57 protein-coding genes and 2 tRNA genes (1 of these 59 running past the window's edge) are annotated in these 54,806 nt (G+C 70.2%); 23 read left to right on the plus strand and 36 right to left on the minus strand.

Annotation, left to right across the window (positions count from 1 at the left end):
- Window positions 1–142: 142 nt before the first annotated feature.
- Window positions 143–355 (minus strand): type II toxin-antitoxin system HicA family toxin, encoded by a 213-nt coding sequence (locus tag EPD65_RS08500; protein WP_131583134.1) that lies wholly within the window; start codon window positions 353–355, stop codon window positions 143–145.
- Between the two features lie 100 nt (window positions 356–455).
- On the opposite strand from EPD65_RS08500, the gene EPD65_RS08505 reads away from it, so the two are divergent.
- On the plus strand, window positions 456–704 hold the full coding sequence (locus EPD65_RS08505; protein WP_131583136.1) for a DUF3263 domain-containing protein: 249 nt from the start codon (window positions 456–458) through the stop codon (window positions 702–704).
- 88 nt (window positions 705–792) lie between these two features.
- Complete coding sequence (locus EPD65_RS08510; RefSeq protein ID WP_131583138.1) at window positions 793–1,206, plus strand: hypothetical protein; 414 nt, start codon at window positions 793–795, stop codon at window positions 1,204–1,206.
- On the opposite strand, the gene EPD65_RS08515 is transcribed toward EPD65_RS08510, so the two are convergent.
- Window positions 1,207–1,280: transfer RNA gene (locus tag EPD65_RS08515), tRNA-Ile, on the minus strand.
- A gap of 459 nt (window positions 1,281–1,739) precedes the next feature.
- Between EPD65_RS08515 and EPD65_RS08520 the strand changes: the two genes are divergently transcribed.
- The gene (locus EPD65_RS08520; RefSeq protein WP_165872944.1) at window positions 1,740–3,554 is read left to right on the plus strand and encodes a hypothetical protein; all 1,815 of its coding nucleotides are present in this window, start codon (window positions 1,740–1,742) and stop codon (window positions 3,552–3,554) included.
- 57 nt (window positions 3,555–3,611) lie between these two features.
- On the opposite strand, the gene EPD65_RS08525 is transcribed toward EPD65_RS08520, so the two are convergent.
- From EPD65_RS08525 to dnaG, 3 genes are all read right to left on the minus strand, one after another.
- Window positions 3,612–4,250, minus strand: coding sequence for a sortase domain-containing protein (locus EPD65_RS08525; RefSeq protein ID WP_131583142.1), 639 nt, complete (start codon window positions 4,248–4,250; stop codon window positions 3,612–3,614).
- Between the two features lie 99 nt (window positions 4,251–4,349).
- Window positions 4,350–4,425 (minus strand) — tRNA-Asn (locus tag EPD65_RS08530).
- A gap of 64 nt (window positions 4,426–4,489) precedes the next feature.
- Window positions 4,490–6,400 carry a DNA primase gene (gene dnaG, locus EPD65_RS08535; protein WP_131583144.1) on the minus strand — a complete coding sequence of 637 codons (1,911 nt, stop codon included), beginning with the start codon at window positions 6,398–6,400 and terminating at the stop codon, window positions 4,490–4,492.
- Between the two features lie 147 nt (window positions 6,401–6,547).
- Here dnaG and EPD65_RS08540 point away from each other — a divergent pair, with 147 nt between their 5' ends.
- Window positions 6,548–7,345 (plus strand): L,D-transpeptidase, encoded by a 798-nt coding sequence (locus EPD65_RS08540; protein ID WP_131583146.1) that lies wholly within the window; start codon window positions 6,548–6,550, stop codon window positions 7,343–7,345.
- A gap of 92 nt (window positions 7,346–7,437) precedes the next feature.
- Complete coding sequence (locus tag EPD65_RS08545) at window positions 7,438–8,334, plus strand: hypothetical protein (RefSeq protein ID WP_131583148.1); 897 nt, start codon at window positions 7,438–7,440, stop codon at window positions 8,332–8,334.
- Between the two features lie 82 nt (window positions 8,335–8,416).
- On the opposite strand, the gene EPD65_RS08550 is transcribed toward EPD65_RS08545, so the two are convergent.
- The 7 genes from EPD65_RS08550 to EPD65_RS08580 form a co-directional block, all read right to left on the minus strand.
- Window positions 8,417–9,652, minus strand: a complete 1,236-nt coding sequence (locus EPD65_RS08550; protein ID WP_131583150.1) for a deoxyguanosinetriphosphate triphosphohydrolase — start codon at window positions 9,650–9,652, stop codon at window positions 8,417–8,419.
- A 24-nt stretch (window positions 9,653–9,676) separates the two neighbouring features.
- A complete protein-coding gene (locus EPD65_RS08555; RefSeq protein ID WP_131583151.1) occupies window positions 9,677–10,459 on the minus strand; it encodes an ABC transporter permease in 783 nt (260 codons plus the stop codon).
- Window positions 10,456–11,376 carry an ABC transporter ATP-binding protein gene (locus EPD65_RS08560; protein ID WP_243640509.1) on the minus strand — a complete coding sequence of 307 codons (921 nt, stop codon included), beginning with the start codon at window positions 11,374–11,376 and terminating at the stop codon, window positions 10,456–10,458. The genes EPD65_RS08555 and EPD65_RS08560 overlap by 4 nt, the downstream gene beginning before the upstream one ends.
- Before the next feature lie 78 nt (window positions 11,377–11,454).
- Window positions 11,455–12,339 (minus strand): VldE C-terminal domain-containing protein, encoded by an 885-nt coding sequence (locus tag EPD65_RS08565; protein WP_131583153.1) that lies wholly within the window; start codon window positions 12,337–12,339, stop codon window positions 11,455–11,457.
- A gap of 132 nt (window positions 12,340–12,471) precedes the next feature.
- Window positions 12,472–13,611: a tRNA dihydrouridine synthase DusB gene (gene dusB / locus EPD65_RS08570; RefSeq protein WP_131583155.1), complete on the minus strand. Its 1,140-nt coding sequence runs from the start codon at window positions 13,609–13,611 to the stop codon at window positions 12,472–12,474.
- A 35-nt stretch (window positions 13,612–13,646) separates the two neighbouring features.
- Window positions 13,647–14,339, minus strand: coding sequence for a hypothetical protein (locus EPD65_RS08575; protein ID WP_131583157.1), 693 nt, complete (start codon window positions 14,337–14,339; stop codon window positions 13,647–13,649).
- Window positions 14,340–14,363: 24 nt separating this feature from the next.
- On the minus strand, window positions 14,364–15,764 hold the full coding sequence (locus EPD65_RS08580) for a glycine--tRNA ligase (RefSeq protein WP_131583159.1): 1,401 nt from the start codon (window positions 15,762–15,764) through the stop codon (window positions 14,364–14,366).
- A gap of 108 nt (window positions 15,765–15,872) precedes the next feature.
- Between EPD65_RS08580 and EPD65_RS08585 the strand changes: the two genes are divergently transcribed.
- The 3 genes from EPD65_RS08585 (at window position 15,873) to EPD65_RS08595 (ending at window position 20,921) form a co-directional block, all read left to right on the plus strand.
- Window positions 15,873–17,834, plus strand: coding sequence for an APC family permease (locus tag EPD65_RS08585; RefSeq protein WP_131583161.1), 1,962 nt, complete (start codon window positions 15,873–15,875; stop codon window positions 17,832–17,834).
- 94 nt (window positions 17,835–17,928) lie between these two features.
- Complete coding sequence (locus EPD65_RS08590) at window positions 17,929–20,373, plus strand: molybdopterin-dependent oxidoreductase (protein ID WP_131583163.1); 2,445 nt, start codon at window positions 17,929–17,931, stop codon at window positions 20,371–20,373.
- Window positions 20,370–20,921 (plus strand): TetR/AcrR family transcriptional regulator, encoded by a 552-nt coding sequence (locus tag EPD65_RS08595; protein ID WP_207891475.1) that lies wholly within the window; start codon window positions 20,370–20,372, stop codon window positions 20,919–20,921. The genes EPD65_RS08590 and EPD65_RS08595 overlap by 4 nt, the downstream gene beginning before the upstream one ends.
- Window positions 20,922–20,940: 19 nt before the next feature.
- Here the strand turns inward: EPD65_RS08595 and EPD65_RS08600 are convergent, their stop codons facing one another.
- Window positions 20,941–22,176, minus strand: coding sequence for a YibE/F family protein (locus tag EPD65_RS08600; protein ID WP_131583165.1), 1,236 nt, complete (start codon window positions 22,174–22,176; stop codon window positions 20,941–20,943).
- An 81-nt stretch (window positions 22,177–22,257) separates the two neighbouring features.
- On the opposite strand from EPD65_RS08600, the gene EPD65_RS08605 reads away from it, so the two are divergent.
- Genes EPD65_RS08605 through EPD65_RS08620 form a run of 4 tightly spaced genes read left to right on the plus strand, consistent with a single transcriptional unit; the run spans window position 22,258 to window position 25,415 of the window.
- The gene (locus EPD65_RS08605) at window positions 22,258–23,187 is read left to right on the plus strand and encodes a metal ABC transporter substrate-binding protein (RefSeq protein WP_131583167.1); all 930 of its coding nucleotides are present in this window, start codon (window positions 22,258–22,260) and stop codon (window positions 23,185–23,187) included.
- Complete coding sequence (locus EPD65_RS08610) at window positions 23,184–23,993, plus strand: metal ABC transporter ATP-binding protein (RefSeq protein WP_243640510.1); 810 nt, start codon at window positions 23,184–23,186, stop codon at window positions 23,991–23,993. Before EPD65_RS08605 ends, EPD65_RS08610 begins: the two co-directional genes overlap by 4 nt.
- Window positions 23,990–24,997 (plus strand): metal ABC transporter permease, encoded by a 1,008-nt coding sequence (locus EPD65_RS08615; RefSeq protein ID WP_131583171.1) that lies wholly within the window; start codon window positions 23,990–23,992, stop codon window positions 24,995–24,997. The genes EPD65_RS08610 and EPD65_RS08615 overlap by 4 nt, the downstream gene beginning before the upstream one ends.
- Window positions 24,984–25,415, plus strand: coding sequence for a Fur family transcriptional regulator (locus EPD65_RS08620; protein WP_131583173.1), 432 nt, complete (start codon window positions 24,984–24,986; stop codon window positions 25,413–25,415). Before EPD65_RS08615 ends, EPD65_RS08620 begins: the two co-directional genes overlap by 14 nt.
- A 3-nt stretch (window positions 25,416–25,418) precedes the next feature.
- Here the strand turns inward: EPD65_RS08620 and EPD65_RS08625 are convergent, their stop codons facing one another.
- Window positions 25,419–26,231, minus strand: a complete 813-nt coding sequence (locus EPD65_RS08625) for an isoprenyl transferase (protein ID WP_243640511.1) — start codon at window positions 26,229–26,231, stop codon at window positions 25,419–25,421.
- Window positions 26,232–26,352: 121 nt separating this feature from the next.
- On the opposite strand from EPD65_RS08625, the gene EPD65_RS08630 reads away from it, so the two are divergent.
- Window positions 26,353–26,865, plus strand: a complete 513-nt coding sequence (locus EPD65_RS08630) for a MarR family winged helix-turn-helix transcriptional regulator (protein WP_131583177.1) — start codon at window positions 26,353–26,355, stop codon at window positions 26,863–26,865.
- 18 nt (window positions 26,866–26,883) lie between these two features.
- On the opposite strand, the gene recO is transcribed toward EPD65_RS08630, so the two are convergent.
- On the minus strand, window positions 26,884–27,627 hold the full coding sequence (gene recO / locus EPD65_RS08635) for a DNA repair protein RecO (protein WP_131583179.1): 744 nt from the start codon (window positions 27,625–27,627) through the stop codon (window positions 26,884–26,886).
- Window positions 27,628–27,645: 18 nt separating this feature from the next.
- Between recO and EPD65_RS08640 the strand changes: the two genes are divergently transcribed.
- Window positions 27,646–28,464: an ion transporter gene (locus tag EPD65_RS08640; RefSeq protein WP_131583181.1), complete on the plus strand. Its 819-nt coding sequence runs from the start codon at window positions 27,646–27,648 to the stop codon at window positions 28,462–28,464.
- A 173-nt stretch (window positions 28,465–28,637) separates the two neighbouring features.
- On the opposite strand, the gene EPD65_RS08645 is transcribed toward EPD65_RS08640, so the two are convergent.
- Entirely contained in the window at window positions 28,638–29,159 is a 522-nt protein-coding gene (locus EPD65_RS08645) for a DUF1990 family protein (protein ID WP_131583183.1), read from the minus strand.
- Window positions 29,160–29,236: 77 nt separating this feature from the next.
- Here EPD65_RS08645 and EPD65_RS08650 point away from each other — a divergent pair, with 77 nt between their 5' ends.
- Window positions 29,237–29,593: a hypothetical protein gene (locus tag EPD65_RS08650; protein WP_131583185.1), complete on the plus strand. Its 357-nt coding sequence runs from the start codon at window positions 29,237–29,239 to the stop codon at window positions 29,591–29,593.
- Window positions 29,594–29,649: 56 nt separating this feature from the next.
- On the opposite strand, the gene leuA is transcribed toward EPD65_RS08650, so the two are convergent.
- Both leuA and EPD65_RS08660 read right to left on the minus strand, forming a co-directional pair.
- A complete protein-coding gene (leuA, locus tag EPD65_RS08655; RefSeq protein WP_131583187.1) occupies window positions 29,650–31,377 on the minus strand; it encodes a 2-isopropylmalate synthase in 1,728 nt (575 codons plus the stop codon).
- A 139-nt stretch (window positions 31,378–31,516) separates the two neighbouring features.
- The gene (locus EPD65_RS08660) at window positions 31,517–31,915 is read right to left on the minus strand and encodes a DUF1003 domain-containing protein (protein WP_131583189.1); all 399 of its coding nucleotides are present in this window, start codon (window positions 31,913–31,915) and stop codon (window positions 31,517–31,519) included.
- A gap of 29 nt (window positions 31,916–31,944) precedes the next feature.
- Between EPD65_RS08660 and EPD65_RS08665 the strand changes: the two genes are divergently transcribed.
- The 3 genes from EPD65_RS08665 to EPD65_RS08675 are packed head-to-tail and all read left to right on the plus strand — an operon-like array spanning window position 31,945 to window position 34,135.
- Entirely contained in the window at window positions 31,945–32,448 is a 504-nt protein-coding gene (locus EPD65_RS08665) for a flavodoxin family protein (RefSeq protein WP_131583191.1), read from the plus strand.
- 23 nt (window positions 32,449–32,471) lie between these two features.
- Entirely contained in the window at window positions 32,472–33,302 is an 831-nt protein-coding gene (locus tag EPD65_RS08670) for a septum formation family protein (protein ID WP_131583193.1), read from the plus strand.
- 8 nt (window positions 33,303–33,310) lie between these two features.
- Window positions 33,311–34,135 carry a septum formation family protein gene (locus EPD65_RS08675; protein WP_131583195.1) on the plus strand — a complete coding sequence of 275 codons (825 nt, stop codon included), beginning with the start codon at window positions 33,311–33,313 and terminating at the stop codon, window positions 34,133–34,135.
- Window positions 34,136–34,189: 54 nt separating this feature from the next.
- On the opposite strand, the gene era is transcribed toward EPD65_RS08675, so the two are convergent.
- The 9 genes from era to EPD65_RS08720 form a co-directional block, all read right to left on the minus strand.
- Window positions 34,190–35,176, minus strand: coding sequence for a GTPase Era (era, locus tag EPD65_RS08680; protein WP_131583196.1), 987 nt, complete (start codon window positions 35,174–35,176; stop codon window positions 34,190–34,192).
- Window positions 35,173–35,961: a siderophore-interacting protein gene (locus EPD65_RS08685; protein WP_131583198.1), complete on the minus strand. Its 789-nt coding sequence runs from the start codon at window positions 35,959–35,961 to the stop codon at window positions 35,173–35,175. The genes era and EPD65_RS08685 overlap by 4 nt, the downstream gene beginning before the upstream one ends.
- A gap of 25 nt (window positions 35,962–35,986) precedes the next feature.
- Entirely contained in the window at window positions 35,987–37,267 is a 1,281-nt protein-coding gene (locus EPD65_RS08690) for an SAM-dependent methyltransferase (protein ID WP_131583200.1), read from the minus strand.
- Window positions 37,268–37,269: 2 nt separating this feature from the next.
- Complete coding sequence (locus EPD65_RS08695; protein WP_131583202.1) at window positions 37,270–38,652, minus strand: FAD-binding oxidoreductase; 1,383 nt, start codon at window positions 38,650–38,652, stop codon at window positions 37,270–37,272.
- Window positions 38,653–38,699: 47 nt separating this feature from the next.
- Entirely contained in the window at window positions 38,700–39,026 is a 327-nt protein-coding gene (locus EPD65_RS08700; RefSeq protein ID WP_131583204.1) for a cytidine/deoxycytidylate deaminase family protein, read from the minus strand.
- A gap of 5 nt (window positions 39,027–39,031) precedes the next feature.
- Window positions 39,032–40,348, minus strand: a complete 1,317-nt coding sequence (locus EPD65_RS08705; protein ID WP_131583206.1) for a hemolysin family protein — start codon at window positions 40,346–40,348, stop codon at window positions 39,032–39,034.
- A gap of 4 nt (window positions 40,349–40,352) precedes the next feature.
- Window positions 40,353–40,820: an rRNA maturation RNase YbeY gene (gene ybeY / locus EPD65_RS08710; protein ID WP_131583208.1), complete on the minus strand. Its 468-nt coding sequence runs from the start codon at window positions 40,818–40,820 to the stop codon at window positions 40,353–40,355.
- Window positions 40,817–41,851 carry a PhoH family protein gene (locus EPD65_RS08715; protein WP_131583281.1) on the minus strand — a complete coding sequence of 345 codons (1,035 nt, stop codon included), beginning with the start codon at window positions 41,849–41,851 and terminating at the stop codon, window positions 40,817–40,819. Before EPD65_RS08715 ends, ybeY begins: the two co-directional genes overlap by 4 nt.
- 95 nt (window positions 41,852–41,946) lie before the next feature.
- Complete coding sequence (locus EPD65_RS08720) at window positions 41,947–42,306, minus strand: histidine triad nucleotide-binding protein (protein ID WP_243640512.1); 360 nt, start codon at window positions 42,304–42,306, stop codon at window positions 41,947–41,949.
- An 87-nt stretch (window positions 42,307–42,393) separates the two neighbouring features.
- Between EPD65_RS08720 and EPD65_RS08725 the strand changes: the two genes are divergently transcribed.
- The 3 genes from EPD65_RS08725 to EPD65_RS08735 all read left to right on the plus strand — a co-directional run bounded on the left by EPD65_RS08725 (window position 42,394) and on the right by EPD65_RS08735 (window position 44,600).
- On the plus strand, window positions 42,394–42,933 hold the full coding sequence (locus tag EPD65_RS08725; protein ID WP_243640513.1) for a SigE family RNA polymerase sigma factor: 540 nt from the start codon (window positions 42,394–42,396) through the stop codon (window positions 42,931–42,933).
- Window positions 42,930–44,006, plus strand: coding sequence for a Gmad2 immunoglobulin-like domain-containing protein (locus EPD65_RS08730; protein WP_131583212.1), 1,077 nt, complete (start codon window positions 42,930–42,932; stop codon window positions 44,004–44,006). The genes EPD65_RS08725 and EPD65_RS08730 overlap by 4 nt, the downstream gene beginning before the upstream one ends.
- Before the next feature lie 72 nt (window positions 44,007–44,078).
- On the plus strand, window positions 44,079–44,600 hold the full coding sequence (locus tag EPD65_RS08735; protein ID WP_165872946.1) for a TlpA family protein disulfide reductase: 522 nt from the start codon (window positions 44,079–44,081) through the stop codon (window positions 44,598–44,600).
- Window positions 44,601–44,632: 32 nt separating this feature from the next.
- Here the strand turns inward: EPD65_RS08735 and EPD65_RS08740 are convergent, their stop codons facing one another.
- Genes EPD65_RS08740 through hrcA form a run of 3 tightly spaced genes read right to left on the minus strand, consistent with a single transcriptional unit; the run spans window position 44,633 to window position 47,602 of the window.
- A complete protein-coding gene (locus EPD65_RS08740) occupies window positions 44,633–45,373 on the minus strand; it encodes a 16S rRNA (uracil(1498)-N(3))-methyltransferase (protein ID WP_131583216.1) in 741 nt (246 codons plus the stop codon).
- Between the two features lie 14 nt (window positions 45,374–45,387).
- Window positions 45,388–46,554, minus strand: coding sequence for a molecular chaperone DnaJ (gene dnaJ, locus EPD65_RS08745; RefSeq protein WP_131583217.1), 1,167 nt, complete (start codon window positions 46,552–46,554; stop codon window positions 45,388–45,390).
- Between the two features lie 25 nt (window positions 46,555–46,579).
- Window positions 46,580–47,602, minus strand: coding sequence for a heat-inducible transcriptional repressor HrcA (gene hrcA, locus EPD65_RS08750; protein ID WP_131583219.1), 1,023 nt, complete (start codon window positions 47,600–47,602; stop codon window positions 46,580–46,582).
- Between the two features lie 155 nt (window positions 47,603–47,757).
- Between hrcA and EPD65_RS08755 the strand changes: the two genes are divergently transcribed.
- Window positions 47,758–48,606 (plus strand): DUF3097 domain-containing protein, encoded by an 849-nt coding sequence (locus EPD65_RS08755; protein WP_131583221.1) that lies wholly within the window; start codon window positions 47,758–47,760, stop codon window positions 48,604–48,606.
- Between the two features lie 13 nt (window positions 48,607–48,619).
- Here EPD65_RS08755 and EPD65_RS08760 read toward each other — a convergent pair whose 3' ends face one another.
- From EPD65_RS08760 to hemW, 4 genes are read right to left on the minus strand one after another with little or no spacing between them, the layout of a single operon-like run.
- Entirely contained in the window at window positions 48,620–49,102 is a 483-nt protein-coding gene (locus EPD65_RS08760) for a TM2 domain-containing protein (protein ID WP_207891477.1), read from the minus strand.
- 46 nt (window positions 49,103–49,148) lie between these two features.
- On the minus strand, window positions 49,149–49,649 hold the full coding sequence (locus EPD65_RS08765; protein WP_131583225.1) for a hypothetical protein: 501 nt from the start codon (window positions 49,647–49,649) through the stop codon (window positions 49,149–49,151).
- On the minus strand, window positions 49,636–50,016 hold the full coding sequence (locus EPD65_RS08770) for a hypothetical protein (protein WP_131583227.1): 381 nt from the start codon (window positions 50,014–50,016) through the stop codon (window positions 49,636–49,638). Before EPD65_RS08770 ends, EPD65_RS08765 begins: the two co-directional genes overlap by 14 nt.
- A gap of 27 nt (window positions 50,017–50,043) precedes the next feature.
- The gene (gene hemW, locus EPD65_RS08775) at window positions 50,044–51,264 is read right to left on the minus strand and encodes a radical SAM family heme chaperone HemW (protein WP_131583229.1); all 1,221 of its coding nucleotides are present in this window, start codon (window positions 51,262–51,264) and stop codon (window positions 50,044–50,046) included.
- Between the two features lie 128 nt (window positions 51,265–51,392).
- Here hemW and EPD65_RS08780 point away from each other — a divergent pair, with 128 nt between their 5' ends.
- Entirely contained in the window at window positions 51,393–52,346 is a 954-nt protein-coding gene (locus EPD65_RS08780) for a hypothetical protein (protein WP_131583231.1), read from the plus strand.
- A 38-nt stretch (window positions 52,347–52,384) separates the two neighbouring features.
- On the opposite strand, the gene EPD65_RS08785 is transcribed toward EPD65_RS08780, so the two are convergent.
- Window positions 52,385–54,193: an AMP-dependent synthetase/ligase gene (locus tag EPD65_RS08785; protein ID WP_131583233.1), complete on the minus strand. Its 1,809-nt coding sequence runs from the start codon at window positions 54,191–54,193 to the stop codon at window positions 52,385–52,387.
- A gap of 27 nt (window positions 54,194–54,220) precedes the next feature.
- A protein-coding gene (locus EPD65_RS08790) for an MOSC domain-containing protein (RefSeq protein ID WP_243640514.1) crosses the window boundary here: on the minus strand, window positions 54,221–54,806 show its 3' portion. 59 nt of this gene lie beyond the right edge of the window; only the last 586 of its 645 coding nucleotides appear in the window; the start codon falls outside the window, past its right edge — the gene reads right to left on this strand; the stop codon is at window positions 54,221–54,223.

Consider the following 54,806-nt stretch of genomic DNA (forward strand, 5'->3'; position numbering starts at 1 on the left):
ACGTCGCGGTCCTCGACGGCTTCGATGAGACCGCGGATCTGGGCGCGAGCTTCGGTGAGGCGGGCGCACTGGGTGACCCCGACGCCATCGACGTCGAGGACCCACCAGTTGCCTTCGCGCTCGGCGGTGGCGGTGTAGGCGTTCACTGGGGCATCCATCCTTCCGGGAGACACGAGAGTTGCTTGATGAGGCTGCGGCACACTCCGGCGGTGATCTCGCGGTGCCTCGGGACCGGGCCCATGTGCTTGCCGCAGGGGCAGGCGAAGACTTCGTGGTCGCCGCGGTCGCGAAGGCGGGTGCATCCGTTCGCGAGGAGCGCCTTGACCAGTTCGGCTCGCTTCGTGGGCTTGATCATGAGATTAGTCTAGGGTGCCTTTACTTTCAAGTCAAGCCACCCTAGACGTTTTTCGGAAGGATTCCGAAGTTCTGTCGGCAGCCCCTGATCCACTATCCCCATGCTCACCGTCCTCGACCACATGACCCTCCGCTTCGAGGAGCGTCACTGGCGGTTCGCCGGCGCGAAGGCTGAGGCAATTCGGGAGCAGTTCGGCGAGAGCATCACGCGCTACTACCAGCGGCTCGATGCGCTCATCAGGCAGCCCGAGGCCCTTGCCACCTACCCACAGACGGTCCGTCGACTCAACCGACTCCGCGATGCCAGACGTGGAGCGCGCACAGTGGGCGAGGTCTCACCCGCTCGGTAGTGTCGTCCCCATGGTTGCGCACTTCACTCACCCGGCTGTCCCGTCACTCCACAAGAGGCTCGACCGCGAAGCCAGTCACCGTTTCGCAGTGATCGTTTTCGCACAGGGGGACGGCTACGGCTTCGGGGTCGTTGAAGGAGCCACCGGCGAGTGCCTTGCCTGGGACGGCCTCTACTACGACGAGAGCCTGCCGACCACGACGCCGCTCGACCAGATCCAGTGGGACGAGTGGGACGACATGAGTTCGAAGCTCGTGTTCAACACGCAGCGCGACTGGTTCGCCGGCCCCCTCGGAGAGTGGATGATGCCGACCTACAGCCTGGCCAAGGAGGCAGCAGAGCTGGTGAGCCTGTGGGGAAGCGACCCAAAGGAGGACGGCCGGCACCTGGGCGGCTCGAGCCTCCGTTGCTACGTCCCGATCACGGACGAGACGGCATTCACCGAGTACCTCGACGCCGCCGAGAAGCGGCGCGAGGGCATTCGTGCGCGATTCTCCGAGTAGTAGGCCAGGTGGGACTTGAACCCACGCGTGGACGATTATGAGTCGTCTGCTCTAACCGGCTGAGCTACTGGCCCGTGGAGTGTCGGAGCCTACCGCGAAGGCGTGTTGCTCCCCAGTTGCTCCCTGACGGGACGTCCACGCAGGTCAGGGCAGGTGAGTCCAAGGATTATGAGTTCTCTGCTCTAACCGACTGAGCTACCGGCCCGCACGCCACGGCGTACAGGGAAAAGATAAAGGTGCCCGCCTGGCGGCCGGCACACCCCATGTGATGTCGGACGAGGGACGGCGGACACCGGCGCCTGATCCTGGGAGGGAGGGACGGATCTGGCGCGTTCCCTGCACGCTCAACGAGGGAGCGCCCGACCGGTTACGCCATCGCGCGACGGATCCTGTGAGCCGCCTCACGGCCGTGAGTGACTAACCGTTCAACTATCCACTCGTTAAGAAAATTCGGTCGGCTCGGGAGGCCTCACCCCATGCACCTGCGTGCACGTCTCTTCGGAGAGGTGCGCGTGCCTACGAAAGGCTCTCCCTTGCGCCGCAACCTCTCGGCCGTGGCAGCGCTCGCGCTGGCCGGCTCCGCCGCCTTCGCGGCTGCCGGCCCCGCGTCCGCCGCCACGCTTCCCGCGCCGTACTCCGCCGACGGTCACGCCGACCTGGTGAACCTCAAGGCGACTCTGCTCACCAACACCCTCGCCAACGCCTACGTGGCCCACTCCGAGGTCGTGACCAAGAGCCAGGGCGGCATCGTCGACCGCGAGGGCAACCCGGTGAAGGCGGGCACCCGGACCCACGCTGTCGCCTCCAACGTCAACGTGCAGGTCGCGAGCAACAACCCGGCCATCCAGACGGACGCCACCATCGCGGACTCCCCCGCCCCGGTCGACCCGGCCGCCAAGACGCTGCTGCCGGTCAACCTGTCTCCGCTGGCCAACGTCGGCGTGATCACCGGTGACGTGCGCTCCAACTACGTCTCCGACACCGTGTGCCCGACCAACAACATCCTGGGCACCTCCCGCACGGACGTCGCGGGCGTCAGCGTCCTCGGCCTGACCGGCGCCGGCCTCCCGGCTCCGGTCCTCGCGGCCCTCCCGACGCAGCTCAAGTCGGCGCTGGTCAACGTCGGCGCGTCGTACGTCGACACCAAGAACGAGCTCGTCGGCACCGCGGTCAAGTCGACCTCGCAGATGAGCATCGCCCCGGTGGGCCTGCTCGGCGGCCTCGTGACCGTCGAGGTCGCGAACCCGGTCACCATGACCGCGCAGTCGGCCGGCCCGGGCACCGAGAAGACGACCTGGTCGAACCCGACCGCCGTCGTCAAGGTGGGCGGCACCAAGGTCGTCACCCTCGACACCACCAACTCCGGCACGATGATCCCGGTCCCGGTCAACCTGGGTCTTGCGAACGTCGACCTCAAGGTCGGCCTCTTCAAGCCGACCTCCTCGACGTCGGGTGGCACCGCCTCGATCGGCTCGGGCGCCGTGCTCCAGCTCGACCTGAACGTCAAGCTCCTCGGCACGCAGCTGGTCAACCTGCACCTCGGCGCGGGCCAGATGGACGCCAAGGCGACCGCCCCGACCGGCGGCGTCGAGTGCACCGCCACCTCGGGTGGCGGCAGCACCGGCGGGACCGACACCGACGGTGACGGCCTCACGGACGCGCAGGAGCAGCAGCTCGGCACGGACCCGAAGAACGCCGACACCGACGGCGACGGCCTGACCGACGGCCAGGAGGTCAACACCTACGGCACCGACCCGCTCAAGGCGGACACCGACGGTGACGGCCTCAAGGACGGCGCCGAGGTCAACACGTACGGCACCGACCCGAAGGACGCCGACACGGACAACGGCGGCGTCCCGGACGGCGTCGAGGTCCACAACGGCAACGACCCGCTCGACCCGGCCGACGACCAGGCCCTCCTCGACCCGAACGCGGACCCGGACCACGACGGTCTGACCAACGCGCAGGAGAAGCAGCACGGCACCGACCCGTTCGACGCCGACACGGACAACGACGGCCTCAAGGACGGCGCCGAGGTCAAGCTGGGCACCGACCCGACGGACCCTGACACCGACAACGACGGCCTCAAGGACGGCGCCGAGGTCAACACCTACGGCACCGACCCGCTCGACGCCGACACGGACAACGGTGGCGTCAACGACGGCACCGAGGTCAAGCACGGCACCGACCCGCTCGACGGTTCCGACGACCACGCCACGGGTGGTGAGTCCAGCAACCACGGCGGTCTGCCGATGACCGGCGCCACCATCGGCCTGGGCGCCCTGATCGCCGCGATCGTCGCGACCGTGGCCGGCTTCTTCGTGGCCCGGAAGCGCCGCACCGCCTGATCCACCGCAGTACGACGAGAGCCGCGCACCCCATCGGTGCGCGGCTCTTGTCGTTGGTCAGGAGGTCTTCTGCTTCACCTTCTGCAGCTCGCCGAAGACCGCGAGCCGCCAGTCGGAGTGGAAGAGCTCAGCGCAGGTCACCATCGTGATCAACCGCTGGCCGGGCTTCTGCGGAGGCTCGACTCCCCCGGGCTCCGGATTGTGCGGCAGCTTGTCCATGACCCAGCCGCCGTCCGAGAAGCTGACGCGGAGGGCATCGCCTCGCGTGATCAGCCGGTAGGTGTAGATCCGCGTGCGGGTCTCGATGCTGACGGTGTCGCCGGGGCGCAGGTCGGGCATGTGGCGCAGCGGCTCGTTGCGCGTCGTCCGGTGCGCGATGATCACGAAGTTGCCCTGCTCACCCACCTTGGCCGAGTCGATGATGTGGCCGAATCCCGCGTGCAGCGCGTCGTATCCGGTGAACTCCATGAGCGGGATCGCATAGTCCTTGCCGAACCGCGGGATGCGGACGAGGCCGTCCACGGTCCCCCACTTCACGTGGGGTTCCTTGCCGTGCGCCCAGGCTTCGCGCGTCTCGGTACGGACCTGCTGCTGGATGCGCGCGGACTGCCAGTCGGTCCCCCAGAACTGCCAGCCGATGTAGCCGAGTCCGGACAGGCCAGCGAGGATCAGCACCACACCGATCAGACGACGCATGTGTCCCCCTCAGACTTCACGACCCGACCAGCGTAGCCGCGCCGGCCTTGTCTGAAATGAGAACCACCTCCAGCCCGTGGTGCGGACTGGAGGCGGTGGTGGCTCCCCCGGCTGGACTCGAACCAGCAACCCTTCGATTAACAGTCGAATGCTCTGCCAATTGAGCTACAGGGGAATGCTTTGCAGCGGGCGAAACCATAGCAACCACCCGGCCCCGCGATGAAATCGGGGTGTCGGTTTCAGCTGCCGAGAGTGCCTTCGCGCAGGGTCCGGCGGCGTTGCTCGAGCGCCATCAATTCCTGGAACATCCGGTTGTACTCCACCGGGTCCTGCTGTGGGCTCGTGCGCTGCAGCCGCGACTTCACGTCGGCGATCCGGCGGGCAGCGCTGAGCTCGAGCAACTTGTTGACGTGGAGCACGACGTACGCCGTGTCGGGCTCGCGCGGCGACAGCACCGGCTCGACGGCGAGGGCGCTCAGCGCAGCCATGGCGAGCGGGTCGGTGATCCGGTCGCGCAGCCCGGCAGGCCAGCTCGCGTCGGAGGCGCCCGCGGCGGCACCGCCGGACGCGGCAACGGCCTGCCACACCCCGGCGTACGTCGGGTGCGTGAAGTCGTGGACGGTGACGTCGCGGGCCGCGTTGGCCACCGCCGCGGGGTGCTGCAGGACGAGCTTCAGCGTCTCCCGCTCGAGCGTGAAGCGCGGGTCGCGGAGGTTGGGCACGGGCGGTGCGGCCGGCGCGGCCTGCGCCTGCGGAGCGGCGGGAGCGGCCTGACGCGCACCGGTGTCACGTCCTCCTGGCTCACGGCCTCCGCCCTTCGCGGCGCGCGCCGACGCGCGGCGTACCTCCGAGCGGGCCTCGTCGACGTCGATGCCGATGGAGGCAGCCAGCTCGCGGGTGAACGCCTCGACCTTGGACTTGTCGCGGACCGAGGAGACCAGGCGTGCCGCCTCGCGCAGCGCATCGACCCGGCCGTCGGCGCGGTCGAGGTCATAGCGGGTGAGCACGTTGCCGAGCACGAACCGGTAGAGCGGGGTGCGACCCGAGATGAGCTCGCGGACGGCCTCGTCGCCCTTGGCCAGACGGAGGTCGCACGGGTCCATGCCCGACGGCTCGACCGCGACGTAGGTCTGCGAGACGAAGTTCTGGTCGCCGCCGAAGGCCCGGAGGGCGGCCTTCTGCCCGGCAGCATCGCCGTCGAAGGTGAAGATCACTTCGCCGCGCAGCTCGCCGTGGTCGCCCATGAAGCGCCGCAGCACCCGCGCGTGATCGTCACCGAACGCCGTGCCGCACGTCGCCACTGCCGTGCCGACGCCGGCGAGGTGACAGGCCATCACGTCGGTGTAGCCCTCGACGATCACGGCCTGGGAGGAACGGCCGATCTCCTTGCGCGCCATGTCGAGGCCGTAGAGGACGTGCGACTTCTTGTAGATCGGCGTCTCGGAGGTGTTGAGGTACTTCGCCTCGATCCGGTCGTCCTCGAAGATCCGGCGGGCACCGAAGCCGATGACCTCGCCGCTGGCCTCGCGGATCGGCCAGAGCAAGCGGCCGCGGAACTTGTCGTAGTGCGAGCGCCCGAGCCCTACCAGGCCACCGGCGACGAGCTCGTCGGCGCTGAAGCCCTTCTGGCGCAGGTGGCGGAAGAGCACCTCACCACCGCGCGGCGCGAAGCCGACACCGAACGTCGCCGCAGCGTCCTGGTCGAAGCCACGCGAGCCGAGGAACTGCCGGGCCGCGAGCGCATCGGGAGTCGTGAGCTGGTCGACGTAGAACTCGGCGGCGAGCCGGTGCGCCTCGATCAGTCGACCGCGGGCCGGGCCGCGTGGGCCCTGCGGGACATCGCCCTCCTCGCGCCGCAGCTGGATGCCGGTCTTGTCGGCCAGTCGCTCGACCGCCTCGGTGAAGGTCAGGCCGTCGATCTTCATCAGGAAGTTGATGACGTCGCCGCCCTCGCCGCACCCGAAGCAGTGGAAGAAGCCCCGGCTCGGCGTGACGTGGAACGACGCGGACTTCTCGTCATGGAAGGGGCACAGGCCCTTCATCGAGCCGCCACCGGCGTTGCGGAGCGTGACGTAACCGGACACGACGTCGTCGATCCGCGCCTTCTCACGGACCTCGGCGATGTCCTCGTCTCGGATCCGTCCAGCCACGTGCGGAGCCTACACACGGCGGCCTCCGGGCCCCGACCGGGCGAGGCCGCGCGCAAACGCCGAAACCGGCCTTTCCGCGACGATCGTGTGGAAGGATGTAGGTCGGTCCAAAGAGGGTGGACCGGACATCTCATGGGGAGTTGACACGTGTCGGGAGCAGCCGGCCGCGGAGCATCGTGGCTGACGTCGGTCGTTGTTGCCGTCGTCGCATGCGGCCTGCTCGCGTTCGCCATGTTCACCGTGCAGGAACACCAGAAGAACGCCAAGCCGGCCGACTTCGCCGCCGCACTGCGCGACAAGGGCTACGCGACCACCCACACGCGGACCCCGAAGGCTCCGCACGACCCCTACCCGACCCAGGCGACCACCGGCCTCGTGGTGCACCCCAACCGCACGGTCGGGCTCTACGCCGAGCCCAACGGCAAGCCGTTCGCCAAGCTCAACCCGATGGAGTTCGGCGACTCGTGGTTCCCCGCGATCGCGCGCGCGGGCGGCTGGCTGCAGATCATGCTGCCGTCGAAGCCCAACGGCTCGACCGGCTGGGTCCGCGCCGGCTTCATGGCGACCGGCCACACGCCGTACGTGATCCGGGTCCACCTCAAGAGCACCCAGCTCGAGCTCTACAAGGACCGCGCGCTCATGGGCGCCTGGCGTGTGGCGGTCGGTGCGCCGTCGACGCCGACGCCGACCGGGCGCACGTTCGTGCTCGGACAGTTCACGGACCCTGCCCAGAGCTTCTCGCCGGTGATCCTCCCGCTGGGCACGCACAGCGCGACCCTCGACAGCTACGGCGGCGGTCCGGGCACCGTCGCCATCCACGGCTGGAACGATCCCAAGGTCTTCGGCCACCCCGTGAGCCATGGCTGCATCCGGGTGCCGAAGGAGGCGCTCTTCCAGCTGCGGCAGGTCCCGGTGGGCACTCTCGTGATGATCGACGCGAACTGAACGAAAAACCTGTGACAATCAACCGTCACGAAACGGACCTTGCTCCGTTGTCCAGACAGAGCTTATGAAAAGCAACGAAGGGAACAACCACCATGAAGCGTGAGCTGAAGGCAGCCCTGGGCGCCACCGCGCTCCTCGCTGGCGCGGCCACTGTCGTCGTCGTCGGCGGCGCCACCTCGGGCACGGCGGCCGGCGTGCCGTCCTCCGCCTACGGCATCACGGCCTCTGGCCTGATCCCGATCGACCCGACCCCGTCGGTCACCTCCACGGACGGCAAGGCCGTCTCGGACAGCGCCGTCGGCCTCCCGGTCCCCGGCCTCGCCGACGTCGGCGTCATCAACGCCATGGCGGAGAACGACCACGCCACGGCGTCGGTCGCGAACGTCGACCTCACCGGCGGCCTTCTCAAGAACGCTGGCCTCTCGACCGCGCTCGCGCCGGTCGTCGACGGCTGCAACCAGCTCGCCAGCGCGCTCAACAACACGACCGCGCAGCTCGGTGGTGCGCTCACCGACCTCCTCGGCCAGATCGGTTCGGCCACGCCGCCGCTGACCGGTGGTGACCTGATCTCTTCCCCGACGGTCCTCGGCCCGCTGCAGAAGCTCTGCGACACGCTCGACAACCTGGGCGAGCTCGTCCACGTCGGCGCCGTCACCGCCGAGTGCACCGGTCACACGGGTGAGGGCAAGGTTGCCTCGATCAACCTGCTCGGCCTCCCGGTCGACCTGCCGACGGGTGCCAACCAGGCGCTCTCCTCGGGTGCCCTCGGTGCCCTGGCGCCGGTCCTCGACGTCAAGATCAACACGCAGACCACCAACGCCGACGGCACCTTCACCGTCACCGCGCTGGAGCTCGACGTGCTCGGCCAGATCCAGATCAAGGTCGCCTCGGCCACCTGTGGCCACGTCACCAACGCCGTGACCCCGACCGAGGTTCCCTCGGCCCCGGCGCCGAAGCCGATCAAGACGGACGTCCCGGTCACCGGCTGACGCACCGCCTGAACGCCACGAGGCCCGTCCTGCTCTCCGGAGCAGGGCGGGCCTCGTCGTTTCCGTCAGAGGGTCGCCGGGGTCAGACCAGGCGCGCGTGCCAGGCGTGGGCCGACGCATCCGTCAGCGAGGCCACCTGGTCGAGCACGACCCGCAACCGGGCGGCGTCGTCGGCCGCCTCGTGCCAGTCCTCGGCGTACATCGGGTCGAGGGCGTCCGCCTCACGGGCGAGCAGCGCGTCGACGAGCTCGTGGAGCAGGACCTTCTGGCGCTCCTGCAGCTCCAGCCGGTGCGCCGACTGCATGACGTAGTGGGCGGCCACGCCCTTGAGGACGGCGATCTCGGTGACCGTGTCGCGGGGCACCACGAGCTCGGCCGCGTAGCGCGCGATCGGCCCGTCGTACGCCGCAAACGTCGCGGCCTGCGCGCTGCCGCAGAACCGGCCGATCAGGTCGCTGGTGAGGTTCTTCAGCGCGGCGAGCGACCGCCGGGTCCCGTCGTACGGCGCCGTCGGCCAGCTGCCGATCTCCATGAGCCCCGCGAGCGCCGCATCGAGCTCGTCGTCGCTGGCCCGCGGCAGGTACCACCCACGGACCGTCTCCCAGGTCGCGTGCCTCTCCCCTGCGTCGTGCAGCCGCCCGAGGTCGATCAGTCCGGCGACGACGCCGTCCTCGACGTCGTGGACGGAGTAGGCGACATCGTCGGCGAGGTCCATGACCTGTGCCTCCAGGCACTTGCGGCTGCCCTCGATGCCGGACCGGAGCCAGCCGAACACCGGCAGGTCGTCCTCGTACACGCCAAACTTCGCGCCGGGGGCGGGACGCCGCCAGGGGTACTTCGTGCAGGCGTCGAGCGTTGCCCGCGTCAGGTTGAGGCCGACCGAGCGGCCGTCCGCATCGACGGACTTCGACTCGAGCCGGGTCAGGATGCGCAGGGTCTGGGCGTTGCCCTCGAAGCCGCCGCACGGCTCCGCCATCGCGTCGAGGACCGACTCCCCGTTGTGCCCGAACGGCGGGTGCCCGAGGTCGTGCGCCAGTGCGGCGGTCTCGGTGATGTCCGGATGGCAGCCGAGGGCGCGAGCCAGGTCGCGCGCGACCTGGGCGACCTCGAGGCTGTGCGTGAGCCGGTTGCGGACGAAGTCGTCCGAGCGCGGGTCGACGACCTGCGTCTTCGCGGCCAGACGGCGCGACGCCGCCGCGTGCACGACGCGGGCCCGGTCGCGCTCGAACGGCGTGCGCTCAGGGGCATCGACGCGCTTCGGCGGCTCGGGGACGAGGCGCTCGCGGGCGTGCGCGTCGTACAGGCTCTCGGGATCCATCGGAAGCGACCCTAGTGCCCCGGCTCAGACCCGTGCCGTGTCCTTGCTCATCCGCCATGCGGCGCCACCGACGAAGATCGCCAGCCAAGCGACGGCGTTGACCACGGCGTACCAGGGAAGGTCGCCGGTGAGCACCGAGCGCGAGACCATTGCCGGCCCGAACATGGGCGTGCACGACGCGACCCACCACATCGTGCTGCCCTCGTCGATCGGGATGAAGACGTTGCCCAGGAAGGCGAACAGCGCGAGAGCGGGGCCGAGGAACTGCATGGCGTTCTCCCCCGGCACGAGGTAGCCGACGAAGACGCCCAGCGCGGCGAAGACCAGCGCGCAGACCAGCGTGAGGAGAGCGCTCGCAATCCAGATGCCGACGGGCATGTCCGGCTTGCCCTGCACAAGCCCGGCGATGTTGACGACCGTGATCGAGATGCCGCCGATGGCGAGGGCCACGATCGCCTTCACCGCGATGTAGGCGACCGGGTGCAGTGGCGTCAGCCGCAGCTGCCGTGACCAGCCCAGGGCCCTCTCCAGCGCCACGCTCGCGCCCGTCGCGGACGCGGTGAGGGCCGCGCCGTAGAACGCCATCGAGACCATGATGTACGCCGAGACGTTGCCGTGTCCGACGCGCTCGTCGGAGCCCTGGCCACCGAAGGCGAAGAAGAGCGCAGCCGGGAAGATCAGCGTGAAGATGATCGTGCGCCGGTTGCGCAGCACCCTCAGCAGCTCGATCCGGAGCAGGGTCGCGCTGAAGCCACCGAGCGCGGGCACGCGCCGCGTGGCCGGGTCGTAGGTCGTCGTGCTGCTCATGCGCGGGCCTCCTCGCGGGCCGGAGCGGCGTCACCGGTGAGGCTGAGGAACGCCTCCTCGATGCCCTTGGCGGTGATCTCGAGATCGCGGGCGTCTGTCGACGTCAGCAGGTGCCGGGCGACCGCGTCGCTGTCCTTGGCGTGGGCGATGACGGCATCACCGCGGACCTCGACGCCGTCGACGCCCGCCATCCGGCGCAGGTCGTCGGCGACCGCCGTGGCATCGCCGACCGTCGCGCGCACGGTGCGCCCCGACGACAGCGCCTTGATCTCGGAACCCGAGCCGTCGGCGACCACCCGGCCGTGGCTGACCAGGACGATCCGGTCGGCGTACTGGTCGGCCTCCTCGAGGTAGTGCGTGGCGAACAGGACGGTGCGGCCGCGCTCGGCGTCCTGCCGGATCGCCGACCAGAACGAGCGGCGCCCCTCGACGTCCATCCCCGTGGTGGGCTCGTCGAGCAGGAGAAGGGCGGGGTCGGGCAGCAGCGCCATCGCGAACCGCAGTCGCTGCTGCTCACCGCCGGAGCACTTGCCGACCTTGCGGTCCGCGATCGCGCTGATGCCGGCCCGCTCGAGCACCTCCTCGACCGGGGCTGCCCCGGGGAAGAGGCTTGCGGTGTAGGCGACCGTCTCGCGGACGCTGAGGTCCTTCAGCAGGCCACCGGTCTGCATCACTGCGGAGATAAGGCCGCGCGCGATCGCCGCACGCGGCTCGAGACCCAGGACCTCGACCGAGCCTGCGGTCGGCCTGCTGAGGCCGAGCACCATGTCGATCGTGCTGGTCTTGCCCGCGCCGTTGGGGCCGAGGAACGCGACCACCTCGCCCTGCTGGACGGTGAGGTCGATGCCGTCGACAGCGATCACGGACCCGAACTGCTTGCGGACACCGGAGAGCCTGATGGCTGGAGCACTGGTCACGCCGCCAGCATGCCTGAAAGCACCAACGAACGCCGGGCAATTCACCCGGCGTTCGTTGGTCGTGTCAAGCGATGTGTGTCAGTTCGTGCGGACGTGCACGTGGTCGTAGTGGTTCGCGGTGAGCGAGCCACGGTCCGACATGCTCTTCCAGCCGACGCCCGGCTGCCAGATGCGCTGGCGATAGATGATGTCGTTGAGCTTGAGCTCCGAGGCGTGTGCCATCAGGAAGTCCACGACGGCATAGCCGAGCGAGGTGTCGGACACCGCGATCATCGCGTCGATCGAAGAACCGTCGGCGTGCTCGCCGTGGTTGTCCCAGCCGCCGTACGTCGAGATCTGCGGGAACGCCGCACACAGCGACCGCAGCGTGTAGCTGGCATCCCGGGTGAGACCCAGGTCGCTGCCGCCGGTCGCCGCACACGGCGCCATCGACAGACCCGAGGCCGCGACGATCGGCTTGTACGACGAGAGCTTGCCGGCCTCGACCCAGCGCGGCTCGCGGCTGCGGAGGATCTCGACGCGCCCGTTGGCCTCGCGGCCGGTGACCAGCACCTCGGTGACCGCCTTGACGGTGCCCTTGGGGTTGGCGTCCTTGCCCGGGCCGGACCAGAGCTTGAGGTCCTCGGTGGTCCACATCTGGGTGTGGGCCCCGCGGACGGCCTTGTCGGTGGCGGCCTTGCGGGCGAGGCGCTCGGCCTCGGCGGGCGTCCAGGAGACGCGCGGGACGCTGCGGGAGACCTCCGGGGCGCGCGTCGCGTCCGAGGTGCCGGCGGCGTCAGCGGTGAACACTCCTCCCAGGTCAGCCTGGACAGGGACGCCGCCAGCAGCGGCGACGCCGAGGCCGACCGGAGCGAGGGTCGCGACGAGGGCGAGGGGGGCGGCGATCTTCACGGCACGGCCGGAGAGGCGGCCACGGAAGGGGTTCATGCGGGCAATCGGGCTCCGCTGGTGGCTGTCGGCCACGGCGCTACGTCCTTAGCTCGGGGTCATGGGCTGTCATGCAGGTGGGCCGCCTGTGGGCGACCCAAGGGTCCAGTTCATCACGCTTGCTGCCAGCTAGCAGCATCCTGGGTCACGTCACCGGCGTGAGCCCAATCACCCGCCCGTGGTGTCGTGGGCGTCCTCGGCGATGACACAGCCATGGCCGTCGGTGTCGTCCAGCCATCCCTCGGGGAGCACGACACGCTTGCGCGGCGCGCCCTGGCGGCCCCGCGGGGTGCCCAGCTCCTGCACCGGGAACGGCGCCTCCGGGTCGAGCTCGGCGATCAATGCATCGAGGTCCGCGAGGGTGTCGACGAGGGCCAGGCGGTGGCGGAGCTCACCGCCGGCCGGGAAGCCCTTGAGGTACCACGTGATGTGCTTGCGGATCTCCTTGCAGCCGCGCTCCTCCCCCATGTGCTCGGTGAGCAGCTCGGCGTGGCGGCGCATCATCGTGGCCACCTCACCGAGGACAGGCAGCGTTGCGACCTGCTCGCCGTTGAAGGCGGCTGCAAGGTCGCGGAAGAGCCACGGCCGGCCGAGGCAGCCACGGCCGACGACGACGCCGTCGACGCCGGTCTCCTCGACCATGCGGATCGCGTCCGCCGCCTCCCAGATGTCGCCGTTGCCGAGCACCGGGATGTCGACGCTCGCCTTGAGCTCACCGATCGCGTCCCAGTCGGCCTGGCCGGAGTAGGCCTGCTCGACGGTGCGGCCGTGCAGCGCGATGGCGGCAACGCCGGAGTCGGCGGCGATCCGGCCGGCGTCCATGAAGGTGAGGTGGTCGGCGTCGATCCCCTTGCGGGTCTTCATCGTCACCGGCACGTCGTACGGCGCGGCCGCGCGGACGGCGTGGTCGAGGATCTCGCCGAGGAGGTTGCGCTTCCAGGGCAGGGCGCCGCCGCCACCCTTGCGGGTCACCTTCGGCACGGGGCAGCCGAAGTTCAGGTCGATGTGGGCGACGCCGTACTCGCTGCAGAGGATCTCCGCGGCCTTGCCGACGTAGACCGGGTCGGTGCCGTAGAGCTGCACGCTGCGAACGGTCTCGAGCTCGTCGAAGACCAGCATCTTCTTCGTCGTCTCGTCACCCTCGACGAGGCCGCGCGAGGTGATCATCTCGCAGACGTAGAGGCCGGCTCCCTGCTCCGCACAGAGCCGGCGGTACGCCGCGTTGGTGATGCCCGCCATCGGCGCGAGGACGACCGGAGTCTCGACGCGGAGGGACCCGAGCTGCAGGTGGGTGGGCAGGGACGACATGTCCCCGATTGTCTCAGGTCCGGGCGGGTGCTCGGTCAGCCCTTGCTGGCGGACGCCTTCGGCGCGGGCTTCCGCGTCGGCTTCGCCCCGGCCTTCTTCTTCGTCGCCGACGGCGACGGGCTCGGCGTCGTGACGTCACCCGGCCACGAGATCACGTCGCCGGTTGCCGGCTGGAGGATCATCCGCTGCACCGAGCTCGTCGGCACGTAGACCAGGCAGACCGTGGCCTTCGCACCCTGGGCGAACTTCTTCGGCAGGACGCCGCGCGGGCACTTGTCGAACTTCATGTCGGCCCGCAGGTCCGCCGGCGGGTTCAGCAGGTCGGTGCCCTCGTCGAGGAAGAGCGGCAGCCGGCTGGCCGGTACGCCGCCGAGGTCGACCTTGCCGAGGTTCTCGACGGCGACCGTCACGTAGTAGAGGTGCGGGTCCTCCGGCTTCGGCGTGATCCGGATCCGGGCGATGTCGGCCTGGCTGCCCTGCACGATCTTCGTGACCGCGACCGAGACGATGCCCTTGGTGTTCTGGTCCGGGGCCCAGACGAGGTTGGCGGCGGCGCCGATCGCGAGGCGCTCGCCGCTCGGCGTCAGGGTCACGCCCGCGGTCACCGTCGGCTTCGCGGTCGGCTTCGCTGCCTTCTTGGCGTCTCCCCCACAGCCGGTGAGGCCGAGGGAGAGCGCCAGGACGGCGGCAGAGCCAGCAAGGAAGCGACGGTGTCCGCGAGAAGTCATGCGGGCATTGTGCACCCGCTCGACTCAGCAGCCGAGGAGACGCTCCGCGAAGTAGCGCGAGATGCCGTCGAGGCTGATCCGCTCCTGCGCCATGGTGTCGCGCTCGCGCACCGTCACCGCGTTGTCCTCGAGCGTGTCGAAGTCGACGGTGACGCAGTACGGCGTACCGACCTCGTCCTGGCGGCGGTAGCGCTTGCCGATGGCGCCGGCGTCGTCGAAGTCGACGTTCCAGTTCTGGCGCAGCTCGGCGGCGAGCGCCTTCGCCTTCGGCGACAGGTCGGCGTTGCGCGAGAGCGGGAGAACGGCGACCTTGGTCGGCGCCAGGCGCGGGTCGAGGCGCAGCACGACGCGCTTGTCGACGCCGCCCTTCGTGTTGGGCGCCTCGTCCTCGTGGTAGGCGTCGACGAGGAACGTCATCAGGCTGCGCGAGAGGCCGGCTGCCGGCTCGATGACGTACGGCGTGTAGCGCTCGTTGTTGGCCTGGTCGAAGTACGACAGGTCCTTGCCCGAGTGCTTCGAGTGGGTGCTGAGGTCGAAGTCGGTGCGGTTGGCGATGCCCTCGAGCTCGCCCCACTCCGAGCCCGCGAAGTTGAAGCGGTACTCGATGTCGACGGTGCGCTTGGAGTAGTGCGAGAGCTTCTCCGGAGCGTGCTCGTAGTGGCGCAGGTTGTCCGGGTTGATGCCGAGACCGGTGTACCAGGCCGTGCGCTCGTCGATCCAGTACTGGTGCCAGTCCTCGTCCTCGCCCGGCTTGACGAAGAACTCCATCTCCATCTGCTCGAACTCGCGGGTGCGGAAGATGAAGTTGCCCGGCGTGATCTCGTTGCGGAACGACTTGCCGATCTGCGCGATGCCGAACGGGGGCTTCATGCGCTGCGACGTCACGACGTTCGCGAAGTTGAGGAAGATGCCCTGCGCGGTCTCCGGACGGAGGTAGTGCAGGCCCGACTCGTCCTCGATGACACCGAGGTAGGTCTTCAGCATCATCTGGAAGTCGCGGGACTCGGTCCAGGAGCCGCGGGCGCCACAGTTGGGGCACGCGACGACGTCGTTGATGTTCACGTCGTCCGGGTTGTCGAGACCCTTCTTCTCCGCGTAGTCCTCCTGCAGGTGGTCCTCGCGGAAGCGCTTGTGGCACGACTGGCACTCGGTCAGCGGGTCGGTGAAGGTGCCGACGTGGCCCGAGGCGACCCAGGTCTCGCGCGGGAGGATGATCGAGGAGTCGAGGCCGACGACGTCCTCGCGACCCTGCACCATCGCCTTCCACCACTGACGCTTGATGTTCTCCTTGAGCTCCACGCCGAGCGGCCCGTAGTCCCAGGCGGAGCGGGTGCCACCGTAGATCTCGCCACACGGGTAGACGAAGCCCCTGCGCTTGGCGAGGGAGACGACGGTGTCGACGGTGGTGGCGGGCGCCTTGGCCATGGTGGTGCTCCTGGGTTTTCTCCGGACCGGCTGGCTGCCGGCTCGTGCCGCAGAAGCGTACCGAGCCGATGAGCGGTGGTGACCAGGCGGGGACTTAGGGTGAGCGCCATGACGACGACGCCCACGCCGACGCCGCCTCGCCGTACCTTCCGGGACTGGTTCCTCGAGGGCAACCGACCGGAGCCGGAGGGCTTCTACGAGTCCGAGGCCCACGCCGAGGCCCAGCACCACACGCAGGCGTGGTGGAAGGTCATGTGCCTGACCGGCGTCGACTACTTCTCGACGCTCGGTTACCAGCCCGGTATCGCGGCCCTGGCCGCCGGCGCGCTCTCCCCCATCGCGACGCTCGTCCTCGTTCTGATCACGCTCTTCGGCGCGCTGCCGATGTACCGCCGGGTCGCGCAGGAGAGCCCCCACGGCGACGGCTCCCTGTCGATGCTCGAGCGCCTGCTGGCGTACTGGCCGAGCAAGCTGCTCGTGCTGGCACTGATCGGTTTCGTTGCGACCGGCTTCGTCATCACCATGACGCTCTCCGCCGCCGACGCGGCGGCCCACATGATCGAGAACCCGTTCCTGCACGACGCGCTGAGCGGCGGACAGGTGCCGGTCACCCTCGGCCTGCTCGCACTGCTCGGTGCCGTCTTCCTCAAGGGGTTCAATGAGGCGATCGGCATCGCGGTCGTCATCGTGGTCGCCTACCTCGGGCTGAGCTCGGTCGTCATCGTCAACGGCCTCGCGGCCATCGTCCAGGAGCCCTCGCTGCTCGACGACTGGTGGGGCAACGTGACGCTCGACCACTCCGCGCCGTTCGGGATCATCGGTGCCTCGCTGCTCGTCTTCCCGGCCCTCGCGCTGGGCCTGTCCGGCTTCGAGACCGGCGTCGTCGTGATGCCGCTCGTGAAGGGCGACCCCGACGACAAGCCGCGCCGCCCGAAGGGCCGGATCCGCAACGCGAAGAAGCTGCTGACGACCGCGGCCGCCATCATGAGCGTGCTCCTGCTCAGCTCCTCGCTCGTCACCACGGTGCTCATCCCGCACGAGGCGTTCGAGGACGGCGGCCCGGCAAACGGACGCGCACTGGCCTTCCTCGCGCACTCGCGGCTCGGCGACGGCTTCGGCTCGGCGTACGACGCGGCGACGATCGCCATCCTCTGGTTCGCCGGTGCCTCGGCGATGGCGGGCCTGCTCAACATCGTGCCGCGCTACCTGCCGCGCTACGGCATGGCGCCTGACTGGGCCCGGTCGGTGCGCCCGCTGGTCGTGCTCTTCACCGGTATCGCCGCCGTCGTCACGCTCGCCTTCCGCGCGGACGTCGACGAGCAGGCCGGCGCGTACGCCACCGGTGTCCTCGCCCTGATGACGTCCGCCGCGGTGGCGGTGACCCTCACCGAGTGGCGCCGTCAGCACCGCCCCCAGGCCACCTTCTTCGGCGTGATCAGCGCGATCTTCATCTACACGATCAGCGTCACGATCATCGACCGCCCCGAGGGCCTGCTGATCGCGCTCGTCTTCGTGCTGATGATCCTGGTGATCTCGGTGATCAGCCGGATCCGTCGCGCGACCGAGCTGCGTGTCCAGGGTGTCCGCCTGGACGCCGGCGCCCAGCAGATCATCGACACGGCCATCGCCGACCCGCGCCCGATCCGGTTCATCGCCAACAAGCTCCAGGCCGGTGACGACCTCGAGTACGACGCGAAGATGGCGGAGGTCCAGCTCGACAACCACCTCGGTGACGACGAGGACCGGATCTTCCTCGAGGTCGCCGTGACCGACGCCAGCGATTTCGCCGGCGTCGTCGAGGTCACCAACGTGCAGGTCGGCCGGCACCGCATCCTGCGCGCCACCGGCCCGTCGGTGCCCAACACGATCGCGGCGTTCCTGCTGCACGTGCGCGACCTCGACCAGCAGGTGCCGCACGTGTACTTCGAGTGGAGCGACCGCTCCCCGGGCGACAACGTGATGCGGTTCCTGCTCGCCGGCGAGGGCGACATCCCGCCGCTGACGCACGAGATCCTGCGCAAGGCCGAGCCTGTCGAGGCCCGTCGGCCGCAGGTCCACGTCGGCGGCTGATCCTTCCCGCGCCACACCGCGGGACCCTTGACCGGACGGTCACATGCGGGGACTATGACAGTCGTCATAATCGTCGTACGCCGAGGAGCCCGCCGTGACCGAGTGGCAGAAGTCCGCCTGCATCCTGTGTGAGTGCAACTGCGGCATCGAGGTGCAGGTCGAGGACCGCGCGCTGATCAAGATCCGCGGCGACAAGTCGCATCCCGGCTCCGAGGGCTACACCTGCGAGAAGCCGCTGCGCCTCGACCGCTACCAGAACGGCACGGAGCGACTCACCTCTCCCCTGCGCCGGCGTCCGGACGGCACCTACGAGGAGATCGACTGGGACACCGCGATCACCGAGATCGCCGGTCGACTCGCGGCGATCCGTGACGAGCACGGCGGCGACAAGATCTTCTTCTACGGCGGTGGCGGCCAGGGCAACCACCTGGGCGCGACGTACGGCCAGTCGCTGCAGGCCGCGCTCGGCGCGAAGTACAAGTCGAATGCGCTCGCCCAGGAGAAGACCGGCGAGATGTACGTCGACGGCCGGCTCTACGGCGGCCACACCAAGGGCGACTTCGAGCACGCCGAAGTCGTGGTGTTCATCGGCAAGAACCCCTGGCAGTCCCACTCGTTCCCGCGGACCCGGCCGGTCCTCAAGGAGATGGCCGCCGACCCCGGCCGTTGCATGATCGTGCTCGACCCGCGGCGCAGCGAGACCGCCGCGATGGCGGACATCCACCTCCAGGTGAAGCCGGGCACCGACGCCTGGTGCATCGCCGCGATGGTCGGCGTCCTGGTCCAGGAGGACCTGGTCGACCACGACTTCATCGACCACCACACGACCGGCGCACTGCCGGTGCTGGCGGCCTTCGCGGACGTCGACATCACCGACTACGCCGCGCGCTGCGGCGTACCGGAAGAGCTGATCCGGACCGCGGCACGACGCATCGCCGCCGCCGAGAGCGCGTGCACGTACGAGGACCTCGGCATCCAGCAGGCGCCGCACAGCACGCTCAACTCCTACATGCAGAAGATGCTCTGGATCCTGACCGGCAACTTCGCCAAGCGGGGCGGGATGTTCCTGCACTCGACCTTCGCCCCGATCGCCGGCGCAGCACCCGGCAGCGGCGGCGGCAGCCGGCGACCGAAGTCGCCAATCCAGCGCGGGCTCGCGGGTCTCCAGACGGCGGCAGTCGACGGCGTGGGCGCCGCGGCGATCCGGGTGCCGGCGTTCCTGCCGGACGCGGTCGCGACGCCCCTCGCCAGCCGCCTGCGCGGTCCGGTCGCGGCCGTCGCCAACGGCCCGGCGCCGAAGGCGGGTCCGCCGCGCTCCCCCGCCGCCGATCGTCGTACGCCGGTCACCGGCGCGCGCATCGTGGCCGGACTGGTGCCCTGCAACTCGATCGCAGACGAGTGCCTGGGCGACCACCCCGACCGGTTCCGCGCCCTGTGGCTCGACAGCACCAATCCCGCGCACTCGCTGGCCGACTCGGAGTCGTTCCGGCAGGCGATGCGTGCGGTCGACCTGAGCGTCGTCATCGACATCGCGATGACCGAGACCGCACGGCTGGCCGACTACGTGCTGCCCGCCGCGAGCCAGTTCGAGAAGTGGGAGTGCACGTTCTTCAACGTCGACTTCCCCAAGAACGTCTTCCACCTCCGGCGCCCGAGCATGGAGCCACTCACCGGCACGCTGCCGGAGCCGGAGATCTACGCGCGCCTGCTGCGCGAGCTCGGCGCGGTCGACGAGTCGGTGCTCGCTCCCCTGCGTCGCGCCGCGCACAAGGGGCGCACCCAGTTCGCGATCGCCTTCTTCGCCGCTGTCGCGGTCAACCCGAAGCTGATGGGCCTGGCCGGCTACGTGCTGCACGAGACCCTCGGCGAGGTCCTTCCCGAGGGCGCGCGCGGCACGGCGTCACTGTGGGGCGTGAGCCAGCTCTGCACGATGGCCAACCCCGCGTCGACGGCGCGGGCAGGCTTCACCGGTGAGGGCTTCGCGCCCGGCAACGCGCTCTTCGAGCGGATCCTGACCGGCGAGGCCGTCGCCTTCACCGTCGACGACTACGGCGACGCGTGGAGCTACACGCGTCGGCCCGATCAGCGCTTCACCCTCGAGGTCCCCGAGCTCCTCGAGCACCTGCGGGCGCTGAAGAGCGCAGAGAGCTCGTGGACCACCGACGAGTTCCCGATGGTGCTCTCGGCCGGCGAACGCCGCGCGTTCACCGCCAACACGATCATCCGCGATCCTTCCTGGCGTCGTCGCGATGCCCAGGGGGCGCTCCGCATCGGCACCGAGGACGCCGCGACGTACGGCGTGGAGACCGGCGACTCGCTGCGGATCGTCACCGAGAAGGGCGCCGCCGTGGCCGTTGTCGAGGTGACCGACCAGATGCAGGCGGGCCACATCTCGCTGCCCAACGGGCTCGGCGTCCAGCACGCCGACGGCACGCCCGGCGTGGCGCCCAACGAGCTCACTTCCCTGCACCACAAGGACTTCCTCGCCGGGACCCCGTGGCACAAGTACGTCCCCGCTCGCCTGGAGCCGGTCGGATGAGCACGCGCGACGCGATGATCACGAGTGCAGCGGCGCTGTTTCGCGAGCGCGGGGTGGCGGCGACATCGTTGCGCGACGTCGTCGATCACGCCAGGGCTCCACGCGGCTCGATCTACCACCACTTCCCCGGCGGGAAGGCCGAGCTGGCGGAGGCCGCCACCGGCATGGCCGGGAGCTTCATCGAGGGCCTCCTGACCGACCTCCTGGCGAACGGCGAGCCCGCTGCCGCCATCACGAAGTTCGTCGACTACTGGAAGCAGGCCCTGACCCGGCAGGACTTCGTCGACGGCTGCCCGGTGGCCGCGGCCGCCGTCTCCTCGGACGAGACCGCTGCGGCACGGGACCGGGCCGGTCGGGCGTTCACCCGCTGGCAGGACCAGGTCGCAGCGGCGCTCATCGCGCGCGGCCTGGCACCGGACGCCGCCGCCGACCGCGCCGGCCTGGCCGTTGCCGCCATCGAGGGCGCACTCATCGTTGCCCGGGCCCAGCGGAGCACGGAGCCCCTCGACCGCGTGGCGCGCCAGCTCCAGGGGCTTCTGGCCGGCTGAGCATCCCGACGACGCGCGCCTACCAGGCTGCGCGCCTCCGGGCGTGGGTACGCGGCGCGCTCACGGTCAGGGCCGCGATCACGGTCGTCGCCGGCATGGCCAGCACCAGGCCGATGCTGGACGCCAGGGTCATGACGCACTCCTCGCCGAACTGCTCGGTGAGCAACATGTCCGCGAGTGAACGGTCGTAGAGAGCGACGAAGAGCAGGGTGGTCAGCGCCGTGCCGGCGTACACGAAGACGATCGTGTAGATCGCCGAGGCGATGTGGTCCCGACCGATGCGCATCGCGCTGTTGAAGAGCTCCCGGCGCCCCATCGTGACCGAGGCCGCCCGCAGCTCCCACACGGCCGAGGACTGCGTGATCGTCACGTCGTTGAGCACGCCGAGACCGGCGATGATGATCGCCGCCACCATCAGGCCGCGGAAGTCCAGGTCGCCGGCGAAGGTGCGCACGGGATCGACCGCTTCCGCGCCCAGCCCGCTGAGGTGGGTGAAACCGACGGCCTGTCCGGCCAGCACCGCGGTGATCGCGAGCCCCACGAGGGTGCCGGCGAGCGCCGTGCTCGTGCGGACCGAGACGCCGTGAGCGGCGTACAGGACGACGAACATGATCGCGCCCGCGGCGGTCAGCGCCACCGGCACGGGTGCGTGGCCCTCGAGCAGCGCAGGCACCATCCAGAACCAGGTCACGGCGCCGGCGATGCCCAGGCCGAGCAGCGCGAGCAGTCCGCGCCTGCGCGCGACCAGCAGCACCACCAGGGCGAAGCCGGCGGCCAGCAGGCCGACGGGCATCTCGCGCTTGGTGCCGAAGTACGAGTACACCGGCTTTCCCTCGGCACCTGGCACACGGGCGAGGGTGACCCTGTCCCCCGCGGCCAGGCCGGAACGGGTCGCGCCCGGATCGCCGGGTACGTCGATCGTGGTCCCGTCGCCGAGGCGGACGGTCAGGCCGTCACAGCCGGCGGGCATCGTCGGCATGGACGACGGGTCGGCGTTCGGGTCGACGACGGGGCACGGCACATGGGTGCGGACCACTGTCGCGGTCGGATAGGTGGCACCAGCGACGGAGTACTGGGCGTACGGGCGGTCGCCATCGGGCCACAGCTGCACCAGACCGACGACCGTGGCCAGCGCCGCGAGGATCAGACTGACCAGGAGGACGCGACGAGGAACGGCAGCGGTGACGACGCCGGCGTAGACGGCCGGATCGTGGGAGTGCCCGTGGGAGTGCCCGTGCGTGTGTCCTTCGCCCATGCGAGGAAGGATGACAGATCAGGCGCAACGCCCGACTCCGCTCAGTTGACAATCATTCTCAATCGATTGAGAATGATTGTCATGTTCTCCTTCGTGCTCCGACTTCGTCCCCTCGCCGCCGCCGCGATCGTCGCTGCCGCCGGCCTCTCCGCCTGCGGTCCCGCGTCCAGCGCGGGCGGAGACCCGAAGATCGTGGCCGCGTTCTACCCCCTCCAGTACGTCGCGGAGCGGGTCGCCGGACCGGGCACGACGGTCGAGAACCTGACGCAGCCGGGCAAGGAGCCGCACGACCTGGAGCTCTCCGTGCGCCAGGTCGCCGACGTGAACGACGCCGACCTCCTGGTCTACGAGCGGGGCTTCCAGGCGGCGGTCGACGCCGCCGTCGACACCCGCTCGGGCGCGAAGGTGGATGCGGCAGCCGTCGCCGGGCTCCAGCCGGTGACTCCGCACCCGGAGCTCGCCGGCACCACGAGCGGCGAGGACGAGGGCAGCCTCGACCCCCACTTCTGGCAGGACCCCACGAAGCTCGCCAAGGTCGCCGACGCCATCGCGACGGAGCTCGCCTCTTCCGACCCCGACCACGCAGCCGACTACCGGAAGCGTGCCGCAGGCGTACGCCGCGACCTCGACGCGCTCGACAAGGCGTACGCCCAGGGTCTCCGCACCTGCGCGCGCACCACCGTGGTCGTCAGCCACGACGCCTTCGAGTACCTCGGTCGCTACGGGATCAAGGTCGAGCCGATCTCGGGCCTCTCCCCCGAAGCCGAGCCGACTGCCGCCGACCTGGCCGCGCTGCAGAAGCTGATCCGCAAGGACGGGATCACGACCGTCTTCTCCGAGACCCTGGTCAGCAAGGCGATGGCCGAGTCGCTCGCGCGCGACATGGGCATCCGGAGCGAGGTGCTCGATCCCCTCGAAGGCCTGACCGCGCAGGCGCAGAAGAACGGTGGCGACTACCTTTCTGTCATGCGCTCGAACCTCGCCGCCCTCCAGAAGGCCAACGGCTGTTGAGCACCGTCATCGAGGCCCGCGGACTCTCCGTCAGCATCGGCGGGCGGCCCGTGCTGCGCGGGATCGACGTGGCGATCAGCGACGGCGAGTTCGTCGCGCTGATGGGCGCCAACGGCTCCGGCAAGTCCACGCTTGTCCGGGCGCTGACCGGCCTGCGGCCCCTCATCACCGGCGAGGTCCGCCTCTTCGGTGTGCCCCTGGGGCGGTTCCGCGACCGGCAACGCCTGGGCTTCGTACCCCAGCGCCCGAGCGCCGCGGGCGGCGTACCTGCGTCGGTGTGGGAGGTGGTGTCCTCCGGTCGCCTCACGCGACGGCCGTTCCTGCGCCCCCTGCGGAGCATCGACCGCGCCGCGATCCGTAACGCTCTCGAGATCGTGGGCCTCGAGGACCGTGCTGGCGACGGCGTGGCGACCCTCTCCGGCGGACAGCAGCAACGGGTGCTCATTGCCCGCGCGCTCGCCGGAGAGCCCGAGCTCCTCTTCCTGGACGAACCGACCGCTGGCGTCGACCTGGCCAACCAGGTCGCCCTGGCCGAGGCCCTGCGACAGCTCAAGGACAAGGGCGCGACGATCGTGCTCGTCGCCCACGAGCTGGGGCCGCTCGCCCCGCTCGTCGACCGCGCGATCGTCTTGCGGGACGGCCGCGTGGCCTATGACGGCCCGCCTCTCGGCGACCACGCAGTCCCGGAGACGCTCGGCGGCGAGCCGCACACACACCACCATGGCCACGAGCTCCTGCAGGCGCGGCGGCAGCACGCACCCCAGGTCACCTCTCCCCTCGACAGCCGCCCGGAGGAGGGCCGATGACCGAGCTCCTCGGGATCCTGACCTACCCGTTCATGATCCGTGCCCTGATCGCCGCCGTCGTCACCGGCCTCGCGGCTCCGGCTGTGGGGACCTACCTCGTCCAGAAGCGCCTGTCCCTGATGGGTGACGGCATCGGTCACTGCGCGGTCACGGGCGTGGCGATCGGTCTCCTGACCCACACGTCGCCGACCTGGTCCGCCGTCGTGGTCGCCGTGCTGGCCGCCGTGGCCATCGAGCTGATCCGCGAGCGCGGCAACACCAATGGGGACCTGGCCCTCGCCCTCCTCTTCTACGGCGGCATCGCGGGCGGCGTGATGATCACCGGCATCGCGGGCCAGAGCGCCCAGACCCTCCAGTCGTACCTGTTCGGATCGCTGCTCACGATCGCGCCGAGCGACGTGGTCGTGACCGTGGCGCTGGCGCTCACCGTGCTCGTCGCCTGCCTCGGGCTCGGGCCGCAGCTCTTCGCGGTGTCCCAGGACGCCGAGTTCGCGCGCGTCGCCGGCATCCGGGTCCGGTTCTACAACGTCCTGATCGCCGTCCTGGCTGCCGTGACCGTCACGGTCGCGATGCGTACGGTCGGCCTGCTCCTGGTGTCGGCGCTCATGGTGGTGCCGGTCGCGACCGCGCAGCAGGTGACCCGCACCTTCCGCACGACGCTCGCGGCCGCCATGGGCCTCGGTCTGGTGGCCTCTGTCGGCGGCCTCGTCGCCGCAGCATGGCTCTCGTTCGCGGCTGACGTCGCGCCGGGTCCGGCGATCGTGATGCTCGCGCTCGCCTGCTTCGTGGTCTCGTGGCCCCTCGGCGCCTGGCGGCGACACCGCCAGCGTCTGCGCGAGCCCTTCGCCGCACTGGAGCCGCTGGGCCACGACGTCACGGATGCGCATCCGCACACCCATGGCGACGACTGCGGCCACCCGGCCGTCCCGCATGGCGACCACGTCGACTACATCCACGACGGGCACCGGCACGCACCACACGGAGAGCACTATGACGAGCACTGACGCCCCCCACGCGCACGGGCGCGAGGCAACGACTCCCCCCGTCCGGCCGACGAAGCAGCGGCGTGCCGTCGCGGAGGCGCTGGCCAGCTTCGGCGACTTCCGCAGCGCCCAGGAGATCCACGGCTCGCTCACCGAGCGCGGCGAGAAGGTCGGGCTGGCGACCGTCTACCGCACCCTCCAGCTGCTCAGCGATTCCGGCGAGGTCGACATGCTCCGCACCGAGGAGGGTGAGGCGATCTACCGTCGTTGCTCGGCGACCCACCACCATCACCTCGTCTGCCGCCAGTGCGGCGCCACGGTCGAGGTGGAGGGCCCGGCGGTCGAGCGGTGGACCCGCGCGATCGCCGCCGAGCACGGCTACGCCGACATCGCGCACACGCTGGAGCTCTTCGGCACCTGCCGCTCCTGCGCGGTCTGAGGCCTACTCGGCGACCGCCTCGCCGACCACGTTGGCCCCCACCTCATTGGGCTGGGCTCCGCCGTAACGACGGTCGCGGCGCGCGTACTGGTCGCACGCGGCCCACAGGTGACGCCGGTCGACATCGGGCCAGAGCACGTCGGTGAAGACGAACTCCGAGTACGCCGACTGCCAGGTCAGGAAGTTCGAGAGGCGCTGCTCCCCCGACGTACGCCAGATCAGGTCGGCGTCGGGGAACTCCGGCACGTAGAGGTGCTGGGCGATCGTCTTCTCGTCGATCTTCTCGGGGTTGATCTTGCCCGCAGCAGCCAGGCGCGCGATCGCCTTGGTCGCGTCGACCAGCTCGGGACGGCCGCCGTAGTTGATGCACATCGTGAGGGTGAGGACGTCGTTGTCCTTCGTCATCTCCTCGGCGACGCGGAGCTCCTTGAGCACGGACTTCCACAGGCGCGGTGCGCGGCCGGCCCAGCGCACGCGGACGCCGAGGGCGTTCATCTCGTCGCGCCGCCGGCGTACGACGTCGCGGTTGAAGCCCATGAGGTAGCGCACCTCGTCGGGCGAGCGCGACCAGTTCTCCGTCGAGAACGCATAGACCGTGACGGCCTTGATGCCGAGCTCGATCGCGCCCTCCATCACGTCGAAGAGCGCGAACTCGCCCTGCGCGTGGCCGGCGTTGCGCGGCAGGCCGCGCTCCTTGGCCCAGCGGCCGTTGCCGTCCATCACGATGGCCACGTGCTCGGGCACCAGGTCGGCCGGGATCGGCGGCGGCTTCACCCCGGAGACGTGCGGCTGGGGCGTGGCAAAACGGCGGGTCACAGGCCACACCCTAGAGGTCGGACCATCTTCACCATCCGACACGCGAATCATTTGATTCCCGAGTAACTTTGGTCGTGCACACTGTGACCAAACCGTGACCTTCGCACTGCAAAGAGGACCCGTGGAGCCGAAGACCCCCAACGACGTGATCGAGCAGCAGCTCACCAAGGTGATGCGCCGCAGCAACGCGATCCACGTCAGCACTGCCAGTGGCGAAGTCGCCCTCGAGCGTTCCAGCTACGGCATCCTCTGCCTCCTGGCCGACGAGGGACCGCAGCGCCTGGGCGCCATCGCCTCGGCGTTCCACCTGGACCCGTCGACGGTCACGCGTCAGGCGCAGGCTGTCGTGCGCCTCGGTCTCGCCGCCAAGAAGACCGACCCGGGCGACCGGCGCGCGACCCTCCTCAGCCTCTCCGACTTCGGCGAGCGCTCGATCAAGGAGGCGCGCGACTTCCGCCGCCAGGCGCTCGACCTGCTGCTCGCCGAGTGGTCGCCCGCTGACGTCGCCGAGTTCGGCCGCCTGCTGTCGCTCTTCAACGAGACCATCGACCACTGGGACAACGGTGCCGTCCCGGCCGAGATCACCAACCACCACCTCGCCGCGCCCGCGCCGGACGGCGAGCCCGAGGTCTGACCGACCGCGGCGCCGCGGTCAGCGCTCGACGTACGCGAGCGAGCGCAGGCCGCGCTCCACGTGCCACTGCAGGTACGCCGCGACGAGGCCGGTCGCCTCACGGCGGTGCCGTGGCTCGCTGGCGCTGACCGTGGCCCAGTCACCGGCGAGCAGCGCGCCGAGAAGCGTGATCGTCTCGGGCGCAGGACTCGCCGAACCCGGCAGCTTGTCGTTGACGCAGAGGACTCCACCCGCCGCCGGGTGGAACCAGCGGTGCGGGCCCATCTCCCCACAGCGTGCGCACGCGTCGAAGCTCGGCGCATAGCCGGCAACCGCCAGGCTCCGGAGCAGGTAGGAGTCGAGCACCTGCCCGGCCGGCTTGGGGTCGTCGGGGTTGTCGAGACCGGTCATCGCACGCAGCGCACCCACGAGCAGCAGGAACTGCTGCAGCGCCGGCTCGCGATCCTCGGTGATCAGCCTCTCGGCCGTCTCGAGCATCGCTGTGCCGGCGGTGTAGCGCTCGTAGTCGAGCCCGAGGTTCGCGGGGAACGGCGTGATCGTCACGGCCTGCGTGATCGTGTCGAGGTTGCGCCCCTCGGCGAGCTGCAGGTCGACGTGGCTGAATGGCTCGAGCCTGCTCCCCCACCGGCTGGTCGTGCGGCGTACGCCCTTGGCCACCGCGCGCACCCGACCCTGGTCACGGGTCAGCAGCGTGATGATCCGGTCGGCCTCACCCAGCTTGTGGGTGCGGAGCACGACGGCCTCGGCGCGGTAGAGGGGCACGCGTTCTATTGTGCCGTGGTGACCTCGCCCCTGATGACGCCGCGCCACCACCCCCAGGATGTTCTCTTCGACGCGGTGATGCCGGCGCTTGCGCCGGAGGCTCAGCACGCCGCCGCAGAGCTCCGGAAGGTCGGACTCCGCGACTGGGTGATGTCCCTGGCATCGGTCGTCTCGCTGGGTCTGATCGTCTGGTTCGGCTTCTGGCGCCCCGAGTCCGCGTCGGTGCGCCACGCGGCGTACGGCGTGGATGCGGCCATCTCCGGGCTCTTCGCGCTCCGCCTGCTGTCGCGGCTCTTCCGCTACGGCCGGACCTCGCGTTTCTGGGCGACGGGCTGGTGGGAGCTGATCGCGCTCGTCCCGCTGATGACGCCGTGGGCAGGGTTTGCGGGACTCCCCCTGGCCGTCATCGGCCTGGCGCGCACGACGCGCGCGATCGACACCGGCGACAACGTCGTCGGTGATGCGGTCACGGTCTTCCTCATCGACCACTTCTCCGCGCCGATCGTCGACGCGATCAAGCGCCCGATCACCGTCGCGGTCCTCGACGAGGTCATCGACGTCATCGCCACCGGCACGTACGCCGCCAACGTCCGTGCCGCTCTCGACGAGAACCGCCTCGAGCTCGAGCAGATGGTGCACGACCTGCTGATGGCCGATCGCACCGCCGGCAAGCTGAAGTACGTGCCGTTCCACGACGAGATCGTCGGCCTGGTCTCCGACACCGTGCTCCGGATCCTCGAGGGCGCCCTCGAGGACGCCCGCACCACCGAGCTGATCAGTGACGTCATCCGCAACTCGGCCGACCAGCTCCGCGACGCGATCCGCGCGAAGGCCTGACCTGGGCGGAGGCCTGACCTGCGCGGAGGCCTGACCTGCGCGGAGGCCTGACCTGCGCGGAGGCGCACGTGCGAGACGACACGCCCGGGGGCACGTGTTCCTCGGCGCGTCGATGCACACATACGACTCCCCGCCGAGACCACGCCAGCGGTGTGGCGATCAGCCGGGTCCCGTCAGGCGTCGAGAGCCCGCAGGTAGCGGCGCGTCATCCAGTTCTGCACCGCCCGCGTCATCGGGCCGCCGATGCGCGCCAGCCGGGTCGCCGGCCGTGAGAACACCCGGACGGTGAGCTGCACACCTCCATCGGCCAGCGACTCCACGAGGAAGAGCTCCTCGCCCTCCTCGGGATGGCCGGGCAGGGTGCCGTAGGCGAAGCCGACCCGCCCGGGCTCGTCCACGACGTAGGCGACCCGGCACGGGATCGGCAGCCGCGCCGGCCCGACCCCGAACCCGAGCACGACGACCGCGCCGTCGCCGACCTTCGGGCCATCCGCTGCCACGCGCAGCCCCGAGCGTTCGTGGAGCTGCCAGGTCAGCACCAGCTCGGCCGCCTCGGCGAAGGTCCGACCGCGCAGACGCCGTGTCTGCTCGAGCTGCCGGTAGCCAGCGGGCAGCGCGCCGCGCGTGGCCCCGACGTCGTCGTACGTGAACGGGGCCCGCGCGAGGAGCGCTGCCTCGGCGGCAGCAAGGAGCATGACCACCCCCGCATCATGCCCTGAGCACGTGCCTGCGAACGCGGCACATCCCCGGGCGGCGAGCGCTACCGTCAGTCATGACCAGCCGCCTGTCGCCCGCTGAGGCGGGCCTCGTCGTCGTTGCCGAGGTCGTGGTCATTGCCGCTGGCTTCGCTGGCCTGATCGGCCCCAACTGGCGCCCGGCGGGACTCCTCGCCGGCGTCGTCGCAGCTCTCGTCGCAGCATCGCTGGCGTGGTCGCGGCACGCGCTCGCCGGGCCGGCTCTCGGCGCGGCCCTGGGTCTGACCCTCGCCCAGGCGTACGTGCTCGCCACCGGCTGGAATGACGAGGAGCTCATCGATCCGCTCGTGGTGCTCGGCGGTTTCGCCACACTGGTCGGGATCATCATCGGCGCCGCGATCGCGACGGGCGCGCTGCTCCGCCCGCGCCGCTGAAACGCCGCTGCCGACTCATCCACGAGGACGAGCCGGCAGCGGAACGAGTCAGTTGATCAGGCGCGGTTGACCGCGCTCAGCACGGCCTTCAGCGAGGCGGTGACGATGTTTGCGTCGATGCCGACACCCCACAGGACCTTGTCACCCACCGCGCACTCGACGTACGCCGCAGCAACCGCGTCGCCGCCAGCAGACAGGGCGTGCTCGGTGTAGTCGAGGACGCGTACGTCGTAACCGACCTGGCTGATCGCGTCGACGAACGCCGCGATCGGGCCGTTGCCGGCACCCGACAGCTCCTTGTGCTCACCGTCGACGAAGACGCCGACACGCAGCGCGTCCGCGGCACCCACGGCGCTCTCGGTGTGGACCGAGTTGAGCTTCAGCGGAGCGTCCTTCTCGAGGTACTCGGCCGAGAAGATGCTCCAGATGTCCTCGGAAGAGATCTCGTGCCCGGAGGCGTCGGTGTGCTCCTGGATGACCCGCGAGAACTCGATCTGGGCGCGGCGCGGCAGGTCGAGGTTGTGCTCGGCCTTCAGCAGGTAGGCGACGCCACCCTTGCCGGACTGGCTGTTGACCCGGATGACCGCCTCGTACGTGCGGCCGACGTCCTTCGGGTCGATCGGCAGGTACGGCGCCTCCCACGGGATCTCGCCGACCGGCTTGCCCTGCTCACGGGCGATCCGCTCCAGGTCTTCCAGACCCTTCTTGATCGCGTCCTGGTGCGAGCCGGAGAACGCCGTGTAGACGAGGTCGCCGGCGTAGGGGTGACGCGGGTGGACCGGCAGGTTCGTGCAGTACTCGACCGTGCGACGCACCTCGTCGATGTCACCGAAGTCGATCTGCGGGTCGATGCCCTGCGAGAAGAGGTTCATGCCCAGCGTCACCAGGTCGACGTTGCCGGTGCGCTCGCCATGGCCGAAGAGGCAGCCCTCGACGCGGTCGGCGCCGGCCATCAGGCCCAACTCGGTGGCCGCGACGGCAGTGCCGCGGTCGTTGTGCGGGTGCAGGCTGATCGCGCTGACCGAGCGGCGCGTCAGGCCACGCGAGAAGTACTCGATCTGGTCGGCGTACGTGTTGGGGGTCGACATCTCGACGGTCGCCGGCAGGTTGAGGATGATCTCGCGACCGGCCTCGGGCTGCCACACGTCGGACACGGCCTCGCACACCTCGAGCGCGAAGTCGGTCGGCGTCTGGGTGAAGATCTCCGGGCTGTACTGGTAGCCGAAGTCCTGCGTGCCGACGATCGGGCCGAGCAGCGACTCGGCGTACTTCATGACCATCTCGGTGCCACGCGTCGCAATGCCGATGCACTCCTCCGGCGTGACGCCGAAGACGACGCGGCGGAAGAGCGGCGCGGTCGCGTTGTACATGTGCACGCTCGCGCGGGGCGCGCCGATGAGCGACTGCACGGTGCGCTCGATCAGGTCCTCGCGGGCCTGCGTCAGCACGGAGATCTGCACGTCGTCGGGGATCCGGTCGCCCTCGATCAGCGATCGCACGAAGTCGAAGTCGGTCTGCGACGCCGACGGGAAACCGACCTCGATCTCCTTGTAGCCCATCTTCACCAGCAGCTCGAACATCTCGAGCTTGCGGGCCGGGTCCATCGGGTCGATCAGGGCCTGGTTGCCGTCACGCAGGTCGGTGGAGAGCCACCGCGGAGCGCGCGTGATCTTCGCGTCCGGCCAGGTGCGGTCCGGCACGGTCACGGGTTCGAACGCCGTGTAGCGGCCGTACGGCATCGGCGACGGCTTCTGCTGGTTCTGGGTGTTGCTGATGTTCGTCATGGGAATTCGCCTTGAGTCAGTGAAGGAGCGTCAGCCGCGCAACACAACACCCCGCAGCGAGGAAGGCCGACAGTCTCAGGCCTCGCTGCGGCAGCCAAGAAGAAGGAACTGGCGCATCATGACTCCTCAAGACTAGCAGTCACCCCTGCCCGCCGAGCAGCCGCCGGTGGAGCTCGGCCGTGTGCTCGTGGATCGCCCGGGTGAGCTCGGTGTTGGTCTTCAGCTCGAGCTCCTGCTCCACGAAGTCGTGGTCGGCTTTCGCCTGCACGAGCGCAGCCTGGCGGTTCTGACCGATCATCACGAAGGTCGACAGGAAGATCGCCTCGAGCGACACGACCAGGGTGAGCGTCGGCCAGGGGCTGCGCTCGCCCAGCAGCATCCACACGGCGAACACGACGACGTGGACGTAGACGAACGTCATCGACCCGGCGAACGCCGTGATCGCGTCCGCCAGGCGGTGCTGCGCGCTCGACGCGCGCTTCTCCAGATATCCCGCAACACCCGGGTGCGACGACGGGGCGCGCTGCTCAGTGCTCATGAGCAGATGCTGGCACTAGATTCGTCCGCATGGCCCGGCTTCTGGTGGTCCACCACTCCCCGTCCCGCTCGCTGCAGTCGCTCACGGACGCGGTCGTCGCGGGCGCTCACGACGACAGCATCGAGGGCGTCGAGGTCGTCGTCCGGCCGGCCCTCGAGGCGAACGCCGACGACGTGCTCGCCGCGGACGGCTACCTGCTCGGCACCACCGCCAACTTCGGCTACATGAGCGGTGCGCTGAAGCACTTCTTCGACTCGACGTTCCTGCAGATCGGCGGACAGCTGGGCGACGACGGATCGACGGAGGGAGCGCCGGCGACCGGGGTGACGGCAAAGCGCCCCTTCGGCCTCTACCTCCACGGCCGCTACGACCTCACCGGCGCCATCCGTAGCGTCACCAGCATCACCGGCGCGCTCGGCTGGCGGCAGGGCTACGACGTCCTCGGCGTCCTCGGCGAGGTGACCAACGCGCACCTCGAGGCGGCCTACGAGCTGGGCGGTACGATCGCGGCGCTCGTGAGCGACGGCTCCTGAGCGCCTCGCAAGGGAGCCGGGTGATGGTGCAGAGCGTGCTGCGTGTGTGTGCGCTGGCGGGTGCCTTCGCGCTCTCGGTTGCGGCGCTCCTCGCGCTCGGCGGCTGCGGCAACGGACTCCCGGCGAACATCGACCCGGACCAGGTCGACGCGGTCACCGCCCCGGCCGACGGAGCCTGCCGCGTCCTCGAGCCGGCGGACGTCCACCACGCCAGCAACGCGGTCCGCACGGTCAGCTGCAGCAAGCCGCACACGGCCGAGACGTACGCCGTCGGCGAGCTGCCCGCCGACCTCGCCGATGCGGCGTACGACAGTCGCGAGGTGGCGCGCGACATCTACCGGTCCTGCACGGATGCGTTCGCGAAGCACCTCGGCGCCGACGAGTCGGTGGCGATGCGGACGGTACTGAGCTGGGCGGAGTTCCAGCCGTCCGAGAAGGCGTGGAAGAAGGGCGCCCGGTGGTACCGGTGCGACCTCGTCGGGGCCAACGACGCGGTGACCACGACGCGCTTCCCGGACCTGCCGCCGACGACCCGCAACCTGCTCCGTGGCTCGAAGCCTCCGGATCGCTGGATGATCTGCGCGCGCGGCAACTCCATCGGCACCAGCACCAAGGTCCCGTGCACGCACAAGCACAACTGGCGCGCCGCCACGACCATCAAGGTCGGCGAGCCCGATGAGGCCTATCCCGGCGACCGCGCGATCGAGGTCAAGACCCGGGAGTACTGCCACAGCTCGATCAGCGCCTGGCTCAACTACGCACTCGACTTCCAGTACGCCTACACCTGGTTCCACGAGGCCGAGTGGGAGGCCGGCATCCGCCGGTCGGTCTGCTGGGCCCGGACGGACACGTGAGGACCACCATGCGCATCGCTCCCCTGCTCCTCGCCGCCGGCCTCCTGCTCGGCGCCACCGCGTGCTCCGACGCGACGCCGAAGGCCGCGCCCACTGCCACGCCCACTCCGCCGCCGACCGCGAGCGCCGCGCCCACTCCGCCCGCGCGGGGTTGCTACAACCTGACGTACTCCGAGGCCCTCGCCGCCACGAGCGACGCCAAGCCCGTCGACTGCAGCCAGGCGCACACGGTCCGCACCTTCTACGTCGGCCAGGCCGACACCCTCACCGCAGGCGGACACCTCCTCGCCATCGACGCGGAGAAGGTGCGCCAGCAGATGGCGACGACCTGCCCGCAGCGGTTCGCGTCGTACGTCGGCGGCAGCACCGAGGAACGCCGGCTGAGCATGCTGTCGCGGGTCTGGTTCGGCCCGACACTGAAGGAGTCCGACGCGGGCCAGTCGTGGCTGCGCTGCGACGTCATCGCGCTCGCCTCGGACGGCAAGCTGGCGCGCCTCGGCGGCAAGCTGGAGAAGGTCCTCGACAAGGCCGACGGCCGCGCTCGGTGGGGACGCTGCGCGACCGCGAAGCCCGGCACGCGCAACGCGCACCAGGTGATCTGCTCGACCGACGACGCCTGGCGTGCCGTGGCGACGGTCGACGTGCGGGCCGCCGCCAAGGGTGCCTTCCCCGGCCCGAAGGCAGCCGACGCCGCCGGGGCAGCCTGCGAGGACAAGGTCCGCGCGCACGCGAGCGACAAGCTCAGCTTCACCTGGGGCTGGACGCCCCCGATGAAGGCACAGTGGGACGCCGGCCAGCACTACGGATTCTGCTGGGCCCCGGGCAAGCAGTGACGGTCGTCCGTGTGAGCCCTGGCCATAGGTAGGGCTCACACGGACGACCGCGCGTCAGAAGCCGAGCTTGCGGAGCTGACGCGGGTCGCGCTGCCAGTCCTTGGCGACCTTCACGTGCAGGTCGAGGTAGACCGGGGTGCCGAGCATCGCCGAGATGCCCTTGCGCGCCTGCGTGCCGACCTCGCGAAGGCGCGAGCCCTTGTGGCCGATGATGATGCCCTTCTGGCTGTCGCGCTCGACGTACAGGTTGGCGTGGATGTCGAGCAGCGGCTTGTCGGCCGGGCGCCCCTCGCGGAGGTTCATCTCCTCGATGACGACGGCGATCGAGTGCGGCAGCTCGTCGTGCACACCCTCGAGCGCGGCCTCACGGATCAGCTCCGCGGCGATCGCCTGCTCGGGGGCATCGGTCAGCTCGCCGTCCGGGTAGAGCTGCGGGCCCTCCGGCATCAGGCCGATCAGCAGGTCGGCGAGCAGGTCGACCTGGCTGTCACCGACCGCGGAGACCGGGACGATCTCCGCCCACTCGGTGCCGGTCTTCTCGCCCAGCTCGACGATCGAGAGCAGGTGCGCCGCGAGCTGCTCGGGCGTGGCCTTGTCGGTCTTCGTGGCGATCGCGATCTTGATCGTGCGACGGACCTTGGCCAGCTCGTTGACGATGAAGGTGTCACCGGGGCCGATCTTCTCGTCGGCCGGGAAGCAGACGGCGACCACGTCGACCTCGGACCAGGTCGTCATGACCAGGTCGTTGAGGCGCTCGCCGAGGAGCGTGCGCGGGCGATGCAGACCCGGGGTGTCAACGAGGATCAGCTGGGCGTCGTCGCGGTGCACGATGCCCTTCACGACCGTGCGGGTGGTCTGCGGCTTGTTGGAGGTGATGACCACCTTCGAGCCGACCAGGGCGTTGGTCAGCGTCGACTTGCCGGCGTTCGGGCGGCCGACGAAGCAGGCGAAGCCGCTGCGGTAGCCCTCCGCGTGCTGGCCGTGGATCGGGCCCGCCGGAGCGACACCCTTGATGTCGAAGTCGCGGTCGTGCTCGCTCATGCCTGCTCCTCAGCAGCGGTGCGGGCTGCGTCGTACGCCGCCCAGATCTCGTCGTCGGTCTTGCCCTGCGCCTTGCCCTCACGCCAGATCGGGCCGGGGTCGATCGCGCGGGGCTGGCGCTGGTGCCCACCGCCGCGCCAGTAGCCCATCACGTCGTAGGCACTCGTGGGGAGCTTCACCTCGCGCATCAGGTGCTTGCGGATCGCCCGCATCTGCGCGGACTCGCCCGCCATCCAGAAGTAGCCCTCACCTTCGGGCCACTCGATGCCCTCGACGATCGCCGCCGTCGCGGTCTCGGCGTCGTGCGGGACCGGCACCCAGGTCAGTGCCTCGGCAGCGACGTAGTCGGTGAGCGGCGCGTCAGGGATCTCGACCCAGGCGGTCACCGGCACGGAGACCGTCTCGATGGTGCGGGCGATCGCGGGCAGCGCGGTCAGGTCACCGACCAGCAGCAGCCACTGCGCGGAGTCCGGCATGTCGAAGCTGCCCTTGGGGGCGCTGATGGTGACGACGTCACCGACGCAGTCGCCGGCCGCCCACTCGGTCACCAGGCCGTGGTCGTGGACCACGATGTCGAGGGTGAGCTCGCCCGCCGTCCACGAACGCACGGTGTAGTAGCGCGTCTGGAACTGGCCGGGCACGGTCAGAGCGACCCACTCGTCCGGCATGCCGGTGCTCTCGAAACCCTCGAGGCCCGAGCCGCCGAGCACGATCCGCACGAAGTGGTCGGAGAGCTGCTCCCGCCTCAGGACGGTCGCGGGATACTGCGCTGCTCGGGTGCTCACCGACCAAGGCTAGCGGCGAGCGCGGTCACGCCCCGAATGCGTGCCTCATCGGGTAGCTGGTCTGGCCGTCGACCGTCTTCGTGGCGAGGACGTGGTGCAGCTGGATCTCGTTGCGCTCGAACCCGATCCGCGACCCGGCCATGTAGAGCCCCCACACCCGCGCCGTGCCGAGGCCAACCTCGGCGACGCACTCGTCCCAGTGCTCCACGAGGTTGCGGCTCCAGCCGGCCAGGGTGAGCGCGTAGTGGCGCCGGATGTTCTCGTGGTGCTGCACCTCGAGGCCGGCGTCCTCCACGGCGGTGACGATCGTGCCGGAGCCGATCAGCTCGCCGTCAGGAAAGACGTAGCGGTCGATGAACGCCCCCGCCCGACCGCTGCCCCGGTTGTCGGCACGCGTGATGCAGTGGTTGAGGAAGCGCCCGTCGGGCTTGAGCCGGTCAGCCACGAACCCGAAGTACGCCGGGTAGTTGGCCAGCCCGATGTGCTCGGTCAGGCCGATCGAGCTGATCGCGTCGAAGCCGGTCTCCTCGACGTGGCGGTAGTCGAGGTGGCGCACCTCGGCGTACCGGTCGAGGTGCTCCTCCTTGATCGCCCGCTGGGCCCACGACGCCTGCTCGCGCGAGAGCGTGACGCCGAGCGCGTGGACGCCGTACTCCCGGGCTGCGAAGCGGACCATCCCGCCCCAGCCGCAGCCGAGGTCGAGGAGCCGCTGCCCGGCACGCAGGTCGAGCTTGCGGCAGATCAGGTCGTACTTCGCCTCCTGCGCCTCCTCGAGCGTCGCGGCGGGCCCCGGGAAGACCGCGCAGGTGTAGGTCATCGACGGCCCGAGCACCAGCTCGTAGAACCGGTTGGAGACGTCGTAGTGGTGGTGGATCGCGTCGGCGTCGCGCTCCTCCGTGTGCCGCAGGAACCAGCGCAGCCCTTCGAGCTTGTGCCGCCAGGCCGGCAGGTGCTCCTCCGGGGGCGGCTTGGGCGGCACGAAGTGGGACACGCCCAGCTCGGCCATCAGCTTCACGATCTCGACCGGCCCGGGTCGCGCGACGTCGGTGTTGCCCGCGATCAGCGACAGCATCGGGTGGGGATCGCCGGCGTGCGTGCCGTGGACGACCAGGTCTCCACTCACGTAGGCCCGCGCCAGACCGAGGTCACCCGGCGCCGTCAGCAGGTACGCCAGTCCACGGGGCGAGGTCACCTCCAGCGTGTACGGGCACGACGTGTCGCCGGCCTCGCTGCCGTCGTACGCGGCCAGGCGGACCGGCAGACCGCCGTCGAAGAATCCGTCGAGCACCTCGGCGATCCTGGTCATGGCTACCTCCTGTGCACTGCCTTGTCGTAGAGCGACGTCAGCCGCCCGTCGGGGTCGTACTGCTGCTTCACGGCCCTGAGGTTGTCCCCGTTGTAGAGCCGGTCGAAATCCTCCGGCGAGTAGAAGGCCTCGCTGTAGAGCGACTTGTGGCCGCCGAGCTCGCTCACCTTCGCCTCGATCGCGCGGTTGGTCGGCCCGTCCTCGGCACCGTCGCCGACGCGCACCGTGCCCCAGAAGCCGACGTTGACGTAGGTCGTCCCTGCCTCGAGCGGGTACGACGACCAGGGCCTCGCGCCCGGGGCGGCCTCACGGCTGACCCGGAGCGGGCAGAGCCAGAGCGGGCGCATCCCCACCTCCGCGTCGAACCAGGTGAGGAACTCGCCCAGCCGGTCCAGCGGCACCTCGACGTCCTGCACGACGCGCTCGGCAGCGGGCCGGCCGGCGCGCTGGTCCAAGCGGCGCGAGATGTCGAAGCGCTGGTCGAGCCCGAGCAGCCGGTGATAGACGTCCGAACGCCGCAGCCGGCGCGGCCAGACCGCCCGGACCACCGGATGCTGCGCCCCGAACGCCTGGCTGCACCAGAACCAGTCGGTGTCCCAGCGCCACAGGTAGTCGTGCATGGTCAGGACGTCGGTCTCGCGCTGCTGGAGCGACCGGTAGAAGACGTGGCCGCCGGTGTAGTCAGACGGCCACTGGTCGCCGGGCTCGTCGGTCCAGTGCGCCAGCGTCAGCACGAGGTCGTCCGGCGCGAAGGCGACACCGTCCATGGCGTCCACCTGCTCGCCGTCCCACTCCCCTGTCTCGGTGACCTCGGCGATCGCCTTCTCGAGGACGCCGACGTCGGAGAACCGCAGGTGCCGCAGTCGTGCGTACGCCGGGGCAGGCGCGAGCGCGATGCGCAGGCGGGTGGCGTAGCCGAGCGAGCCGTAGGAGTTGGGGAACGCATCGAACAGCGGCTCCCCCGGCATCACCGTGACGATCTCGCCGCCACCGGTCAGGACGTCCATCGCCAGCACGCTCTCGTGCGGGAGGCCGAGCCGGAAGCTGGTCGCCTCGATCCCGAGGCCGGTCACCGCGCCACCGAGCGTGATCGTGCGGAGCTGCGGCACGACGTACGGCACCAGGCCGTGCGGCAGCGTCGCCGCCACGAGGTGCTCGTAGGTGCACATGCCCTGCACCTCGGCCGTGCGTCCCCGCACGTCGACCTCGATGACGCCGTCGAGGCCGGACACGTCCAGCCCCGTCGCGACCTGCTCACGCGGCCGGAAGAGGTTGGAGGTCTTCTTGCGCAGGCGGACGGTGTCGCCGGGCGGGATCGCGGCGTACGACGTCAGCAGCCGTGCCACGCCCTCCCGGTGCTGCTGCCAGCCGACCGGAGTGGACACATTCCGACGCTAGCGCGGCACTCCAGAGAGCGTCACTCGCCGGAAAGTCAGCGGAGCTTGCCGGCCGGGTCGGCGAGGTGGATGACGACAGTGTCGCCGGCGAAGTCGGCGACCGCGGCCGCGTCGGGCTCGGTCAGCGCCTCGGCGTCGCCGAGCAGCACGAGCGCCTCGAGGCCCCGCGAACCGGAGGCGACCGCCATGCCGATGCAGACCTGTACCGCGCTGAGCTGGAGGCTCGGCAGGTCGACCGTGGCGGCGGCGTACGTGCGGCCGTCGCTGTCGCGGACGGCAGCTCCCTCGGCGGCACGGGTGCGGGCGCGCGTCGCGCGGGCGAGCACGACGAGCTTGTTGTCCTCGGCGGTCAGGTCAGCCATGCGGGTCAGGCTACCGATCCGGGATCTGCGTCCTCGTCGGGTGTCCCCTCGGAATCGGCCAGGCGGCTGATCACGACGGTGTCGACACGCTTGCGGCGACCGCTCGCCGCCACTGCCTCGAAGCGCAGACCACCGACCTCGACTGCGGACCCCGGGATCGGTACGACGCCCATGAACTTCGCCATCAGGCCACCCACCGAGTCGACGTCATCGTCGGAGATGTCGACGTCCGGGAAGAGCTCGTCCAGGTCGTCGACGGGATACCGCGAGGAGACCTTCACCGAGCCGTCGTCGAGGTGCGCGACCTCGACCTCGGCGGCGTCGTACTCGTCGGTGATCTCGCCGACGATCTCCTCCAGGACGTCCTCGATGGTGACGATGCCTGCGGTGCCGCCGTACTCGTCGACGACGATCGCCATGTGCTGGCGGCGGGCCTGCATCTCCTTCAGGAGCGCGTCGGCGGGCAGGCTGTCGGGCACCCAGTGCACCGGCCGCAGCAGGGTGTCGATGCGCTGGGTCGTCTCGGAGTCGGCGTCGTCGAAGACGCGTCGCGAGACGTCCTTGAGGTAGGCCAGACCGACGACGTCGTCGAGGTTCTCGCCGATCACCGGCAGGCGGGAGTAGCCGCTGCGGAGGAAGAGCGACATCGTCTGGCGGAGGTTCTTGTGGCGCTCGACGAAGACGACGTCGTTGCGCGGCACCATCACCTCGCGCACGGTGGTGTCGCCGAGCTCGAAGACGTTGTGCACCATCTGGCGCTCGCCCTCTTCGATCACGCTCGAGGCGCTGGCCAGGTCGACCAGCTCACGCAGCTCGGTCTCGCTGGCGAACGGGCCTTCGCGGAAACCCTTGCCGGGCGTGATCGCGTTGCCGAGCAGGATCAGCAGCCGCGGGAGCGGGCCGAGCAGCGGCGTCAGCGTGAGGAGCACGGGGGCCGCGGCCAGCGCGATCGGCTCCGAGTGCTGGCGGCCGAGCGTGCGCGGCGCGACGCCGATGACGACGTACGACACCACGACCATCGCTGCGGTCGCGAGCAGCGTCGCCTGCCACCAGACGGTGATGTGGTCGAGCGCGAGGTGGGCGACCATGACGATCGCCGCGACCTCGGCGGCGATGCGCAGCAGCAGGACGCTGTTGAGGTAGCGCGGTGGGTCCTCGAGCAGGCGGACCAGCGTGCCCGCGCCGGCACGCCCCTCGTCCTCGATCTCCTCCGCACGGGCGCGCGAGAAGGAGATGAGGGCCGCGTCGACGGCCGACAGCAGTCCGGCGACCGCGGTCAGCGCGACCGCGGCGACGAGCAGCCAGAGATCCGCAGGCTCCATCGGGTCAGCCCGCGCGGAACTCGGCGAGGAGCTGGTCCTGCAACCCGAACATGACCCGGTGCTCCTCCGGCTCGGCGTGGTCGTAGCCGAGCAGGTGGAGGATGCCGTGGACCGTCAGCAGCTGGAGCTCGGCCTCCGTGGAGTAGCCCGCGTCACCGGCGTCGCGACGCTCGGTCGCCTGGCGCTCGGCGACGACCGGGCAGAGCACGAGGTCGCCCAGGACGCCCTCCTCGGGCTCCTCGTTGACCTTGCCGGGGCGCAGCTCGTCCATCGGGAAGGCGAGCACGTCGGTCGGGCCCTCCTTCTCCATCCACTTCTCGTTGAGCTCGGCGATCGTCGGCTCGTCGACGGCCTTGATGCAGAGCTCGGCGAGGGGGTGGACGCGCATCCGGTCCAGCACGAACCGGGCAAGCCTCGAGGTGGCCTGCACGTCCAGCGGCAGGCCCGACTCGTTGAGCACCTCGATGGTCACCGACGGTTCTCCTTCTGGGTGGTGGACTTGAGGGCGGTCGCCGCAGCTGCAGCGGCTTCCAGGGCAGCGTCGTGCTCGTCGTACGCCGCGACGATGTGGCCGACCAGCTTGTGGCGTACGACGTCGTGGCTGGTGAGCCGGTTGAACGAGATGTCCTTGATGCCGTCGAGGATGCCCTCGACGACGCGGAGACCGGAGCGCACGCCACCCGGCAGGTCGGTCTGAGTGATGTCGCCGGTGACGACGATCTTCGAGCCGAAGCCGAGGCGGGTGAGGAACATCTTCATCTGCTCGGGCGTGGTGTTCTGCGCCTCGTCGAGGATGATGAAGGAGTCGTTGAGGGAGCGGCCGCGCAGGTAGGCCAGCGGTGCGACCTCGATCGTGCCGGCCGCCATCAGCTTGGGGATCAGCTCGGGGTCGAGCATGTCGTGCAGCGCGTCGTAGAGCGGACGCAGGTAGGGGTCGATCTTCTCGGTGAGCGTGCCGGGCAGGAAGCCGAGGCGCTCGCCGGCCTCGACCGCCGGGCGGCTCAGGATGATCCGGTTGACCTGCTTCGACTGCAGCGCCTGGACCGCCTTGGCCATCGCCAGGTAGGTCTTGCCGGTGCCCGCAGGGCCGATGCCGAAGGTGATCGTGTTCTTGTCGATCGCCTCGACGTAGCGGCTCTGGTTGAGCGTCTTGGGGCGGATCGTGCGGCCGCGGTTGCTCAGGATGTTGAGGCCGAGCACGTCGGCCGGCTTCTCCTTCGTCTCCGCGCGGAGCATGGAGATGATCCGCTCGACGGTCTCGTTGGTGACGCCCTGGCCGGTGCGGATGACCGTCACGAGCTCCTGCAGGTAGCGCTCGATGAGGGCGATCTCCGAGGGCTCGCCGTGGAGCACGAACTGGTTGCCACGGACGTGGATGTCCGCGTCGAACTCGCCCTCCATGATCCCGAGGAACTCGTCTCCCGCGCCGAGCACGTTGACCATGTCGACACTCGGGGGGACGACCACCGTGTGGCGGGTGTTCTTGGCAGTGGGCTCCTGCATCGGGCCGGCTGCGTGCGGGGGCGTGCGCGGGTTCTCTGTCATGGGTGCAGCAAGTCTATCCGCGTCACCCGCGCTGGCGGGGCCGGGCGTGGGAGTCAGCCCGGGGGCCACTGCAGGTTGCGGCCGCCCAGCAGGTGCAGGTGCACGTGGAAGACCGTCTGGCCCGCGTCCGCACCGGTGTTGAAGACCAGGCGGTAGCCGGTCTCGAGACCTTCCTTCTCCGCGACGTCGCGGGCGGTGGTGATCAGGTCCGCGGCCATCGTCGGCGCCCAGTGCGCGACCTCGGCCGCGTTGGCGTAGTGGTCCTTCGGCACGACGAGTACGTGCGTCGGCGCCTGCGGGTTGAGGTCGCGGAAGGCGACGGAGTGCTCGGAGGCGTGGACGATCTCCGCCGGGATGTCGCCGGCGACGATCTTGCAGAACAGACAGTCCGGGTCAGGCATCGGTGCGTTCATGACGCCCAGCCTAGGACCCTCAGGGGATGAGGTGTGTCGCCGTGTAAACCCCCCGGCCGCGGTGCGCGTGGGACTAGCGTGACCATCGTGGACCCGGACCCGCTCGCGCTGGCGTCGTTGACGGCCGACGAGGCCGTCTCCGAGCTGTACGCCGCCCACTGGCGCCGCCTCGTGCGGCTCTCGGTGCTCCTCGTCCACGACCAGGGCCTCGCCGAGGAGATCACCCAGGACGCGTTCGTCGCGCTGCACGGGCGGTGGTCCCGCCTCCGGTCCCCCGAGTCGGCGCTCGCCTACCTCCGGCAGACGGTGGTCAACCGCTCGCGGTCGGCACTGCGCCACCGCAAGGTCGTCGACCGGCACGCAGCGCGGGAACGTCTGCCGGAGCCCGCTCCCGGCGCCGACGACGGAGTCAGTGCCGACGTACGCCGTGCGGAGGTGCTGGCCGCCCTGCACGCACTCCCCCGGCGCCAGCGCGAGGTGCTCGCGCTGCGCTACTACCTGGACCTCTCCGAAGCCGACATCGCCGCAACGCTCGGCATCAGCCAGGGCGCCGTCAAGAGCCACGCGTCCCGTGGCTCCGCCACACTCCGCACGCACCTCGCTCCGCACCTGGAGGACCTCCGATGAACCACGACGAAACCCTCGCGCGGCTCATCCGCGAGGCCGCCGACCAGGTGCAGCCCACCCACGCCCTCGACGCGATCCGCCGCCGGACCGTCACCGCCCCGAAGGAGAGCGCCATGTCCATCGCCCGCACCTGGATCCTCGGAGGCCTCGGCGGCGCCGTCGCCACCGCGGCCGTCATCGGTGGCGTCTACTTCGTGACGACCAACGGCAACGACGACGGCACCCCCGGGCCGCTGAGCTCGCCGACGCAGTCGGTGACACCGGCACCGTCGGAGACGCCGTCAGCCACCGTCACGCCGCCGGCCTCGCAGGCGTTCACCGTCCCGGTCTACTGGCCGGGCCAGACGCCGGCGGGGATGCGGCTGTTCCGCGAGTTCACGCACGCCGAGGGCGAGACCAAGCTCGAGGCTGCCATCAAGACGGCCGTGCTCGAGGCACCGGACGACCCGGACTACACGGCCCTGTGGCGTACCGCCGGTGCCGCCGACTGCTCCGCCGAGCTGACCGGCGACACCGTGACCATCAACGTCGATGCCGAGCCGGACCCGTCCGAGCACGCGCGCCTGCATGACGGCAGCTCCCTCCCGGACGACCAGCGTGCGATCGCGATCGAGCAGCTGATCTACACGGCCCAGGCGGCTGTCGGCAAGGGCCGGATCCCCGTGCAGTTCCTGCTCGACGGCAAGCACACCGACACCCTCCTCGGCGTTCCCGTGTCGGAGCCGCTGGCCAACGCGCCCGTGCTCGACACGCTGTCGCACGTGAACCTGTCGACGCCCTCGGAGGGTCAGGTGATCACCGGGGGCACGATCAACGTCACCGGCGTGGCCAACTCCTTCGAGGCGAACGTCGTCCTTCGGCTGCAGCGCTACGAGGGCAACTACATCGCCTTCCAGGGACCGGTGACGGCCGAGGGCTGGATGGGCGAGAAGCTCTTCCCGTTCTCGACATCGATCGACATCTCGAAGGTGACCCCCGGCAAGTACATCCTGATGGCGATGACCGATGACCCGTCGGGCGGCGCCGAGGGCCCGGGCGCGTTCACGGACACCAAGGTCATCACCATCAAGTGATCTGGTGCGTCTGTGGCGCATTGGGTGCGCCACAGACGCACCACACTTGGCGGTGATTCCCATACTTGGCGCGTGATCCGCCTCGTGAACGTCGCCGCCGCCCTCCTCCTGACCAGTGGCTGTGCCGCAGCCACGCACGACCAGGGCAGCGCCGGCAGCGAGCCGGACATAGTCCTCGGCTGGCAGGACGGCGATGGCCGAGCTGTCGACCTTCCCGACGGACCGTTCCTCGAGGGCGGCCTCACCGCACCGAAGCCGGGCGAGCCGGTGTTGATCAACTTCTGGGCGAGCACGTGCGGCCCGTGCAAGGCGGAGATGCCGCTCCTGGAGCGGCTCTCGACAGGAGGCGTCTCCGTGGTGGGCGTGACGAGCGACCGGTACGACTCCTTCGCCCGGGGCGCCATCACCAAGGCCGGTGTCACCTACCCGAACGAGCGCGACTTCAACCGGACCTACCTGCGCCAGTTCCGCGGGCTCGTGCCGATGATCGCCGTGCCCAGCTCCGTCGTGGTCGTCGACGGCACGGTGACGCGCGTGCACATCGGGCCGTTCCACTCGATGAAGGAACTGCGCGAGCTCACCGCGCCTGCCTGAGCGGACTCAGCCCGACGGGGCGAGGCTCGCGCTCAGGCCCAGCGGTCGGTGCGGGACAGCAGGGCCGCGACAGCGGCAACACCGGCCGTCGACGTACGCAGCACCTCGTCGCCCAGCTTGACGCCCTGGACGCCGGCCTCGGCGAAGGCAGCGAGCTCGTCGGGGCTGATGCCGCCCTCGGGGCCGACGACGACCACGATCGTGCCGGCGGCAGGCACCTTCAGCGACGAGAACGACGCGGGGCCCTCCTCGTGGAGCACCACGGCGAGGTCGGCGTCGCGGATCAGGCCCACGACCTGGGCCGTCGTCGCCATCGGCGGCACCAGCGGGAACCACGAGCGGCGCGCCTGCTTGGCCGCTTCGCGGGCGGTCGAGACCCACTTGCCGTGCGACTTCACGGCACGCTCGCCACGCCAGACCGCGACCGAGCGGGAGGCAGCCCACGGCACGATCTCGGCAACGCCGATCTCGGTCAGCACCTCGACCGCGAGCTCGCCACGCTCACCCTTCGGAATCGCCTGGACGACGACGATCCGTGGCGATGCCTGCCCCGCGACCTCGACCGACCCGACACGCACCTCGAACACGCGCTTGCCCGTCGACTCGACCTCACCCGTCACCGAGACACCGGACCCGTCGGTCAGGACGACCTGCTCCCCCACCGCCAGCCGGCGTACGGCGACGGCGTGGTGCGCCTCGTCACCGGTGACCTCGACGAGCGAGCCTTCCGTGACGCCGGAGAGCGTCGGGACGAGGTGGACCGGCAGCGACATCGTGAGACTCCGGATCAGTGCTGCGAGAACGCGTCGCGGAAGCGGTTGAAGACCGACTTGTGGGCCGGCCGCAGCGAACCCTCGACGGCCTCCTCGCCGCGCAGCTTCGCGAGCTCGCGGAGCAGGTCCTCCTGGGCGGAGTCGAGCTTGGTCGGGGTCTCCACGACGACGGTCACGACCAGGTCGCCCCGGGTCTGCGTCCGCAGGCCGGGTACGCCGAGACCGCGCAGCGTCGTCGTGATGCCCGACTGCGTGCCGGGGGCGATGTCGAGGTCGAACGACTGCTCGCCCTCGGTGCCGAGGTCGGACTCGAGCGTCGGCAGGGTCAGCACGGTGCCGAGTGCGGCGGCCGTCATCGGCACCGAGACGGTCGCGTGCAGGTCGGTTCCGTTGCGGCGGAAGACAGCGTGCGGAGCGACGTGGATCTCGACGTACAGGTCGCCGGCGGGGCCACCGCCCGGGCCGACCTCGCCCTGCTCGGAGAGCTGGACACGGGTGCCGTTGTCGACGCCGGCCGGGATCTTGACGGTGAGCGAACGGCGCGCACGGACGCGGCCGTCGCCCGCACACTCGCGGCACGGGTCGGGAATGATCGTGCCGAAGCCCTTGCACGCCGCACACGGACGCAGGGTGCGGATCTCGCCGAGGAACGAGCGCTGCACGTGCGCGACCTCGCCGCCGCCGTGGCAGGTCTCGCAGGTGATCGGCTTCGAGCCGGGGGCGGCGCCGTCGCCGTTGCAGGCGGTGCAGCGGACGGCCGTGTCGACCTTCAGCTCACGCGTGACACCGAACGCCGCCTCCGCCAGCTGGACCTCGAGCCGGATGAGGGCATCCTGGCCCCGGCGTACGCGCGGACGGGGGCCGCGACCGCCGGTCGAGCCCTGCTGTCCGCCCGCACCGCCGCCGAAGAAGGCGTCCATGATGTCGGTGAAGGAGAAGCCCTGGCCGGCACCGCCGAAGCCACCGCCGAACGGGTCGCCACCACGGTCGTACGCCGCGCGCTTCTGCGGGTCGCTCAGCACCTCGTAGGCGTGGGAGACGGTCTTGAAGGTCTCCTGCGCGTCCGGGTCAGGGTTGACGTCGGGGTGGTACTGCCGGGCGAGGCGCCGGTAGGCCTTCTTGATGGCGTCTGCGTCCGCGTCGCGGGAGACACCGAGGAGCTCGTAGAAGTCCTGGCTCACGTGTTCTGTCCTTCGGGGTGTTCAGTCACGGCTGCTCGTCGAGCAGGCGGGAGATGTAGCGGGCGACGGCACGGACCGAAGCCATCGTGCCGGGGTAGTCCATGCGGGTCGGGCCGACGATGCCGAGGCTGGCGATCGCCTGGTCCTGCGGGCCGTAGCCGGCCGCCACGACGCTCGTGCCGGAGAGCTCCTGGACCGGGCCCTCGTGGCCGATGCGCACGGTGACCAGATCGGAGCTCGCCTCACCCAGGAGCTTGAGCATCACGACGTGCTCCTCGAGCGCCTCGAGCATCGGCCGGACGGCCGTGTCGAACGACGTGCCGAAGCGAGCCAGGTTGGCCGTGCCGCCGACGGCGACGCGCTCGTCGGAGCGGTGATCCGACATCGCCTCCGCCAGGGTCTGCGCGACCGTGACGACGGACGGCTTGACCTCCGGGGCGACCAGGTCGGGCACGGCTCCGAGCGCCGTCACGGCATCGGCGATGCGCTGGCCCACGGTCGCGTGCAGCAGGCGGCTCCGGATGTCGGCAAGGTCCTGGTCGGACAGCTCGCCGGGCAACTCGACGAGACGCTGCTCGACACGGCCCGTCGACAGGATGAGGACGAGCAGCAGCCGGGTCGGCGCGAGGGCCACGACGTCGATGTGGCGCACCGTGCTGGAGCTGAGCGTGGGGTACTGCACGACCGCGACCTGGCGGGTCAGCTGCGCGAGCAGGCGCACCGACCGCTGCACCATGTCGTCGAGGTCGACCGAGCCGTCGAGGAACGTCGAGATCGCACGCTTCTCCGCGACGCTCATCGGCTTCACGGTCGAGAGGCGGTCGACGAAGAGACGGTATCCGGCGTCGGTCGGCACGCGGCCCGCGCTCGTGTGGGGCTGGGTGATGAACCCTTCGTCCTCGAGCGCCGCCATGTCGTTGCGGACGGTCGCGGGAGAGACGCCCAGCGAGTGCCGCTCGACGAGTGCCTTCGAGCCGACCGGCTCCTCCGTCGCGACGTAGTCCTCGACGATGGCACGCAGCACCGCGAGCCTGCGCTCCTCGAGCATGCGTCCTCCTCGCCGACGTCTGGCACGGGGTGTTCTGGCACTCCGAATGGGTGAGTGCCAAGCGTACCCGCCACTCCTCCGACTGCAGCGGTGACGAGCGCGACAACCGTGTGTCGGTGCGCGGTCCGGGCCGGACCGGTCGGCAGACTTGGGCGGTGAGCTTTGATCGTTACGGCACCGACGTCCTCAACAACGACTGGCGCAAGCCGAAGAACGGCCGTGCCGTCGAGATCTCGTCCGACCTCGGCCTGGTCCTCGAGGAGGTCATGACCGACTGGTGCGGCGAGATCGTCGCCGTCGACCGCGACCTGCGGACCGTCACGCTCGAGGACCGGCGCGGCAAGCGCCGCACCTTCCCGATGGGACCGGGCTTCCTGCTCGAGGGCCGGCCGGTCATCCTCGCTCCCCCGATCACGCAGAAGGGCCCCGAGCTCCCCACGCGTACGGCGTCCGGGTCGATCGCCGTCCACGGCACCAAGGCGCGGGTCGCCCGGGCGTCGCGCATCTTCGTGGAGGGCCGCCACGACGCCGAGCTCGTCGAGAAGGTCTGGGGTGACGACCTGCGGATCGAGGGCGTCGTCGTGGAGTACCTCGACGGCATCGACGACCTCTCCGACCACCTGCGCGACTTCCAGCCCGGCCCGAACCGCCGCGTCGGCGTCCTCGTCGACCACCTCGTGCCCGGCTCCAAGGAGAGCCGGATCGCCCAGGCCGTGATGAAGGGTCCGCACGGTCGCGACGTGCTGATCGTCGGCCACCCGTTCATCGACGTCTGGGCCGCGGTGAAGCCCGAGCGCCTGGGCAAGAAGGCGTGGCCCGACGTCCCGCGCCACCTGGAGTGGAAGAAGGGCGTCTGTCAGGCGTTCGGCTGGCCACACCGCGACCAGGCCGACATCGCCCGCGCCTGGAAGCACATCCTCGGTGGCGTCCGCGGCTTCCAGGACCTCGACCCGGCCCTGCTGGGCCGGGTCGAGGAACTGATCGACTTCGTCACGCAGCCCTGAGGGCCGCGCGGGGTCAGCTGCGCAGCGGGCGCCCGAGCTCGTCCTTCGGATCGCCGGCGAGGATCACGATGCCGTCGATGAACGGCCAGATGCCGCCGATGCCGCAGGTGAGGATCGTGACCAGCAGCTGGGCGATGCCCAGGCCGGTCTGCCCCATGTAGAAGCGGCCGATGCCGAGCGGGATCAGGATCTGCAGGAGACCCGCGATCAGCTTGGACTTGTCCGAGTAGGGCACGCCGGTCACGGGGTGGATGCCGTACGGCGCGGCCGGGTTGCCGTAGGCCTGCTGGCCGTACGCGGGCTGGCCATACGGCTGCTGGCCATATGCCGGCTGGCCGTAGCCGGGCTGTGCGTAGCCCTGCTGACCCGGCTGCGGGTATCCCGGCGGCGGAGGAGGCAGCTGCCCCTGGTCTGCACCCGTCGGCGGGACGGAAGGGAGGGGCGGAAGGGGCGTCGTGGGCTCGTGACCCTCAGGGGTCCCCGGCGTCTCGGTCATGTCGGTCAGCCTACGGACGACCCCCGACATCGCGGCGCAGAACGCCTCAGCCGGGGTCGATCTCGTCGTGCACCTCGAACTCGCCCGCGAGCACGTCCGGCTGGCCGGCCGAGCCGAGCTCACGCGGGAGGCCCTCTGCACCGGTGAGGCGCTTGCGCACGCCATCGGCGATCCGGGCGGAGACGGAGTCGATCGCGTCGTACATCTGGGCGGCGCGCTCGTCGTGCGCGGCCTGCATCCGTTCGGCGCGCTCGCGGGTCGCGGGGATCGCGCGCAGCAGCCCGAACGGGATCGCGGTGACCGCACGGTGACCTGCGCGCGTCACGGCACTTCCGAACGCAACCGTTTCAGCGCCGACCTGGACTCCGTCAGCGATCCGCGTCCGCGAGGCGAGGAACGTCGCCCGCTCGGTCGACCACGCCCGCTGCCGGCGTACGGCGCGCTCTCCGGCGAGGAGTGCACGGTCCGCGTCACGGAACCAGAAGCCGGCGAGCGTCACCAGCAGCGCACAGACGAGGACGAGCGCGATGGCGCTAACGAGCAGCATGGACCCGCACCTCGACCTCGAGCCCTTCGGCCGCCATCTCGGTGACGAGCTCGCGCGACGCCTGCTCGAGCACGATCCGCCGGAGCCGCTCCGGGGCCATGGCAGCGACGACGCCGGCGACCTTGTTGCGCGAGAGGGCGACGTCGAGCGGGTTGAGGATCTCCACGACCAGCAGGCGACGGGTGCCGGCACCCAGCGCGGCCTCGAGGTCAGCGGGAAGCGGCGGAGCCGGCTCGAGCGCCTCGACCTGCTCGGTGAGGGCCGCTGCGCGGGCCTTGAGTCCGTTGAGCTGCCACAGGAGCAGGGCGCAGGCGCCGGCCAGCACGAGGGCCACCAGGAGCGCGAGCACAGCGAGGGCAGCGGTCATGGTCGAAGCGTAGGGCTCAGACATGCGCTAGGGCAGGAGGTCGCGCACGACGGCGTCGGCGAGGAGCCGGCCGCGCGTCGTGAGCACCAGCGTGTCGCCGTCCAGCGAGGCGTCGGTGAGCAACCCGTCGGCCACGAGACCAGGGACGGCACCCGCGCCGGCATTGTCGAGGACGTCGCGCGAGAGCCCGTCCGCGAGCCGGAGCTCGAGCAGGACCCGCTCGACCCGCTGGTCCTCCGCGGCGAGCACCTCGCGACCGTGAGCGGGGCTCTCCCCCACACTGAGCCGCTGCGTGTAAGCGCTCGGGTGCTTCACGTTCCACCAGCGAACGCCGCCGACGTGACTGTGCGCGCCGGGGCCGACGCCCCACCAGTCGGCGCCCTTCCAGTAGAGGAGGTTGTGCCGGCAGGCGGAGCCGGGGCGGGCCCAGTTGGAGACCTCGTACCAGTCGAGTCCGTCGCCGTTCAGCAGCGAGTCGGCGAGGAGGTACTTGTCGGCGAGGTCGTCGTCGTCCGGCATCGGCAGCTCGCCACGACGTACCTGACGGGCCAGGGCGGTGCCGTCCTCGACGATCAGTGCGTAGGCGCTGACGTGGTCGGGGTTGCAGGCGAGCGCCGCCCGGAGCGAGGTCTCCCAGTCCGCGACGCTCTCCCCCGGCGTGCCGTAGATCAGGTCGAGGCTGACCTGCTCGAATCCCGCCTCGCGGGCCCACGCGACGGCGCGGGGCACGCGCTCGGGGTCGTGGGTGCGGTCGAGGACCTGGAGCACCGACGGCACCGCGGACTGCATGCCGAAGCTGAGCCGCGTGTAGCCCGCCTCGCGCAGCTCGCTCAGGTAGGCGAGGTCGACACTGTCGGGATTTGCCTCGGTGGTCACCTCGACACCGGCCGCGAGGCCGAACTCGTCGTCGATCGCACCCAGCAGCCGGCCGAGGTCGCGCGCAGGGAGCAGCGTCGGCGTACCTCCGCCGAGGAAGACGGTCTCGACCGGTCGGTCCACGTCACCGAGCACGCGGCGCGCCAGGGCGACCTCGCGCACCGCCGTCTCGGCGTACGACGACTGCGAGGCGCCGCCGCCGAGCTCCTGCGCCGTGTAGGTGTTGAAGTCGCAGTAGCCGCACCGCACCCGGCAGAACGGGACATGCACGTAGAACGCGAACGGACGCTGTTCCTGGCCCACCAAGGCTCCAGGCGGCAGGAGACCGTCGAGGGGTGCGGGGTCTCCGTCAGGCAGCGTCGAGGGGGTCACGCCGCCATTCTCCCAGCCAAGCCCCGGTCGTCCGTGTGAGCCCTACCGATAGCTAGGGCTCACACGGACGACCTCAGGCTGTGGAGAGGCGAATGCGGTCGTGGCCCGAAGGTCAGACCCTCGACTGCATGGGTTCTGACAAGCGACTGCGGCCGGACCGGGCGACGCCGCCCGGAGAGTGGCGTGCTGCGGCGGCAAGCCAGGCCGGTCTCCTGACCCGCGCGCAGTTGAGCGGCCTCGGGTACGACGAACGACACGTCCGTCATCGTCTGGGCAGCGATCGCTGGCAACTCATCACACCGATCGTCGTCGCCACCTTCACCGGCACCCTGACGCGTGACCAACTGATGTGGGCCGGCGTGCTCCACGGCGGACCACGCTCGGCCGTCGGTGGTATCGCGGCCCTCGAGCTCCACGGAATCAGGAACTGGACCCGGCCGGAGATCTCCGTGGTCATCCCCAAGTCGCACAAGGTCGAGCGACTCGATGGCGTTCGGTATGTCGAGACGCGGCGTGACTTCAGCGGTGCGCACTCTCCGGGCTTCGCGCTGCCGGTGCTGAAGGTGGAGCCAGCGGCGCTTCTGTTCGCTGCCTACGAGCGCAATCGCAGGACTGCTGAAGGACTGCTCGCTGCAGTCGTCCAGCAACGGCTCGCCACCCCGGCATCGCTTCGCGAATGGATCGACCTGATGCAGCCACTTCGACGTACGCACCAGTTCAGACAGGCACTCGATGACTTCGAAGGCGGGAGCCAGTCGCTCGGTGAGCGCGACTTCGTGAGAATCTGCAAGCGCGTCGGGCTGCCGCCGCCCGATCGCCAGACGCGGCGCAAGGACGCATCCGGACGGTGGCGCTACACCGACGCGGAATGGCACCTGCCGGACGGCACCGTCGTCATGCTCGAGATCGATGGCGGCTTCCACATGGAGGTCGAACACTGGCAGGACGACATGGAGCGCGCCCGCGCCCTGGCCCGGCCCGGTGTCATCCAGTTCCGCTGCACGACCCGGGAACTGCGCGACGCGCCGGAGATCCTGGTGCAGGACCTCCGACGCGTCGGAGTCGGGAGGTCGTCCGTGTGAGCCCTAGCCATGGCCAGGGCGCACGCGGACGACCGGGATCAGGCGTAGAGCCCGTCGATGAGCTCCTTGTTGTTGCTCTCGACGACCTTGCGCTTCACCTTGAGCGACGGGGTGAGCTCGCCACCCTCGATCGAGAAGTCGCGGTCCAGGATGACGAACTTCTTGACCGTCTCCCAGCGGTTGAGGCGGCCGTTGAGCTCGTCGATGTAGCCGGCGACCATCTTCTGGCAGGCGTCCGACGTGACGATCTCGGCGTACGACTTGCCGGCGAGGCCGTTGTCCTTGGCCCAGTCCGCGATCAGGTCGGGGTCGAGCGTGATCAGCGCGGAGACGAAGTTGCGCTCGTTGCCGTGGACCAGCATGTTCGCGACGAACGGGCAGATCGCCTTGAACTGGCCCTCGATGGACGACGGGGCGACGTACTTGCCGCCGGAGGTCTTGAAGAGGTCCTTCTTGCGGTCGGTGATCCGCAGGTGACCGTCGGCGTCGAGCTCGCCGATGTCGCCCGTGTGCAGCCACCCGTCGACCAGCGTCTCGGCGGTCGCCTCGGGGAGGTTGTGGTAGCCCTCCATGACGTTCGGGCCCTTGATCAGGACCTCGCCGTCGGAGGCGATCCGGACCTCGGAGCCCGGGAACGGGACGCCGACGGTGCCGATCTTGTTCTGCTCGGGGTGGTTGACGAACGCACCGGCCGAGGTCTCGGTGAGGCCGTAGCCCTCGAGGATGACCAGGCCAGCAGCGTTGAACCACTCGGCGATCTCGCGGTTGAGCGCGGCCGAGCCGGAGATGAAGAACTTGATCCGGCCACCGAAGCGGGCGCGGACCTTGCCGAAGACCAGCTTGTCGAAGAGCGCGAACTTGAGCTTGAGCGGCAGCGGGACGGACTTGCCGGCGGCCTGCAGCTTCTTGACCTCGAGGCCGGTGGCGAAGGCCTTGTCGAAGATGCCCTTCTTGCCCTCGGACTCGACCATCGTGATGATCCGGCCGTAGGCCTTCTCGAAGATGCGCGGCGCGGCACCCATGAAGGTGGGCTGGATGACGGCGAGGTTGTCGACGATCTTGTCGACGCGGCCGTCGATGGCGGTGGCGAAGCCACAGGCGAGCTGCGTGGAGAGCAGCACCTTGCCGAACGAGTGAGCCATCGGCAGCCAGAGGAACTGGAGGTCGTCCTCGGTGAGGATGCCCTGCGACTTGATCGCCTCGCCCTCGAAGACCCAGGACTTGTGGCGCAGACGGACGCCCTTCGGCTTGCCCGTCGTGCCGGAGGTGTAGATGAGCGTGGCCAGCTGGTCGGCCGTGATGGCGGCGGCGTGGTCGTCGATGACGGACGGGTGCTTGGCGAGGTACTCCTCGCCAAGGCGCTCGAGGTCGGCGAGGGTGAGGACACCCTCGGAGGCCTCGCCGGAGAGCGTCACGATGGTGCCCAGCTCCGGCATGTCGGCGCGGTGCTCGTTGACCTTGGCGATCTGGCCGGCGTCCTCGGCGAAGAGGAGGCGGCTGCCCGAGTCGGCCAGGATGTACGCCGTGTCCTCGCCGCCCGTGGACGGGTAGACGGTGGTCGTCGCGGCACCGGCGCACATGATCGCCAGGTCGGCGAGGATCCACTCGTAGCGCGTGCCGGACAGGATGCCGACGCGCTGCTCGGGCTCGATGCCCAGGGAGATCAGGCCCGCGGCGAGCTTGCGCACGCGGTCACCCGCCTCGGCCCAGGTGACCGACTCCCAGCCGTCACCGGCAGGGAAGCGGAACGCCTCGCGGGGACCGGACATCTTGACCCGGTCGAGGAACTGGATGGCCACGTTGGCCGGCATGGTGTCCAGGAAGGACGCATCGCGGTTGATCGGCATGGCCGCAGCGTACTCCCGGGTAACCCGCTAGGACGTGGAGTCCTCGACCTTGGACCGGACGGATGTGGCGAGGCCCTCGATCACCGCGAGTCCCGGAAGCAGCTGCGGCTCCGTCGTGAGCGCGCGGAACATGTGGCTGACCGTGATCCCGTGGTCGGGACGGTGGACCACCTCGATCGCGTCACCGGCCGCGATGTCGCCCTCCTCGAGCACGCGCAGGTACGGACCCGGACGGGCAGCCTGCGTGAAGCGCTTGACCCAGCCACGGTCGGGACCGCCGGCCTCGGCGATCCGCTCCTGGAAGGTGTTGCACGGGATCCGGACCTTGGCGATCTCGAAGAGTGCCCCGCCGATACGCCACCGCTCCCCCACGAGCGCCTCGTTGACGTCGATCCCCATCGTGGTCAGGTTCTCGCCGAACCACCCATCCGGCAGCTGTACGCCGAGCTCGCGCTGCCACACGTGGAGGTCCTCGCGGGCGAAGGCGTAGACGGCCATGTCGAGGCCACCGTGGACGTCCGGACTACCGACCGCGTCGCCGACGAGACCCAGCGCCGTGGCGCGCACGGGGCCATCGGCGGGCACCTTGTTGATGGCCGTCCGGGCTTCACGG

Origin of the sequence: Nocardioides jejuensis (genome assembly GCF_004337475.1) — a bacterium.
Lineage (GTDB): Bacteria > Actinomycetota > Actinomycetes > Propionibacteriales > Nocardioidaceae > Nocardioides > Nocardioides jejuensis.

What these genes read in the sequence shown, in the direction of transcription:
- EPD65_RS08500 (WP_131583134.1), bottom strand. Translation starts at nt 355, where the DNA reads ATGATCAAGCCCACGAAGCGAGCCGAACTGGTCAAGGCGCTCCTCGCG.
- EPD65_RS08505 (WP_131583136.1), top strand. Translation starts at nt 456, where the DNA reads ATGCTCACCGTCCTCGACCACATGACCCTCCGCTTCGAGGAGCGTCAC.
- EPD65_RS08525 (WP_131583142.1), bottom strand. Translation starts at nt 4,250, where the DNA reads ATGCGTCGTCTGATCGGTGTGGTGCTGATCCTCGCTGGCCTGTCCGGA.
- EPD65_RS08545 (WP_131583148.1), top strand. Translation starts at nt 7,438, where the DNA reads ATGAAGCGTGAGCTGAAGGCAGCCCTGGGCGCCACCGCGCTCCTCGCT.
- EPD65_RS08550 (WP_131583150.1), bottom strand. Translation starts at nt 9,652, where the DNA reads ATGGATCCCGAGAGCCTGTACGACGCGCACGCCCGCGAGCGCCTCGTC.
- EPD65_RS08555 (WP_131583151.1), bottom strand. Translation starts at nt 10,459, where the DNA reads ATGAGCAGCACGACGACCTACGACCCGGCCACGCGGCGCGTGCCCGCG.
- dusB (WP_131583155.1), bottom strand. Translation starts at nt 13,611, where the DNA reads ATGTCGTCCCTGCCCACCCACCTGCAGCTCGGGTCCCTCCGCGTCGAG.
- EPD65_RS08575 (WP_131583157.1), bottom strand. Translation starts at nt 14,339, where the DNA reads ATGACTTCTCGCGGACACCGTCGCTTCCTTGCTGGCTCTGCCGCCGTC.
- EPD65_RS08580 (WP_131583159.1), bottom strand. Translation starts at nt 15,764, where the DNA reads ATGGCCAAGGCGCCCGCCACCACCGTCGACACCGTCGTCTCCCTCGCC.
- EPD65_RS08585 (WP_131583161.1), top strand. Translation starts at nt 15,873, where the DNA reads ATGACGACGACGCCCACGCCGACGCCGCCTCGCCGTACCTTCCGGGAC.
- EPD65_RS08595 (WP_207891475.1), top strand. Translation starts at nt 20,370, where the DNA reads ATGAGCACGCGCGACGCGATGATCACGAGTGCAGCGGCGCTGTTTCGC.
- EPD65_RS08600 (WP_131583165.1), bottom strand. Translation starts at nt 22,176, where the DNA reads ATGGGCGAAGGACACACGCACGGGCACTCCCACGGGCACTCCCACGAT.
- EPD65_RS08605 (WP_131583167.1), top strand. Translation starts at nt 22,258, where the DNA reads ATGTTCTCCTTCGTGCTCCGACTTCGTCCCCTCGCCGCCGCCGCGATC.
- EPD65_RS08615 (WP_131583171.1), top strand. Translation starts at nt 23,990, where the DNA reads ATGACCGAGCTCCTCGGGATCCTGACCTACCCGTTCATGATCCGTGCC.
- EPD65_RS08620 (WP_131583173.1), top strand. Translation starts at nt 24,984, where the DNA reads ATGACGAGCACTGACGCCCCCCACGCGCACGGGCGCGAGGCAACGACT.
- EPD65_RS08645 (WP_131583183.1), bottom strand. Translation starts at nt 29,159, where the DNA reads ATGCTCCTTGCTGCCGCCGAGGCAGCGCTCCTCGCGCGGGCCCCGTTC.
- EPD65_RS08650 (WP_131583185.1), top strand. Translation starts at nt 29,237, where the DNA reads ATGACCAGCCGCCTGTCGCCCGCTGAGGCGGGCCTCGTCGTCGTTGCC.
- leuA (WP_131583187.1), bottom strand. Translation starts at nt 31,377, where the DNA reads ATGACGAACATCAGCAACACCCAGAACCAGCAGAAGCCGTCGCCGATG.
- EPD65_RS08660 (WP_131583189.1), bottom strand. Translation starts at nt 31,915, where the DNA reads ATGAGCACTGAGCAGCGCGCCCCGTCGTCGCACCCGGGTGTTGCGGGA.
- EPD65_RS08665 (WP_131583191.1), top strand. Translation starts at nt 31,945, where the DNA reads ATGGCCCGGCTTCTGGTGGTCCACCACTCCCCGTCCCGCTCGCTGCAG.
- EPD65_RS08670 (WP_131583193.1), top strand. Translation starts at nt 32,472, where the DNA reads ATGGTGCAGAGCGTGCTGCGTGTGTGTGCGCTGGCGGGTGCCTTCGCG.
- EPD65_RS08675 (WP_131583195.1), top strand. Translation starts at nt 33,311, where the DNA reads ATGCGCATCGCTCCCCTGCTCCTCGCCGCCGGCCTCCTGCTCGGCGCC.
- era (WP_131583196.1), bottom strand. Translation starts at nt 35,176, where the DNA reads ATGAGCGAGCACGACCGCGACTTCGACATCAAGGGTGTCGCTCCGGCG.
- EPD65_RS08690 (WP_131583200.1), bottom strand. Translation starts at nt 37,267, where the DNA reads ATGACCAGGATCGCCGAGGTGCTCGACGGATTCTTCGACGGCGGTCTG.
- EPD65_RS08700 (WP_131583204.1), bottom strand. Translation starts at nt 39,026, where the DNA reads ATGGCTGACCTGACCGCCGAGGACAACAAGCTCGTCGTGCTCGCCCGC.
- EPD65_RS08705 (WP_131583206.1), bottom strand. Translation starts at nt 40,348, where the DNA reads ATGGAGCCTGCGGATCTCTGGCTGCTCGTCGCCGCGGTCGCGCTGACC.
- EPD65_RS08715 (WP_131583281.1), bottom strand. Translation starts at nt 41,851, where the DNA reads ATGCAGGAGCCCACTGCCAAGAACACCCGCCACACGGTGGTCGTCCCC.
- EPD65_RS08720 (WP_243640512.1), bottom strand. Translation starts at nt 42,306, where the DNA reads ATGAACGCACCGATGCCTGACCCGGACTGTCTGTTCTGCAAGATCGTC.
- EPD65_RS08730 (WP_131583212.1), top strand. Translation starts at nt 42,930, where the DNA reads ATGAACCACGACGAAACCCTCGCGCGGCTCATCCGCGAGGCCGCCGAC.
- EPD65_RS08740 (WP_131583216.1), bottom strand. Translation starts at nt 45,373, where the DNA reads ATGTCGCTGCCGGTCCACCTCGTCCCGACGCTCTCCGGCGTCACGGAA.
- hrcA (WP_131583219.1), bottom strand. Translation starts at nt 47,602, where the DNA reads ATGCTCGAGGAGCGCAGGCTCGCGGTGCTGCGTGCCATCGTCGAGGAC.
- EPD65_RS08760 (WP_207891477.1), bottom strand. Translation starts at nt 49,102, where the DNA reads ATGACCGAGACGCCGGGGACCCCTGAGGGTCACGAGCCCACGACGCCC.
- EPD65_RS08765 (WP_131583225.1), bottom strand. Translation starts at nt 49,649, where the DNA reads ATGCTGCTCGTTAGCGCCATCGCGCTCGTCCTCGTCTGTGCGCTGCTG.
- EPD65_RS08770 (WP_131583227.1), bottom strand. Translation starts at nt 50,016, where the DNA reads ATGACCGCTGCCCTCGCTGTGCTCGCGCTCCTGGTGGCCCTCGTGCTG.
- EPD65_RS08780 (WP_131583231.1), top strand. Translation starts at nt 51,393, where the DNA reads ATGGGTTCTGACAAGCGACTGCGGCCGGACCGGGCGACGCCGCCCGGA.
- EPD65_RS08785 (WP_131583233.1), bottom strand. Translation starts at nt 54,193, where the DNA reads ATGCCGATCAACCGCGATGCGTCCTTCCTGGACACCATGCCGGCCAAC.